This is a genomic window from Legionella sp. JM-2024, from assembly GCF_055389095.1.
This window is the reverse complement of sequence record NZ_AP039388.1, coordinates 720,172-777,842: the sequence shown is the minus strand read 5'-3', so window position 1 is coordinate 777,842 and position 57,671 is coordinate 720,172. Positions and strand designations below refer to the sequence as shown.

The following is a 57,671-nucleotide window of genomic DNA, read 5'->3' as shown; positions in this document are numbered from 1 at the left end:
AGGTTTTTCAGCAATATGTTCAGCCAATAGAGAATGACCACTTATTTTAGCTTCCAGGCTGTCAATAAAAGCATCCTCAAAACGCGGCTCAACTTCTTGAAAACTAACACTCGATTCATCAGTTATAGAAGCCAAATCAGGCTTTATCTTTTTATCACTAATTACAATACGAATATTCTTACCCTGAATCACACCATCAATAACTTCAGAAGTATTTAATGCATTCATTAAAGCTTCACGACGATTTAATGGAGAAACGCCACAGATTTGAAAAGTTCGACCTTGTGTTTTTTGTAAAAAATCCCCGGGTTTCCCATGATATATTTGCTTTCCTGCATTGAGTAAAAGAATTTGATCACACTTTTCAGCCTCATCAAGATAAGCTGTTGACCAAATAACCCCCATACCCTTTCCAAGTAGTCCTTGAACCATAGTCCACAACTCTCTTCTGGAGATCGGGTCTACACCAACACTCGGTTCATCAAGCAATAACAGTTTAGGTTCACCCATTAAAGCACAAGCCAAGCCTAATTTTTGCTTCATCCCTCCCGAGAGATTTCCAGCTAAACGTTTCTGAAAAGGCTCAAGTGCGGTAAATTTAAGTAATGTTCTAAATTGCTGCTCACGTTTTTCGCCATGTAGATTTCTTAGTTCAGCATATAACCTTAAATTTTCTATAATAGTTAAATCTTCATACAAACCAAATTTTTGCGGCATATAACCTGTGATGGCATGAATTTTTTCCGCATCGGTTTCAGTATTGAGTTTATCTACTGTGATTGTTCCTTGCGAAGGTAGCATTAAGCTGCAGATAAGACGCATTAAGGTTGATTTTCCAGCACCATCAGGTCCGACTAAACCGGTAATTTGCCCTTCAAAAATTTTTGCAGAAATATTGTCTAATGCCGGATCACTATTTCCAGGAAAGGATTTACTGACTGCATTGATACAGACAAGTGGTTCTGAGTTGTTCATTATTATGAATTCGCGTTTAAATGGATTTTCACAGTAACAGGCATCCCTTGCCTTAATCCATTATCAGGCTGATCAATGACTACTCTTATCCGATAGACAAGATCTGTTCGTAATTGAGTCGTTTCAACAATTTTTGGTGTGAATTCCGCTTGAGGGGAAATAAAACCAATATGACCTTTGTAGGGTTTCTCTGGATTGGAGTCAGTATAAACCAAGGCCTCTTGTCCTGGATAAATTTTACCCAAAGATGGTTCGTCAACGTAGGTTCGTACCCATACAGGATTATCAATAGCTAAGGTATAAACTGGTTCAGCTATATTAACAATGGCACCTGGCTCCTGAATTCTGGTAAGTATCGTCCCATGAGTAGGGGCATGAATTTCAGTATCGTTAAGTGATATGTTCGCTTTATCAAGATTTGCTTTTGCTACAGAAACTTCGGCACTACTCGAATCTTTTAGAGCAACAGCATCATCGAAAAGCGCTTTTGATACAGCACCATCGTCAACCAGTTGAGCACGTCTTTTATAGGATCTGCTTGCATTTTTTTGATTAGCCATGGCCTGCTCTAATTGCGCTTTTGCCATTTCAAGATTCGCTCTAAAAGTATCTTTATCAAGTCTGGCAAGTACTTGCCCTTTTTTGACATGAGCTCCTTCATCAACATCCATTGCCAAGATACGCCCTGAAACACGAAATGATAAAGTCACATCACGAATATCAATGTTTCCATAAAGGGTTAGCCAATTTTGATTTTCTTCCTGTTGTACAAAACGATACGCAAACCAAATTGCTGTAATGAAAAAAAGTGCGATGACAATCCCTACAGCTATCGCTTTTTTGCTCATATAGTTCTCCATGAAATCGCTTTGCACACCAGGTCTGTTAACAATTGCTCTATAGCCCCAACGTACTGTGGCTTGTAGGCGCTTTAGCAGGATCACGGAAACGAAATGTCAACAAACCCTACTCTATATCTGGAAATAGATTTTCTACTAAAAACAATAGAGTTCAATGATGCCATAATTTACTATTGAAAAATAGTTTTAAATCTGGAGTCATGGGACAAAACCCTGGGAGTTGATCCTGTGAGCAATAATCCGAGCCGCGACCAGGAGTGAGTAGAACTTGGTTACTCTGCTTCCTGACGGTCGCGGCTCGGATAAACATAAGATTCGACACATTGTTATGGATTGCACACATCAAACCAAATTGGCATCCTTAACATCCAACAAGATTATTTTCTTGTCTGTGTTACTTGTTAAAGAAACACGAATATAATGATCTTTCATCAGCTTTTTAGCAATATCCAGCGCATCTGTTTTCGATTTTCCTTTATCCAAACGCAACCACGTATATAATGTCAAGAAGGAGCCGTCACTGTGATCTTCGTAAAAAGCATTATGTGAAATAATTCCACTCTTATCTGTTAGATAACCAGGCTCCAGATACTCATAACCTGTTGTCATAACAAAGAGATTCTTTTCAGTTCTTTCGGCTTCAGGAGGTATATCCGCTGCCTTAAAAGTCCATACATCCTTTACTTCATCATAGGAGATAAGCTGCAACCAGGTATCGTCAATTGAGGGAAAGAGATTATAAATAGAAATTCCACTTATTGATTGTAATAATGTAGGAAAGTCTCTAGTGAGCCATTTCACAAGCTCTACTTCCTTCTCCAATTGATCAATGGAAGGCGGAACGCGATAAATATTGAATCCATATCCCCAGAATGCCCATAAATAACCATTATCCTCTTTATAGGTTTCTTTTTGTGCTTCCGAAAGGCTAGACTCTTTGGCAGGTATACCTTCACCACCATCTGCAGTGGAAGAAGAAAGCCAGCCACGGTTCACAAATTCCACCCCAATACTGGTCGTGTTCATACCTGAACCATGATTTTCAAACTCGACCAAGTCATTGAATTGTAAAATGGTAGCATCTCTTTTAACCGACATATGAGAAGTTTCATTATTGGAATCATCAAAACCATCACCACTATCAGCTGCTGTTTCATGAAGCACAAGGTGCTTAATACCAAAAGGATCTCGATAAGCATTTTTACGTTTATTGTGTACCACTGAAGTGTCTGTTTTCCAATCTTTATAATTGGTAATGCCTGAAATTCCTGTATTAAATTCAACTGTATTAATTACTAAGGCTTCTGCACTGGTGGGATTGTACTCATTTAAACTTTTAACAATGTCAGCTGGAGTTGGTGCCCCTTCAGTTGCTTCAATTTTCTCCAAAAAATGAACTACTTGCGTTGTCGGCAAGAGGTCACTATCTGTAATAAGCTCTTTAAAAGCATTGGAAAATTCTTCAAAGGATTGTATAAGTTTCTTACCTTGAGTCGGGTCGATAACTTCCAATGATTTTAAGTCAGTACTAATACCTGTAATGATTATCGCATGTGCTGAAAAACCTTTGGTTTGATCAGTATCTGTTGTAACCCATAAAGGACCATATTCGACCAGCCAATCACGATAATTTTGTGCAGTATAATTGGCTATAGGCTCACCTTTCATACCCAAAGAAGTGATAAAATTTTGTTTTTCTGTATAGGGTAAGCCAACTTTTTGCTTGTAATAGTTTAGGTATTCGGAACCTGCTTTCGTTAAAACCTCTTCAATTGTATAATTCTTGCTGTCTTTCCAGCGTAACATCATCGTAGCGACAGTCGCCCAGCAAGCATTACTATTTTCTTGTTTTATAGGAGTAATGCCACCTTTACCTATTTTGGTCTCAATAGCAGGACCTGTCGTACCTCCATCAAATTTAGTATTGACTTTGGTACCATCTGGTTTTGTTACAGACATTTCCCCACTCTTGCTGCTGTTCACTTTGTCCAGATTTTTATTAATACCTTCCTGCAATTTATCAGCATTGGCATCTTTCGGGGATTGTGTTGTATTGGCTCCGGCACCAAGATATGCATTTAAAGCTTTTTCTGTAAGTTCCATCTTTTGTTTTGGATCCAGGTTTGGGTTGTTATTAATTGCTTTAATTGCATTGTCTAATCGTTTATCCATCATTTTTTGGACTTCCAATTTGGCGGCCTCTTGTCCAAATGTTTTGGTCGCATCATAAGATGCTTTCAAAGCATCCAGCGCATTGGTTTGATTTTGAGCAAGCCCTGTGATATCTCTGAAAGAATCTGCTTTGCCTAATAAAGAAAGTGTTCCGGCCAAACCTGTCGGATCCGGAGCATTAGGTGCGTTTTGTATATTGACCATTGGATTAGGAAAAGCAGCCGGTTGCAAATTACCAGGTTCCGCTCTTCTACTCTCTGTATTAATCGGATTAATCGCGGTAGGAGTATCGGGGATAGGGGATTCTTCCCAGCGCCAAAAGCGGCTTTCGTCTTTTTCTTCACAAGAATTACAATGCCCCATCATTGCTTCGGCGTACACACCCTTAGTTGGGATAGATATGTTAATGGGATCTCCTGCTGCCACCATATAGTAATCAGTCAGAGAATCAGAAGCACCAAAATTAGGATCCAGATTCAATCCTTTTGCTACCGGAAAAACCAAACTATTACCAACTACTCCAATAAGATCATTTTCCACCAAAGAAGCCAGGCTTCTCCCTAAACCTTTATTACCCGGCAGTATGATACCATCCAACAATAAAAATCTTCTTTCTGCTGTCATAAATCGCCAGATTGCTACGTGATACCACTCCAAATTGTCGTTTAAATGATCGATGAGTGAATTAACAATAGCAATGTCTTCCTTTCTCGGATCACGTAATTCATCAAGTGAGGGGCCTGCGTATAGTGTTGCCCCATCACTAGGAGACAAATCATCATAAATGCTTTGGAAACGGCATAAAAAACCCTCATAATGCGGAGTCTTATATCTTATAAATCCAGAAGTTACGATTATTGATGAAAAATCCGGTAATACGTTGGTTGTACCACAGCGAATTTTAATATAATGGACTTTGTCTCTGCTAAATTGTGAAGGCCCCATAAAACGTACAGAAACGTTTAATACACCTTCCTTTCTATATCTTGAAGTCAGAGTCGTATCAAAAGACATTGAGGAAATTTCATTACCTGTTTCATCAGCAACATGAAAAGTGAGAGCTCCGACAAAGGCCGTTGCAATTTTCTCTCCTAGCAAGCGATGAAATACTTCGTCTTTATTTTTTGCATCTCTTAAATAATGATCATAAAATCCCTTCGGGGTGTCTGCTCCCAAAAAAGGAATCAAACTTTGCCAGTTCGCTTCGTTGATGTCTTCGACTGTTTTTTTCTGATAACCAACAATTATATTTTGACCACCATAAATAGGCTTGGAATAATCATCCACCTCAACTGCCTTATCGTCTGGTCTGCGGATAATAAATTTAATCTGGAAGTTGCCTGAGGCATTGAGAATCTTTTCAGAAGCAAAAGTTCCTCCGGGAAAGTTACTACCAATCCATTTATTTTTAATTCTTTCTGCGGCGTCAAATCCTTTTGATAGATTAGGGTTCAATAAAGCAAGCTGAAGACTTTCTCGCCACCGTAACAATTTGTTTAATTCAAATTGACTCATAAGAAGCGGAACAAACAAACACTCACGTGCTTCTGCAAAACGCTGACGAACTTTAAAATGACGCAACACTTCATAGTATTGAATCGTAATAGCATGGCAATGATTATAGTTAGCAACTGTCTCAGCCGACACTTCGAAACGTTCCCCTTGAGAAACCGTTTGAATAACTGAAGAACGTTGACTACGAACAGCATTAGCTGATTGAACAACACGATCTCTGATTTTTTGCAAATCACTCGCAGAAGTTTGTCTCAGACTGCTTTGTGAAGCAGTTGAGCCGGAATGACCAACCCCTCCTGAAACTCCGAAAAGTAAACCACCGACTACACCTCCAATACCGGCACTGGCACTCGCCGTAGTAGCACTTGATTTGCCTTTAATATTTTCTTCAATCACTCCTTTGGTGATTTCAAATATATCTCTATCACGGCTAAGTGAATTGTAAAGACTTTCTTCATATTCCAAAGATTGAACATTGGTCGCTGATTCCCTTCGCTCCCAATCAAATACCACAATTTGTTTCTTTTGCCCTGGAGCTAACGGTAAACTGTAAAGAAGATCTCCAAGAGAATAACCATCAGCGATCCATTCTGATTTGAAATGAAGTAAATGCCCATGGGCAACTGATACTGCTTGATATAATGTAGGTTCCAGGTCCCAATCCACTGAATTTACGGAGTTCAACACCACTCTTCCGAGAGGTTTTGTTTCCCCTAATGCCATTTTTTTCTTGAAGCGGTAACTTTCATTCATTTCGATGAGACTTACGATGTTATCCTTAGTAATATTGGTTTCCCGCTGTAAAAAGTTATTTAAAACACCGCGATTGATTTTAATTTGTTTTAAAGTTTCAGTTAACTCATTATCTTGAGGAGTATTCGTCGGAGCAGCTGCTCGATTATGAGTCCTTGTTGTTATTTCTGTATGGGTGCTTCTTTCAGTCACTTCAGGGAGATTTACTCTTGTACGATTAGCAAGATGACTAAATGCAGGTAATTGAAAAATGGGATCAATAATTTCCCAAATCCGAATAGGATGTTGTGTTAAGACTTCATCCAAAGTGATATCATCCTCTTCTTCCAGAACATAGCCCAAGATTTCAGGCTCTGTTGTGCGTACCAGACTGAAAAAGGAATATTCTTCCAGAATCCTTTTACTCTCATGAACATCTAATGATTCGCAACCGCATTCCGTCTCAGTAATTGCTTCCTCTGCATCCATCGGATCTGCCACTAGTATAACATTTCTGGGAAATACCTTATTTGAGGCTTCACCATCGATAGGAATGTCATTGAGTCGGATCGGAATTGGATTTTCGCGGAGTTGCAAACCTACACGAGCAGACGCGTCTGTAAAGAAACCTTGCGGATATTCAATAAAAAAATAACCATTGGCCTCTGTTCTTACGCTTGCAATGGGTTGGGAACCCCCATCATTAGCACGGGTAGCCTCAACGATGATTTGTACATCTTCCATTTTTTTCTTGCCATTTTTATCGAGCAAACGTCCATATACAAATAATGGTCTGGGAAAAACAATTTCATCACCAGGTTCTGATAATACGAGAGGGTTGTAATCAAACTCCAAAGTAACAGGGACATCATCCTTTAATTGAGTGGCAGAAGTCGAAGTTTGAGCTAAAATATTATTGCTTTTCAAAGCAACCGCAAAGAAAACGTCTTTATTTCGGGCGAGATTGTTCCCAAAATTGATGTCTATTTTACCCGAGATAGGAGAAACATAAGTGTCACTTTGTGGAAGTAATTCTTCATCCTGTGATTTAACAAAATAAGAGACTTGCAAAGCAATATCGTTTTCTGGAATATTGCCGCCAATATTTTTAAGTTGGACTGGGATTTTCATTGCTATTCAGCACACTCAGCAACGAACTGAGCATACCGCTCCTTGTATTTTAATGAGCGAGCACATCGAATTTCCTTTCACAGTGCATCACTCGGACTCTTCCTTGATAATTTGAATTATAGACGAAAAAACTAATTTTTTTTAAATTCCTCCTATAAAAATATAAAGCGTTAGATTGCGAAAATTAATAAGATGCTTAATAATGACTAAATCATTGATTAAAGGAGTGGATATGTCACTCAAATTAGCTAAAACAAGAATCCTCAGTTATGGATTAATGATTTGCTTTCTTGCTAGCTGCTATCATCCACCTTATAACAATTTTCAACCTGATCGTCGAGCAGTCAAAAGAGTCGGCGTGGATACAGGGATTGGAGCCGTTGTTGGAGCAATTGCAAGTGGTACTGCCTCAGGAACTCTTATTGGAGCAGCAGCAGGAGGTACCGTAGGATTGGTTGCGAGCATCTACAGAGACAGTAAACGTAAAATTATTAAAGATCTGCAAAAACAGGATATTCAGTATGTAGAATATGGAGACACCAGAATATTAATTGTACCGACCGATAAATACTTCATGTTTAGCAGTCCTCGTCTTAATGAAATATGCTATCCTGGCTTAACCAACATCATTAGGTTGCTAAATTTTTACCCTCAAAGTACAATTTATGTTGCCGGGTTTACTGATAATGTAGGATCACGCAGTCATAAGAGGCGACTCTCCCAAGCGCAGGCTGAAACAATGCTGACATATCTCTGGGCTAATGGTATAGCAGCCAAACGATTAAAAGCAGAGGGTTATGGAGATAAAAATGCCATTTCTGATAATGCCATTATTCATGGCAGTGCCCAGAACAGAAGAATCGAAATCCAATGGTTCAATAGTCCAGTTCAACCAGCTCAACCTCAGGTAGCTTATATAAAATAAGGTTTATTAATGCGTTCAAGGTTTATAGGCGGCATCTTATTAATTGTTGGTACCTCCATAGGGGGAGGGATGCTAGCTCTTCCAGTAGCTAATGCAGCAACTGGCTTTTGGCAATCGTCTATATTTCTAGTGATCTGTTGGGCATTCATGACCTTTGGAGCTTTTTTTATACTGGAGGCCAATTTATATTTGTCCAGAGGGAAGCACATGGTCTCTATGGCAAAGGCGACTCTGGGTGATTATGGTTTGCTAACTGCCTGGATAAGTTACCTCTTTTTATTATATACCTTACTTTCTGCTTATATTTCAGGCGGAGCTGATGTACTGAACAGTCTTTTATTTAAAATAAATCTGCATCTCAGTGATTGGCAAGCCAGCTCATTATTTACCTTAATTTTTGGCTTGGTAGTATACGGTGGCATTCATTCGGTAGATGTAGCCAATCGTGCGCTTATGTTTGGTAAATTGGCTGTATATTGCATGCTCATAGTTCTTATTGCCCCGCACATAGAGTTACACTATTTTCAGCATGGTGATATTCAATATATTGGCGGGGCAATTATGATTTTAATCACCTCATTTGGCTTTGCCATCATAGTACCAAATCTAAGAGATTATTTTGATGATGATATAAAGACTTTAAAAAAAGTCATTTTTATTGGCTCTTTAATCCCTTTAATATGTTACATAGCCTGGGATGCCGTGATTATTGGCTCGCTTCCTTCTGCAGGAGATAGTGGACTTGAAAGCCTAATGGAAAATCCGCGTACAACCAGCGCACTAGCCAACCTGCTGACTGATAAAATTCAAAACACTACAATAAGTGCCCTCTTTAATTTTTTTACTTCTATTTGTATGTTAACTGCATTTTTAGGTGTATCACTTTGTTTATTTAGTTTTCTTGCTGACGGCTTAAAATTACGTGAACGCGGTAAACATGGCATTGGTTTATTTTTTCTGACCTTTTTACCACCTTTACTTATCGTAATTTATTATCCCGGAGCTTACATATACGCATTACGTTATGCCGGAGTATTTTGCATTATATTATTACTGTTATTACCCGCTCTAATGTGTTATTTTGGCAGAAAGCGTTACAAATCAGACTTTACGGTTCCTGGGGGTAAAATATCACAGTTTGTAGTGATTATCGCTTCTGTAGCTTTGCTGATGCATGAGTTTATTGCGCTTTTTGGATAGAAACTTTTGATATTATTACGATAAAGATTTTTAGTCTGACAACTGGCAAAATGTTAACAGTTCAAAATTCTGGTGAGCATAAAGACAATTTGCGTAGCATTGTTATAAAAAGATTCAGAGTCCGTTAATAATTAAGTTGACTTTTTTTGAGGAACAAAGTATCATTTTGTTCTATATTTGTACTGTTTTTGGGTTATACTTTGTGATCAATTCAAAATTAATTGGCGGTATATTACTCATAGTAGGCACTTCGATTGGTGGCGGCATGCTTGCGCTCCCTGTTTCTACAGCCGAGGTGGGATTCAGTAACTCATTATTTTTCCTGCTGTTCTGCTGGTTTGTCATGACAGCTGGGGCCTTATTAATTCTTGAAGTCAATCTTAGACTACCGGCCGGAAGTAATATGGTTTCAATGGCCAAATCGACTTTGGGATTACCCGGTCAGATTATTGCATGGATAACCTATCTTTTTCTTCTTTACACTCTCCTTGCCGCGTATATTTCAGGTGGAAGTGATGTCTTCAGCAGTTTATTACATAAAGCACATATTGATTTACCCAATTGGATAACGTCTATAATATTTACAACTTTATTCAGTCTTATTGTGTACAATGGCATCCGCTCTGTGGATTATGTCAACCGCGGTCTTATGTTTGGTAAACTGGGTGTCTATCTTTTGTTGGTTATAATCATTAGTCCGCATGTATCAGCAGTAGGGCTGGTTGGTGGCTCAGCTAAAGCGTTCACTGGCACTCTTATGATCCTGGTTACCTCATTTGGATTTGCTTCTATTGTACCCAGCTTACGTGATTATTTTAATGATGACGTACGTAGTTTGCGTCGAGTTATTTTATTTGGCTCTCTTATTCCTTTGTTCTGCTACATAATTTGGGACGCAGTAATAATGGGTGTGGTATCGCGTGAAGGAGAAAATGGGTTATTGGCCTTGATGAACTCTGATCACGCAACAAGTGGTTTAACAGAAGCACTCAGTCAATCAGTCCAAAGTCAATGGATAAGTGGGTTTTTCGGCTTTTTTACTTCTATCTGTATGGTTACTGCCTTTTTAGGAGTTTCATTAGGTCTGTTCGATTTTCTCGCCGATGGATTAAAACTTAGTAAATCAGGTAGTCAAGGGAAATACACCTTGGCTCTCACTTTTCTCCCTCCTTTAGCCGTTGTATTGTTCAACCCGGGTATTTACCTCCATGCACTAAGTTATGCGGGGGTATGCTGTGTTATTTTACTGCTGTTATTGCCATCCATAATGGCATGGAAAGGCAGGAAAACCTGTACTCAATCCCCATCTGAATCCCATATGGTTCCTGGAGGGAATCCTGCTTTAAGTTTTATAGGATTTATTGCTATTGGCTTACTCATTATTGCAATAATCTATTAATATAGAAGCTTATTCTGAACAAAAGGAAATAAACCTTAATAGACGTATCACATGGAACTGTACTGAATAAGTTTGATTTATTCAGTAGACCTCTTTCATAACCTGCCTCTTTTATTTTATTGCTGTGTTGTAAAGGTTTCTGCAGTGCTCATTTACTCTATGTAAACTCCGCTCCTCGAAACCTTTACGCCTTGCACTAAAGCAAAATATTCAGGTTATAAAAGAGGTCTAGTATATTACATTAAACAAACGCTTCCTCAATATTCTGTTCTTTATCCTGAAAATGAGCGATACTTCAACCTAAAATATTGATTATATAAGTTATGGCAAAAATCAGACCCTTTCTTAAATGGGCAGGAAGCAAGTATAATTGTTTGAATGAAATTATTTCATCTCTACCCACTGGTCGGCGTTTAATAGAACCATTTGCTGGATCAGGAGTAATTTTTATGAACACCAGTTACTCCTCTTATCTGTTAGGTGAAAGTAATTCTGACTTAATAAATATTTATAAAGTTCTGCAAGCGAAAGGTGAATCTTTCATAGATTATTGCCAGCAATATTTTACCCCTGCAGCCAATTGCAAGGAAAGGTATTATGAATTGCGACATGAATTTAACGAACTAATAGACTCAAACCGAAAATCAGCAGTTTTTCTTTATCTTAATCGACATGGATATAATGGTTTATGTCGATACAATTCAAAGGGAAAATATAATGTTCCTTTTGGGCTTTACAATATGCCCTATTTCCCACGTAAGGAAATGACTTTGTTTTATAAAAAAAGCTCATTAGCTCAATTCATACATAATGATTTTCGATCGACTTTCGCATTAGCTGAACCCGGTGATGTCATTTACTGTGACCCACCTTATGTGCCATTGAAAGAAAATAGCCAAACATTACCTTACAATCAAAAATTATTTTCAATGGATGATCAGATTGAATTGGCAGAATTGGCTAGAAAAACTGCAGCCAAAGGAATTCCGGTAATAATATCAAATCATGATACTCAATTTATAAGACACCATTACCAAAACGCAAAGATAAAAAGTTTTCATGTATCGCGCTGGATTAGTTGTCAAAGTCATTTGAGGCTACCAGTTAAAGAACTGGTAGCCGTGTTTCATATCTAGGTATTGTTTACGCCAGAATGATCTTTAATAAAAAAAGCCAATATAGTTACTAAAAGCAATGAAATGGGTAATATTGAAAGAGCGACCTGGTAATCATCGACCGTATAAATATGCTCCCCGGCAACTATGCCGCTGTCGCCAAAAGTATCCAATAATTTACCTACTAAAGGTTGAAAAATAGCACCCGCAAAAGAGACAATCATATTCGTTGCTGCGAACACTGTCCCAGATAATTTGGCACCACTGCATTCTTTAGCCATAATAAAAACAATAATTTCTGTAGCGCTAAAAACACCATACAAGAATAATAATATATTTAACGTAAGATAAGACAACCCAGGACAATATAAAACAAGGCTAATACATATTAACGATAATATTGCGCCAATAACCAGAGGTAATAATCGTCTGCCAGTACTATCCGATATGTACCCAGCCAGTGGAGCCCCTACTGCCCAACCTAAAAAAACAGCAGAGACAGTTTTAGCAGCCTCTACCTTGGTCAAATGATGTGCTTGCTCCAGATAGGTTTTCCCCCATAATTCACCAAACACAGATAGCGAAGTATAAAGACATGCCCCTACAAACCCAATTAACCAAACTTCATGTGACATCAGTACCTTAAGTACATTATGAAAAAACTCTGGTAGAGGATGTTTATTGTGCTGATATCCTTCAGGGCCATCTCTTACTACAAAGAACATTAAGATGCATAAGGCAGAACCAATAAATGCGATATACATTAAAACATGATCCCAACCAATCACTTCAGACCACTCAGTAATTTTGATTTCACCATAAACCAGCCCCAACATACCTAAAGTAGTAATTAAGCCAGCTACTAAAGAAAAATAACGGCGAGGTAACCAATGCAAAGCCAAAGACAAGACACCAACAAAGGCAAAGGAAGATCCAAATCCCACTAGGAATCGACCAACACCCACCAGTACAATTGACCAGGTTAAAGTAAACATCCAGGAGCCTAAAGCACAACATAAGCATGCGAAAGTTAAAAGGCGTCTAGGTCCATATCTATCCATTAACATCCCTACAGGCATTTGCATAGGTGAATAAGCAAAATAATATAAGGCTGAAATCTGTCCAAAAGTAGTAGCCGAAATATGCCCTAAAGCAATACTTAACTCAGTCTGTAAAGCCCCGGGAACAATTCTGAGAATGAATTCATAACAGTAAAAGACAGCTCCAATGAAACAGACTAAGACGCCATATAACATTTGTTTTCTAGTAATCATATTATTTAGGTGCTTTTGCATGAGTTTCTTTTAAAAAGAAAGTTAAAATAGCCGCCATCAGTATTCCTAATGGAATAATAGATAAGGCGAACTGATAGTCATCAACAGTGTACAATTTACTCATATTATCCACTGCAGTACCAGCAATTGCGACATCACTTAAATGCATTGATAAGCTAAAATCTAATAAATGTCCTACTAAAGGTTGCAGGAACATTGCTCCGAGCATGACTATCATATTAGTAACTGCCATTGCTGTACCGGCTGCTTCACCAGGACTCAACTCTCTGCCTACAGCAAAAACGATAGCTTGAGCACTATAAAGCAAACCCAATAAAAACATCAAAGATTGAATGTTCGATTCATTTAATCCAGGCATGTATAAAATCATCATCATAACCACTGCTGCACCACTGGCACCAATCAACATTGGAAATTTACGTCTATATAATCGATCTGAAATATAGCCCATTACTGGAGCACCAATAATGAATCCCAGGAACAGTATCGAATTAGCCAATCCTGCCGCTTGAGTGGTTAAGCCATGAGCATGATGCAAATATGGAATACCCCATAGTTCAGCGAAAACAGTTGTCGGTAAATAGACCAGGCAGCCATACATTCCATTGACCCAAATCTGTCGACTGGTAATAATGATTCCCAAGTCGACCAGCCCCTTTTTAAGAGTTGGAACTGTTCCACTTTGTCTATGGTGTCCTTTGCGATCTTTAATCCCAACCCACAATACTAAAGTCAATACAATACCGAAGGCCGCAGTCATATTGAGTGTCTTAACCCAACCCATCTTGACAATGAACAACTCCAGAAAATTATCTCCCAACATAGCACCAATGGGTCCCAAGGCTGACGTCATACCAGATACCATGGCTAATCGATTTTCAGGCAACCAAAGAGTTGCAAGCTTTAATACACCTACAAAAGCAAAAGCTGAGCCAAATCCAACCAAAAAGCGACCAGTTGCAGCGATCCAAAAAACAGTTGTACCAGTAAACAGATACGTTCCGATAACGCATATCAAACAAGCTATGGTCAATAATCTCTTCGGTCCGTATCTGTCTAATAAAACCCCAACTGGCAATTGCATTGGAACATAGGCAAAATAATAAATGGAGGAAAGAAGACCAAAACCTGATGCTGATAAATTAAAATGAGAACGTAAAGCGTTTTCCATTACACTTGGTGCAATGCGTAACAAATACTCATAGCTATAAAATATTGCTCCTAGTCCGCAAAGTAGCCACCCTATCATTGCATAATTAGTTCGGTTTTCAGTATGCAAAATTATCTCCTTAACGATTAGTCAAGTATCTTTTAATCCCATCTTAGTTCCTATTTCTGCTTCCCAGCACATCTTGCAAGCGCAAAAAATTCTTCTTGCAGCTCCCAAGAAAACCAGCCATGGCTTTCCAAGAATTTTCCAAGACGTCCTTTGTTTAAACGCAATTAAGGCCAAAATTGTTTACTTCTATAAGGTGAATTAAAAACTCGCCATTACCTTATAAATTACTAAATTGACTCACGCCACTAGCTATCGCGGCTTTCGCTACAGCATCCGGAACCCTCTCTTTAAGACGAGGATCTATAGGCTTTGGAATAATATAGTCAGGTCCAAATTCCCAATTAACAACTCCTGGGTAATTGTCCTTTACTACCTGAGGAACAGGCTCATGCACCAGTTGACGAATAGCTTCAACAGCTGCAATTTGCATGGATTGATTAATGCATTTGGCACGTACATCTAACGCACCACGAAAAATATAAGGAAAACATAATACATTATTAACTTGATTAGGGTAATCACTTCGCCCGGTAGCAATAATTAAATCCTTCCGCACCTTATGTGCCAACTCCGGCTTAATTTCAGGATCAGGATTGGATAAAGCAAAAATCACTGGTCTTGGTGCCATTAAACTCAAAAGACGAGCATTCAATAAATCTGGTCCTGCAACGCCAATAAACACATCAGCATCCACCAGTGCCTCTTCAAGGGAGCGGCAAGAAGTAGTTCTTGCAAAAGCAAATTTATAGGGATTTAAATCTTCTCGACCTGAATGAATAACTCCTTTGGTATCCAAAAGTAGCATGTTTTTTTTATCAGCACCTAACGCAACAAGAAGTCGCATAGAAGCAATTCCTGCAGCACCAGCACCCATGCAAACAATTTTAATATCATTTAACTTCTTTTTCTGTAATTCCAGAGCATTTAACAAGCCAGCAGCTACTACAATCGCAGTACCATGTTGATCGTCGTGAAATACTGGAATATTTAACTGTTCAATTAGTGCTTGCTCTATTTCAAAACATTCGGGTGCTTTGATATCTTCCAGATTAATACCACCAAAAGTTGGGGCAATCCGTTTTGCTGTAGCAATAAAAGCCTGAGGATTATCAGCATCTATCTCTATATCAAAGACATCAAGATCAGCAAACCGTTTAAACAATACCGCTTTGCCCTCCATAACCGGTTTACTTGCCAAGGGACCAAGGTTTCCTAAACCAAGCACTGCCGTGCCATTCGTCATCACCGCAATCAAATTACCTTTATTGGTAAAACGATAAGCATTCTCTGGCGTTTCTGCGATGGCCAATACTGGGGCAGCAACGCCTGGGGTATAAGCCAAAGACAAATCATCTTGGGAATTAGTTGATTTTGTAAGGTGAATACAGAGTTTACCTGGAACAGGAAACTCATGATAATCCAATGCCCGTTGTTTTATTACTTCATTATCCAAAGCGCTTACTCTCTATTTCAGATCACTCGGTAAAAAAATCATATATAAAAACTTGAATTTTTAATAGTCATTTAGAGAAAAGGCACAAAAAATTGTGCCTTTATTAAAAATTCAAAAAAATAACTAAATTATTCTTTCGATTTTGCTTGACCAGAGCGCATATTATATCTGTCACGGAATTTCTGAACACGACCTCCAGTATCAACCAATTTTTGTTTACCTGTATAAAATGGATGACACATTGAACATACTTCAATGTTCAAATCTTTACATAAAGTAGAACGAGTTTCAAAGACTTCACCACAGCTACAAGTGACTTTAACTGTTTGGTAATCGGGATGAACAGATGCTTTCATAATACCACTCTCTTCTAGGTTCAAATAAGTATCGCCACCTGGACCTTATTGCCAAGCACCATACTCTACACAAATGAGTCAAAACAATAGCAGAAATGATCTCATAAAGCAATTTTTTCTCAAGACTCTGGCAAAATCATATTTCAGTATATTTTCGTCTACGTTTTTGTCATTCGATTTATTACTATGATTCTGAGAAAAGCGAAAAATCTCCAGAAAACAAAGACAGACTTTCATTTTCAATAGAAGATATCCTTCACGGAGATTAATCAGACTTGAGAAGAATTCAGGAGGACATGTACTTATTCAGAAAATGGCATTCAATTAATTAGGTTGATTTTATCTTACAAATACCTGGCTATTTACAACTCCAGTTCAACCCAAACCGGCGCATGATCCGAAGGCCTGTCTGCTTTTCTTGGCTCTTTATCAATTTTGGATACTCGACATAAAGCATTTAACTCATGACTCAGCAGTACATGATCGATCCGTAAGCCCCTGTTACGTCGGAACGCTGCAGCCCTGTAATCCCACCAACTAAACGCCTTTTCCTCTTGATTAAAATTGCGGAAACTATCATGCAAACCCAAAGCCAATAGTTTCGTGAATGCTCGTCTTTCTGCAGGACTAACCAACACATTACCTTCCCACTCAGCCGGATCATGTACATCTTTGTCTTCAGGTGCAATATTAAAATCACCTACAACAGCTACTTTAGGGTAAATACTTAATTGATGCTGAATAAAAAGGGTAACTTTCTTTAACCAGTCCAGTTTGTACTGGTACTTGTCTGAACTGAGTTCCCCTCCATTTGGAACATAAAGGTTAATTACCCTTAACCCCTTTATTGTAGCAGCAAGGATACGACGTTGTGGATCCTCCAACTCAGGAATATCTGTCACCATTTCTGTCATAGGATGTCGACTGACAATAGCTACTCCGTTATAGGTTTTCTGACCCGAGAAAACAACTTGATACCCTTTATCAGTGAATAGGGAAACTGGAAAATTTTCATCACTGAGTTTCGTTTCCTGCATGGCAAGCACATCCACCTGAGAAGACTCCAACCATTGCAAAACCTGATCAAAACGCACTTTTAATGAATTAACATTCCAACTAGCGAGTTTAAACACACCAATTCCCCTTGTATTCAATTAATAAAGGAGCGTGATCTGAGAAACGGGCTTCCCGAAAGATCCTGCTGTCAGCAACATAGTCCGTTAGACCTGGAGTAATCACTTGATAATCAATCCGCCACCCCACATTTTTTTCCCAGGCTTTAGCTCTATAGGACCACCATGTGTATTGTTCTTCTTCTTGATTATGTACTCTAAAAGCATCTACAAACCCCATAGCACCAAATAACTCATCCATCCAAGCACGTTCTTCCGGTAAAAACCCCGAATTTTTCTGATTCCCTCGCCAATTTTTTAAATCTATTTTTTTATGGGCGATATTATAGTCACCACAAATAATTAATTCTCTCCCCTCATTTTTTAAATTTATTAAGTGCTTTGCAAATTGGTCTAGAAAATTATATTTCACTTCCTGACGATCATCACCGCTGGTACCAGAGGGTAAATAAAGGGATACAACGCTTAATTCAGGATAATCAAATTGAATATAGCGCCCCTCCTTATCACAATAATCAAATCCCAAACCCTTCACAACACGGTCAGGTTTACGCTTTGAATAAATAGCTACGCCACTATATCCTTTCTTTTCAGCATCAAAATAATCACAAAAATAATCCCGAGGGTAATAAAGATCTTCAGGGATCAATTGATCCACTTGCGATTTCGTTTCCTGAATACAAACAAAATCAGCATCTTGAACCGCAAGCCAATCATAAAACCCGTTACGTGCTGAAGAGCGTATACCATTGGCGTTAAAACTGATTACTTTCATTACTTAGGCTACTCCACTGACATTACTGAATACTTAAATATTAATCTTACCAATCCTATGATTCTTCTAAATATCTGAATAATACTCTCAAGTACATCCTAAGTTCTCGATAGCACGTCATCATTCCAAAACCGCAAAACCATCTCAAACCCTCAGCCCCATTGTCACACGCCCCAGTCTTTCCCCCAATACTTTAGCCAGAGTGATCTCATCCTGACTTACCGGATTATCATTATCACTACCAGCCACATGAGTTACACCATAAGGCGTACCACCAGACTGTGTGCTAGTCAGGACAGGCTCAGTATAAGGAATACCCAATAAAAGCATGCCATGATGCATTAATGGAAACATCATAGAAATCAAGGTGGTCTCCTGTCCTCCATGCATGCTGGCTGAGGAAGAAAACACACAGGCAGGCTTATTTACCAATTCCCCACTCAACCATAAAGAAGAGGTCCCATCCCAAAAATATTTCATGGGAGCAGCCATATTACCAAATCGAGTAGGGCTACCTAAAGCCAAACCATGACAATGCCGCAAATCATCCAAAGTGACATACGTTGCCCCAGAATCTGGAACAGGCTTGTCAACCGCTTCGCAAGTCGTAGAAACGGGAGGTACTGTACGTAACCTGGCTTCGACTCCAGACACACTTTCCACACCACGAGCGATGTATTGCGCTAATTGAGCCGTTGCACCTGTTCGTGAATAGTATAAAACCAAAATATAAGGATTAGACATAACACAGCTCCATAGTGTATGAGGCCTCATAGTCATCGTTTCGGGAAAGGGTCATATGTTTTGCCAAAACAACCTGAGGCTAATATTGTATTAAGCGAGTATATAGCAGAGAAAAAAATGGCGCGAGGATATTTTCTAATTCTTTAAAATCAAAAAGCATTCGCGAATATTCAAAACCCGCAAATACCATAAATTCATTTTATTGAGGTACTATCAAATTTCCTTGAGCAATCAGCTGATTAACAATATCGTGAGAGTTCTGAGTAGCGAAGACAGCTGTTAAATCGACGTCTTGTAATACTATAGTTTGAGCTGGTGCTTCAAAATTTCCAGTGCCTTCAGGATCCACTTTAATTTCAGTATCCCCTTTTTCTGTTGTAGAAACATTCAAATAATTATCCAGACTATTGGCATCTACATGCCCTCCTGACAGCAAGTCAGATAAATTGAGAATACTTGCATCAGATGAACTTCCTACAGGATTAGCCTTAAAATCAGTTATGGTATCAACTGCTCCATCAGCATCATCCCCTTCCAACCAAATAAAAGAATCGATACCTCCACCACCAGTCATCATATCGTTGCCCTGACCTCCAGTCACACTATCATTGCCTTCACCACCTTTGATGATATCATTACCTGCCCCACCATGGATAACATCATTTCCAGTAGAACCATTAAGAATATCATCTCCTTGGCCACCATTAAGCTCAGGATTATTTGCCAGCATTGTAAGGCTTTGGTCATCCAACAATAAATCCTGGACAATATCATCATGCATCACTGTTGTTTTATCATTCGTATCTTCTAGCGGCTGTTGTGAGTCTTGGAAATAGTACACTGGAATATTATGAGTGGTTATGAAATCATTTATAACTGAATCAACTTCACTGGTTACTTCACTCACTGGAGTAGCAGCATCAGGCGACTCCGTTGTAACATCACTCGTCAGTGTCCCTGTGTGATGTTCTAAACCATTCTCTGGAATATTATTATCCCAATTAACAAGGACTGCAGAGAGCTTATCTTCAAAGGAATTGAGCTGTTCAGCAGTAATATCACCATGGGTATAAGCATTAAGAATAGCACCCATGTCTTTGATATAATCTAATGGCAAATAACCAATCAATGCCATTTCTATAGCTTGTGCGTATATACCCTGAGTCACATGCTGGATCTTACTAATAGCCCCGAGAGCATCCTCACCTGGTAAAAGTACTGAAATACTGGTCTGTAAAGCTTTCTGGCTAGTGACCATATAATCGATGAGATCGGTGTTAGCCAGATTAAATACTTCAAGATGATGAGAAATGGATTGCAGGAAATTTTGATCACTAAAATCAGCAACAGTACCATCAGGAAGCTCGAGCAATGCTTTGCCAATCGCTTGAAAAACCAGAAATGAAACGTGTCCTTCATCAGCTGAATAGTGTATGGCAGCCACTTCTGCAAATTGAATTGCTGCAGTCATTACTGCTGCGTTTTGAGCTAATATGTTACTACTTCCAGTAATTGGGTTGAGACTAATAATATCGGTACCCTCTGGTAAACCTAAACGAGCAACCAAGGCAGCATTCGCTTCCTCATAAGTCATACCTGCTTCTAACTGTGCTTGCAAGAGACTGGTTAATGGTGAAATCACTTCTGAACCTACAGGCCCGTAAAGATTAATTTCATAACTTAAACCCGTATCAATATCGAAACCACCTGTTTGAACGGCACGAGCTTCACCAATAGTATATTGACCATCACCATTAACATCTAGTTTGGATAGATCAACAACCCACTCTACATGACCATATTGATCGGTGATACCAAGTCGTTCTCCTTCATCTTCTTGATTATTAGCATTAAGATCGAGATATAAGACAGCCCCAACTATCGTACCATCAATGGTAGCTGTTCCACCGCTTACTACGACTCCAGTCAAATGAGTTTTTCCAGAATCATTTAACGCTGCTCCATTTGACAAAGTAACCTTGAAATACTCTGTAGGTGCTCCACCGGAATAATTCACAGTAATGGTATAAGTATTTGCGACTGGGGTGGATACAGCCACACCAGTGATATTGGTTCCTTTGATAACGATAGTATCAACATTAGTTGCAAAATCAGTAATAGTATCAATTGGAGCTGCAGCAGCCGTGGCTCCACCCTCTCCTTTCAACAAAACAAACTGATCAGCTCCTCCTCCACCTGTCAGTGTATCATTGCCTAATCCACCGATAATAACATCGTCACCTGTGCCACCGACAAGTACATCATTTCCATCATCACCATAAATCCACTCTTTGGCACTAGTACCAGTAAGTGTTTCTGCGCTATATCCACCTATAATCTCTAGTAATACGGAGGTAGTACTTGTTGAATTACTACCATTTGAACCTTCTGTTGCAGTAACACTAGCCGTTATACCATTGATCTGTGCTGTACTAAGTACTGTATTTGATGTCACTCTAATATCATGATCAGGAATAACCGTTGCAGTACCTCCCGTCACTGAAACTGACTGATTAGCATCAATGTCAAACAAAGTCACTCCAGACGGTATATTAGTAAGTGTAATATTACTCAATGTCTCGCTACCATCGATGTCTTTAAGATAAGCTTCTGTCTGCAAGATGTATTGATAAGAACTTGCCTGGTTGATAGTAATGTTATCCCATCTTACAGCAGAATCATTATCAAACGTATACAATCCAATAGTATTTAAGGCTGGGGCAGAAGTTCCGGCACCGCTCACACTGCCGTATATATAGTCCAGATTTGCGGTAACACTTGGATTGGATATATCCTGTGCAGCAACTGAAATGCCATTATTGGTGACTGTAATATCCACATTAAACCAGTCATCCGCATTAAATGTGGTACGAGCTAAATCTACAGGAGTGCCATTAACGATTTGAACTATAGACAACTCATGGTACTGTCCTGGGTAACTTTCGAATTGAGGACCTCCAGGAGCATAATCAGCGCTAGGATTTTCCCAACGCACTAAATAATAATTATTAGCGTCAACATAACCAAACACGATTCCCAATCCATTCGCTTGAGCGGAATTGGCATCACCGTAGAGGTCAGCTGAAATCACATAATTCGTCAGGGCACGTTCCGCTGCGGTTAACTGATTAGAATTGAGTATAAGTAACCCTTGAGCGTCATCTGCAACACCACTATTATTATAAGTAATTGTTCCACTAGTTTTAGTCCATCTACTATTAAAATTAGAAACCTCATTAGAATTACTACCAGTTTGACCAGCCCAAGCTACATTATTAAACAGAGTAGCTTCACTAGAACCTTTTCCAGTACCTCCTTGTATTTCAGCGAAGGTATTATTAAATAAGGCTACTTTAGTCCAGTTATTAAGGTTATTTTCATTATTATTATCAGCAAAAGTCGCATTAACAACCGAAGCCCCGGCTACGATCGATGGCAAGCTCATGTGTGCATACACCACTGGTGCATCAGCTACTGCTGTAACATTAATAGAAAATGTATCCACATCTGTCTTTGCACCGCCTGTACCTGTATTACCGTTATCATTGGTAGTCATTGTTAAAGTAGCATTACCGCTGAAATCAGTATTTGGTACATAACTAACCGTTGATCCTAATGTTGAATTAATTTCTGCAACTGTGCCTGTCAAAGTAATCGTTCCAGTACCATTGCCTGCAATCACTGCACTTCCGCCACTAACATTCAAAACACCATTGGTTACTTGAAGAGTGACTGTCATATCATTATTTCCAGAATCCGCATCAGAAATACTAAGACCAGTAATTGCTTTTGCTGTGTCTTCAGTAGTCGTTTGAGTGCCTGGTACGGTATTCACTGGAGCATCATTAACTCCATTATCAACATTCAGTGTCACCTGAGCAACATTAGAAATACCCCCTTGAGGATCTTGAATTTGATAATCAAAAGTGATTGGTCCATTATATCCAGAAGGAATATTGCTTATGACCACATGCCCATTTCCATCCAGACTAACTGTCCCGACACTCGCATTACTCACATTATTGATAGTTAATGAGGCATGAGCACTATCAATATCAAAATCATTTGCCAAAATGTCTGCTATATCAATTACAATAATATCATTGCGAACTAAAGCTCCATTACCACTACCATCCTCTATTCCTAGTGGATTATATGTTCCAGAACCCTTCCTTAGTTCAGGTTCAAGCACAAATTCACCGCCTTGATCCCAATAAATTATTTCTATTGAATGCAAGCCGGACTCAGATATAGTAAATGAGGGATGCGTTGTTGTTGTAGGTGATTGATTAGCATTAACCTCCGCTACCACCACCCCATCTATTCTTATCGAATAACCATCATCTGCATGTACTCGGAAATTATAAGTTCCAGCTGATAACTCTATAGAGCTTTCAAAATGGACAATGGCATCCCCTGTTGAAATCGGCGTACCAATACGTTCTAATGAACTACCATCACTACCCAACCAATCTTTTAAATTGTCATCTGTAGGGCCGTTATAAAAACCCAGATTTCCAGTACTCAAATTATAATCAACAACCGTTGAAACAAACGTAGCATTTGGATTGTGAGTATTTATAAAATTCTCAACTTGAGAAACATTACTTAAATTAGGTCCATCTGTTCCTTCTATATAATTATAGAATTTAGCAAGCATTCCATTGATAGTTTGGTCAGCTATTGAAATATCAAATGTGTCATCAATAGCAACTGGAGGATCATTGACTGGAGTCACATTAATAGTCATCGTATTAGGACTTTGATCCAAATCAACTCCACCATTGGCTGTACCGCCTGTATCTTGAACCTGGAAAGTAAAGTTGGCGTAATTGCTGCCATTAGCATTTTCTGCTGGGGTAAATACTAGTTTGCCCGCATTAATATCTGCTACGGATATCAATTGTCCCGCTGTCACAACAACCCCATCATTCGTCAAAGTACCGTTCGTTGGTAAAGTCGTTATCTTAACTGCTGTCATACTGTTCATAGGACTGTCATTAGGATCAGTAAATCCAAAATCAGCCGCTGTAAAAGCTCGTCCAGTATCTTCCAACGTCGTAACCGTGTTGTTAGTGCCGGCAGGTGCATCGTTCACTGGAGTCACATTAATCGTCATTGTATTAGGACTTTGATCCAAATCCACTCCGCCATTGGCTGTACCTCCTGTATCCTGGACTTGAAAGGTAAAGTTGGCATAATTGGTTCCATTAGCATTCGCAGCAGGAGTAAATACAAGTAAACCACTGTTAATGTTCGCTACCGATATCACTTGACCCGCAGTCACCGCAACCCCATTCAGTGTCAAACTGCCATTCGTTGGTAAAGTCGTTATCTTGACAGCTGTCAAACTGTTCGCAGGACTATCGTTCGGATCGGTAAAACCAAAATCAGCCGCTGTAAAAGCTCGTCCAGTATCTTCCAACGTCGTAACCGTGTTGTTAGTACCAGCAGGTGCGTCATTGACTGAATTGACCGTAATCGTCAGCGTCGAGGTATCCCCGCTGCTGCCATCAGTCATCGTGTAAGTGGCCACAGGAACCGGGCCATTGTAATTGGCCGCAGGGATGAAGGTGTAAGCCCCGTTGGCTTCAATCTTCAACGTGCCCACGCCCGCAATCGTGGCCGTATCACCGGCCGTATAAGTCGTGCCGTCCCCGGCTATGGTGAAGCTTGTCACCGTCACCGGACCGTCCACGCTGCTTGTGCCTGCCAGCACGCTGCCTGCCAAAGTCGTGTCTTCATTGACAGACACCACTTCATTGGCATCGCTAAACGCATCGTCCACCGGATTGACCGTAATCGTCAGCGTCGAGGTATCCCCGCTGCTGCCATCGGTCATCGTGTAAGTGGCCACAGGAACCGGGCCATTGTAATTGGCCGCAGGGATGAAGGTGTATGCCCCGTTGGCTTCGATCTTCAACGTGCCCACGCCCGCAATCGTGGCCGTATCACCGGCCGTATAAGTCGTGCCGTCCCCGGCTATGGTAAAACTTGTCACCGTCACCGGACCGTCCACGCTGCTTGTGCCTGCCAGCACGCTGCCTGCCAAAGTCGTGTCTTCATTGACAGACACCACTTCATTGGCATCGCTAAACGCATCGTCCACCGGATTGACCGTAATCGTCAGCGTCGAGGTATCGCCGCTGCTGCCATCGGTCATCGTGTAAGTGGCCACAGGAACCGGGCCATTGTAATTGGCCGCCGGGATGAAGGTGTATGCCCCGTTGGCTTCGATCTTCAACGTGCCCACGCCCGCAATCGTGGCCGTATCACCGGCCGTATAAGTCGTGCCGTCCCCGGCTATGGTAAAGCTCGTCACCGTCACCGGACCGTCCACGCTGCTTGTGCCTGCCAGCACGCTGCCTGCCAAAGTCGTGTCTTCATCAACAGACACCACTTCATTGGCATCGCTAAACGCATCGTCCACCGGATTGACCGTAATCGTCAGCGTCGAGGTATCGCCGCTGCTGCCATCGGTCATCGTGTAAGTGGCCACAGGAACCGCACCATTGTAATTGGCCGCAGGGATGAAGGTGTATGCCCCGTTGGCTTCAATCTTCAACGTGCCCACGCCCGCAATCGTGGCCGTATCACCGGCCGTATAAGTCGTGCCGTCCCCGGCTATGGTAAAGCTCGTCACCGTCACCGGACCGTCCACGCTGCTTGTGCCTGCCAGCACGCTGCCTGCCAAAGTCGTGTCTTCATCAACAGACACCACTTCATTGGCATCGCTAAACGCATCGTCCACCGGATTGACCGTAATCGTCAGCGTCGAGGTATCGCCGCTGCTGCCATCGGTCATCGTGTAAGTGGCCACAGGAACCGGGCCATTGTAATTGGCCGCCGGGATGAAGGTGTAAGCCCCGTTGGCTTCAATCTTCAACGTGCCCACGCCCGCAATCGTGGCCGTGTCTCCGGCCGTATAAGTCGTGCCGTCCCCGGCTATGGTGAAGCTTGTCACCGTCACCGGACCGTCCACGCTGCTTGTGCCTGCCAGCACGCTGCCTGCCAAAGTCGTGTCTTCATCAACAGACACCACTTCATTGGCATCGCTAAACGCATCGTCCACCGGATTGACCGTAATCGTCAGCGTCGAGGTATCCCCGCTGCTGCCATCGGTCATCGTGTAAGTGGCCACAGGAACCGGGCCATTGTAATTGGCCGCAGGGATGAAGGTGTATACCCCGTTGGCTTCGATCTTCAACGTGCCCACGCCCGCAATCGTGGCCGTATCACCGGCCGTATAAGTCGTGCCGTCCCCGGCTATGGTAAAGCTCGTCACCGTCACCGGACCGTCCACGCTGCTTGTGCCTGCCAGCACGCTGCCTGCCAAAGTCGTGTCTTCATTGACAGACACCACTTCATTGGCATCGCTAAACGCATCGTCCACCGGATTGACCGTAATCGTCAGCGTCGAGGTATCGCCGCTGCTGCCATCGGTCATCGTGTAAGTGGCCACAGGAACCGGACCATTGTAATTGGCCGCAGGGATGAAGGTGTAAGCCCCGTTGGCTTCGATCTTCAACGTGCCCACGCCCGCAATCGTGGCCGTATCACCGGCCGTATAAGTCGTGCCGTCCCCGGCTATGGTAAAGCTCGTCACCGTCACCGGACCGTCCACGCTGCTTGTGCCTGCCAGCACGCTGCCTGCCAAAGTCGTGTCTTCATCAACAGACACCACTTCATTGGCATCGCTAAACGCATCGTCCACCGGATTGACCGTAATCGTCAGCGTCGAGGTATCCCCGCTGCTGCCATCGGTCATCGTGTAAGTGGCCACAGGAACCGCACCATTGTAATTGGCCGCAGGGATGAAGGTGTATGCCCCGTTGGCTTCAATCTTCAACGTGCCCACGCCCGCAATCGTGGCCGTATCACCGGCCGTATAAGTCGTGCCGTCCCCGGCTATGGTAAAGCTTGTCACCGTCACCGGACCGTCCACGCTGCTTGTGCCTGCCAGCACGCTGCCTGCCAAAGTCGTGTCTTCATCAACAGACACCACTTCATTGGCATCGCTAAACGCATCGTCCACCGGATTGACCGTAATCGTCAGCGTCGAGGTATCCCCGCTGCTGCCATCGGTCATCGTGTAAGTGGCCACAGGAACCGGGCCATTGTAATTGGCCGCAGGGATGAAGGTGTAAGCCCCGTTGGCTTCGATCTTCAACGTGCCCACGCCCGCAATCGTGGCCGTGTCTCCGGCCGTATAAGTTGTGCCGTCCCCGGCTATGGTAAAGCTCGTCACCGTCACCGGACCGTCCACGCTGCTTGTGCCTGCCAGCACGCTGCCTGCCAAAGTCGTGTCTTCATTGACAGACACCACTTCATTGGCATCGCTAAACGCATCGTCCACCGGATTGACCGTAATCGTCAGCGTCGAGGTATCCCCGCTGCTGCCATCGGTCATCGTGTAAGTGGCCACAGGAACCGCACCATTGTAATTGGCCGCCGGGATGAAGGTGTAAGCCCCGTTGGCTTCGATCTTCAACGTGCCCACGCCCGCAATCGTGGCCGTGTCTCCGGCCGTATAAGTCGTGCCGTCCCCGGCTATGGTGAAGCTTGTCACCGTCACCGGACCGTCCACGCTGCTTGTGCCTGCCAGCACGCTGCCTGCCAAAGTCGTGTCTTCATCAACAGACACCACTTCATTGGCATCGCTAAACGCATCGTCCACCGGATTGACCGTAATCGTCAGCGTCGAGGTATCGCCGCTGCTGCCATCGGTCATCGTGTAAGTGGCCACAGGAACCGGGCCATTGTAATTGGCCGCCGGGATGAAGGTGTAAGCCCCGTTGGCTTCAATCTTCAACGTGCCCACGCCCGCAATCGTGGCCGTGTCTCCGGCCGTATAAGTCGTGCCGTCCCCGGCTATGGTGAAGCTTGTCACCGTCACCGGACCGTCCACGCTGCTTGTGCCTGCCAGCACGCTGCCTGCCAAAGTCGTGTCTTCATTGACAGACACCACTTCATTGGCATCGCTAAACGCATCGTCCACCGGATTGACCGTAATCGTCAGCGTCGAGGTATCCCCGCTGCTGCCATCGGTCATCGTGTAAGTGGCCACAGGAACCGCACCATTGTAATTGGCCGCCGGGATGAAGGTGTAAGCCCCGTTGGCTTCGATCTTCAACGTGCCCACGCCCGCAATCGTGGCCGTATCACCGGCCGTATAAGTCGTGCCGTCCCCGGCTATGGTGAAGCTTGTCACCGTCACCGGACCGTCCACGCTGCTTGTGCCTGCCAGCACACTGCCTGCCAAAGTCGTGTCTTCATCAACAGACACCACTTCATTGGCATCGCTAAACGCATCGTCCACCGGATTGACCGTAATCGTCAGCGTCGAGGTATCCCCGCTGCTGCCATCAGTCATCGTGTAAGTGGCCACAGGAACCGGACCATTGTAATTGGCCGCAGGGATGAAGGTGTAAGCCCCGTTGGCTTCGATCTTCAACGTGCCCACGCCCGCAATCGTGGCCGTATCACCGGCCGTATAAGTCGTGCCGTCCCCGGCTATGGTGAAGCTCGTCACCGTCACCGGACCGTCCACGCTGCTTGTGCCTGCCAGCACACTGCCTGCCAAAGTCGTGTCTTCATCAACAGACACCACTTCATTGGCATCGCTAAACGCGTCATCCACCGGATTGACCGTAATCGTCAGCGTCGAGGTATCCCCGCTGCTGCCATCGGTCATCGTGTAAGTGGCCACAGGAACCGCACCATTGTAATTGGCCGCAGGGATGAAGGTGTAAGCCCCGTTGGCTTCGATCTTCAACGTACCCACGCCCGCAATCGTGGCCGTATCACCGGCCGTATAAGTCGTGCCGTCCCCGGCTATGGTAAAGCTCGTCACCGTCACCGGACCGTCCACGCTGCTTGTGCCTGCCAGCACACTGCCTGCCAAAGTCGTGTCTTCATTGACAGACACCACTTCATTGGCATCGCTAAACGCATCGTCCACCGGATTGACCGTAATCGTCAGCGTCGAGGTATCCCCGCTGCTGCCATCGGTCATCGTGTAAGTGGCCACAGGAACCGGACCATTGTAATTGGCCGCAGGGATGAAGGTGTATGCCCCGTTGGCTTCAATCTTCAACGTGCCCACGCCCGCAATCGTGGCCGTGTCTCCGGCCGTATAAGTCGTGCCGTCCCCGGCTATGGTGAAGCTTGTCACCGTCACCGGACCGTCCACGCTGCTTGTGCCTGCCAGCACGCTGCCTGCCAAAGTCGTGTCTTCATCAACAGACACCACTTCATTGGCATCGCTAAACGCATCGTCCACCGGATTGACCGTAATCGTCAGCGTCGAGGTATCGCCGCTGCTGCCATCGGTCATCGTGTAAGTGGCCACAGGAACCGGGCCATTGTAATTGGCCGCCGGGATGAAGGTGTAAGCCCCGTTGGCTTCAATCTTCAACGTGCCCACGCCCGCAATCGTGGCCGTGTCTCCGGCCGTATAAGTCGTGCCGTCCCCGGCTATGGTGAAGCTTGTCACCGTCACCGGACCGTCCACGCTGCTTGTGCCTGCCAGCACGCTGCCTGCCAAAGTCGTGTCTTCATCAACAGACACCACTTCATTGGCATCGCTAAACGCATCGTCCACCGGATTGACCGTAATCGTCAGCGTCGAGGTATCCCCGCTGCTGCCATCGGTCATCGTGTAAGTGGCCACAGGAACCGCACCATTGTAATTGGCCGCAGGGATGAAGGTGTAAGCCCCGTTGGCTTCGATCTTCAACGTGCCCACGCCCGCAATCGTGGCCGTATCACCGGCCGTATAAGTCGTGCCGTCCCCGGCTATGGTAAAGCTCGTCACCGTCACCGGACCATCCACGCTGCTTGTGCCTGCCAGCACACTGCCTGCCAAAGTCGTGTCTTCATCAACAGACACCGCTTCATTGGCATCGCTAAACGCGTCATCCACCGGATTGACCGTAATCGTCAGCGTCGAGGTATCCCCGCTGCTGCCATCAGTCATCGTGTAAGTGGCCACAGGAACCGGACCATTGTAATTGGCCGCAGGGATGAAGGTGTAAGCCCCGTTGGCTTCGATCTTCAACGTGCCCACGCCCGCAATCGTGGCCGTATCACCGGCCGTATAAGTCGTGCCGTCCCCGGCTATGGTAAAGCTCGTCACCGTCACCGGACCGTCCACGCTGCTTGTGCCTGCCAGCACACTGCCTGCCAAAGTCGTGTCTTCATCAACAGACACCACTTCATTGGCATCGCTAAACGCGTCATCCACCGGATTGACCGTAATCGTCAGCGTCGAGGTATCCCCGCTGCTGCCATCGGTCATCGTGTAAGTGGCCACAGGAACCGGGCCGTTGTAATTGGCCGCAGGGATGAAAGTGTATTCCCCGTTGGCTTCGATCTTCAACGTGCCCACGCCCGCAATCGTGGCCGTGTCTCCGGCCGTATAAGTCGTGCCGTCCCCGGCTATGGTGAAGCTTGTCACCGTCACCGGACCGTCCACGCTGCTTGTGCCTGCCAGCACGCTGCCTGCCAAAGTCGTGTCTTCATCAACAGACACCACTTCATTGGCATCGCTAAACGCATCGTCCACCGGATTGACCGTAATCGTCAGCGTCGAGGTATCCCCGCTGCTGCCATCGGTCATCGTGTAAGTGGCCACAGGAACCGCACCATTGTAATTGGCCGCAGGGATGAAGGTGTATGCCCCGTTGGCTTCAATCTTCAACGTGCCCACGCCCGCAATCGTGGCCGTGTCTCCGGCCGTATAAGTCGTGCCGTCCCCGGCTATGGTGAAGCTTGTCACCGTCACCGGACCGTCCACGCTGCTTGTGCCTGCCAGCACGCTGCCTGCCAAAGTCGTGTCTTCATCAACAGACACCACTTCATTGGCATCGCTAAACGCATCGTCCACCGGATTGACCGTAATCGTCAGCGTCGAGGTATCCCCGCTGCTGCCATCGGTCATCGTGTAAGTGGCCACAGGAACCGCACCATTGTAATTGGCCGCAGGGATGAAGGTGTAAGCCCCGTTGGCTTCGATCTTCAACGTGCCCACGCCCGCAATCGTGGCCGTATCACCGGCCGTATAAGTCGTGCCGTCCCCGGCTATGGTAAAGCTCGTCACCGTCACCGGACCGTCCACGCTGCTTGTGCCTGCCAGCACGCTGCCTGCCAAAGTCGTGTCTTCATCAACAGACACCACTTCATTGGCATCGCTAAACGCATCGTCCACCGGATTGACCGTAATCGTCAGCGTCGAGGTATCCCCGCTGCTGCCATCGGTCATCGTGTAAGTGGCCACAGGAACCGGACCATTGTAATTGGCCGCAGGGATGAAGGTGTATGCCCCGTTGGCTTCAATCTTCAACGTGCCCACGCCCGCAATCGTGGCCGTGTCTCCGGCCGTATAAGTCGTGCCGTCCCCGGCTATGGTGAAGCTTGTCACCGTCACCGGACCGTCCACGCTGCTTGTGCCTGCCAGCACGCTGCCTGCCAAAGTCGTGTCTTCATCAACAGACACCACTTCATTGGCATCGCTAAACGCATCGTCCACCGGTGTAACGTTGATTGTGAGGGTTGAGCGATCTGTACCACCAGCATCATCAGACATAGTGTACGTTACAACAGGAACTGGCCCATTAAAATTAGTCACTGGAACAAAAGTATAACTACCATCATCCATGATCTCTATTGAACCAACACCTGCAATTAAGACCTTTTCACCAGCATTATAAGTCTTTGTATCGCCATCTATAGTAAATTGAGTAACCGTTAAGTCACTTCCTTCAGGATCACTGTCATTAATTAAAAGATTACCTGTAACTTGAGTATCTTCATCTATAGTCTTAGTATCAGCTTCAGCTTTCGGCCAATCGTTTGTGCCCCGTATAGTGATCGTAACTAATTCCTTGTTACCATCAGTTGTTGTAGCTATAAAAGTTCTAACAAGTACTTCGCCCGCTTTTAAAGCATCAACTGCAGCATTATCATGTAGTGTGTAAGTCCAATCACCATTTGCTTTCAGTGCAAAAGTACCCAAAGCGCCAGTTGTATTTTGAGGATTAAATCCAGCTGAACCTGCTAAAGATCCACCAACTTGAGGAACACCTGCAATTGGGGTAGCTGTGCTACCACCCGGCTCAATAACGGTTCCTTGAGCTGTAATAGTAATTGCAGGAGGCGGTGTAATAGTTGGTTCTGTAATAGTAGGTTCACTTATCGTAGGAATTGAGGGTTCTGTTTCAGGAACAAACCAAAACAATTGAAGATTTTCCGTTACATAATTTGAACTGACAGGACTGGTTTCAAAACCAGAAGCTACATAACCGGAAAGATATCGCGGATCAAGAACAAATGCCTCTCCCCCTGAGCTAATTGTTCCTATGCCAGCTGCGGCCGACCCAAGAACATCAAGTATTATAGATGGATCTATGCCTTTCGCCAAAGCTTCTTTGACGAGCTCTTCATTTATATCCTCCAGACCACTCTTGAGTGCTGGTGAAATGCCATCCAGTTTGACGGATTTGTCCAAAGCTAAGGCTTCTGGAAATCCTTTAATAAATTGTATATATGCTTCGCCGCTTAATAGAGTTAATATATCACCTTCGTGCAAATGGGCACCTGATTTTACTAACTTAGCCTCTCCCTGAGAATTTACTTTTTCTAATAATCCATTGACGGCTCGGACTACACCGATAACAGATTCTACTAACATGGACCATCCTTAAAATTTACTATTATTCATTTTAAGCTTAGTTCATGGAGCATAGTGTTGAGAGGTTTAAATGTAACAAACATGTAAATATTTGAATCAGATCGATATAGTTTATCTTGTTTTTATAGGCTTTTTTGTTTTAACGGTTTTGATATATAGCATTGAGGAGAATAGTATGGGTAGAGTAGTTTATTAATAATTTCAAATTACCTTTCATTAAGTTATTTTGGTTCTGTGGATCATTATTTTTATTCGGCAGATTAACCGATCATGCTTTACTTTATTTGTATTCGGTACTTTCCCAGCTTGCGCTGGAGTGCCACCTTCATATAGGTAAATTTAGCCCACATTTTGCGCATCCCCATTAAATAATGATATCCTCTCTGCTATGTGTGTTGTCATGAGCAGATTTATATTTGCTCAAAAACTTGACAAAACGCATGGCAGAAAGAAATATCAACTCACTCATGGGCGAATATTTGATAATCCCAGCCCGGTTTCCACCGATGTGTCTATTTCTTTCTTAGATGAAGCAACTACCGAAAATGAGTTCCTTACCCGTTGCAACAGCATATCCTTAATACGGTTTTTTTCCTCTATTGATTCAAGACGGCTAAGTGGAGTTTCGCCTTCCTCATTTTCAACATCCATAGAAGCACCATGTTCAAGAAGAAATGGAACACTGGTTAACCCGGATGAATCGCTGCAAAGTGAATGCAGGACAGTATTTCCACGATTATTTTTATGTTTCACATTAGCACCATTTTTTACAAGAATCTCTATAATTTCATGATGATTACGTAATGCAGCTGCCAAAAGCGGTGTCATTCCATAGCTATCCGCCTCATTAATTTTCTTCTTATGTTCCGGATCTTTAAGTAGCGTTTTTACCAAAGAAGTATATCCTTTACCAGAAGCCTGATGCAGCAGACTCTGATCCCCCTTCCTCTGAACAAGGGTATTGATATCAGCCCCACGCTTCAAAATCAAGTCTACCATTGCGGGCAATTCATTATTGAAAGCAACAGATAAAATTGATTTATTATCGGTAACTTTGTCTATATTTATTCCATATGATAAGAGAAGTTCTAATGCATCAGTCTTATTATATAGAACTGCTTGACGTGATGCATATTCACCCAGACTTTCTTCCCCATAATTGATTTGATGAACACCAAGTTTCAGTAAAGATTCAAGAGTTTCAATATCGCCCTTCTTCGCTGCTATTATAAAGGTTTCGTTTTGATTCTTTAGCTCTGTCGTATTTGGTTTAGCTTCTTTTTTTTGTTTGTGAATAAGCGCTTCCCGCTCTGACCCTTTTTCGCTAGTTCGAAAAAAAAGCTGTTGCATAAATTTTAGCATAATTAAATGATCCTTGATAATAAGGTAATGTGTTGACCAGGGCAAGATCATGCCATGATATGTTGAGACCACAATGATATCACATCGATCATATTAATCAAAATATAATCACATTATCGCCTAAATAAATAAGCAACGTCACTCTTTTACTGATAATTGTGTATAATCCCCTAAGCGCAGCAGTCCACTTCATTGCTTCACGTTCCCTAAGAACATGAGATCAAGCTTGTATGTCTGTTGTACTTTAAAATTCCCCGAAAACCCAATAGGTTAAAATCTGCCATCCAGGGTTTATTGTCCAGTCTAGAATCAAGGATCGGACAAAAACACAAACGGTTTAAGGATGAACTATGCAAGGAGTGCTTGTGAAACAACATAAAACTGTTATATCCACTATATCAGTGGCTACTTTAGAACTAATGTCTGCTCAAATCTGGTCAGGCACTATGGGCCCTACTACACCAATCAGAGACTGGTTATGGGTAGGTTCTGTCAGTGGAGGGCCGGTCTGGGAAAGTGTCAATAAGACACAAACATTTTATATTGATCCGGAGGTTGAGAGGACCTATGTAGCAAGAAAATCGACGGATGTACTGGCATCTGGAGAAATTTTTCTTGGCCTGCAAAAAACTTTACCTCACCAGTGGCTAGGCCAGTTAGGGTTGGCAGCCGCTACCACAGGGGATGCCCGATTGCAAGGGTATATTTGGGATGACGCCGATCCTCAATTTAATAATTATAGCTATCAATACAGAGTAAGACACAGTCATGTTGCCGTAAAAGGAAAACTGCTACTTGACAAGGGCTACTGGTTTTTACCCTGGATAAGTGGAAGCCTTGGTGTAGGTTTTAACCGAGCTCACGACTATACCAATACACCCCTGATCTTCGAGGCGCTCCCCAACGCTAATTTCACTGATCACACGAAAAGTGCCTTTTCCTACACGCTGGGTACAGGAATTCAAAAACCCATAAACGAACACTGGCAGATCGGTACTGGCTATGAATTTGCAAACTGGGGCAAGAGCGAGTTAAGCCGTGCTCCTGACCAAACTCTGAATTCAGGCCTGCATCTTAACCACCTCTACACAAGCGGGGTAATGTTGAATCTCACTTATATCGCTTAAGGATACTGATATGCAAAATAAAAACTCAAACTTTCTCATAAAAAGATTACTCATAAGCTTGCTCACCTTACTCATAATGGCCACAGCCCAGGCAGGATCGCCTCTATGGACTTTTGATCCTCTTACCCCAACCACTATCGCAGTGCCAGCCAATACCAACGCTATGGTACAATACCGTATCACTAACCAGTCAAGCAGAAGACACACTTTAGTATTGCAGGCGATTCATGGGATTACCCAAACTACAACCGGACAAGGTATCTGTAGTAATCCCTTTGTATTGCAAGGCAAAAATTCCTGCATACTGTCCTTGCAGATAAACGGACAGCAAATTACCAACCCTATTGTCGATGGACCAGTAGTTTGCCAGCAGGGTTCTACCAGTCAGTGCTACAAACCAAGTGCCGGAAATATTTTAAATATTACTCAGTCAGCACCCAGAGTCGGTGCCCAGATTTCAGTCAGTGGCTCCCCCCTAGTGCTCACGGCCAATGGTCCCACTGGTCAATTAACGATTAACAATCTGTCACTAACAGATACGGCGACCAACATCACCTCAAATTTTATAGGTACAGCACTGAACGGCAACGTTACGGAAACAGGGAATACCTGTGCCAGCATACCACCTGGCAGCAGTTGCACACTGACTTATACGCCAGGTAACACCACGGTGCCTCAAACAAATTTCACTATTCAGGGCAGTAATACCAACCAGATAACCGCAGCCATTGCTATTACAACTGCCACAATTTCAGTCAGCGGCTCTCCCTTGGCACTCACGGTGAATGGCTCTGCGGGACAGTTAACGATTAACAACCTATCGGTGGTAGAAACAGCGACCAATATTACCTCTGATTTTACAGGTACGGCACTGGACGGTAATGTTATGGAAACAGGGAATACCTGTGCCAGCGTGCCCCCAGGCGGCAACTGCACACTTACCTTTACCCCTGGTAACACCCTGGTGCCGCAAACAAACTTCCCTATTCAGGGCAGCAATACCAATCAGATAACAGCAGCAATTGCTATTACAACTGCCACAATTTCAGTTAGCGGCTCTCCCTTGGCACTCACGGTGAATGGCCCTGCGGGCCAGTTAACGATTAACAACCTATCGGGAGTAGATACAGTAACCAATATTACCTCTGATTTTACAGGTACGGCACTGGACGGCAATGTTACGGAAACAGGGAATACCTGTGCCAGCGTGCCCCCAGGCGGCAACTGCACACTTACCTTTACTCCTGGTAACACCATAGTGGCTCAGACAGACTTCCCTATTCAAGGCAGCAATACCAATCAGATAACAGCAGCGATTTCCATAGCCTCAGGGAGCACGCTAACCTCCGTTTCTCCAAACTCTGGAACCGCCTCAGGAGGAACTGGGGTAACCTTGAGTGGAACAGGGCTAACTGGAGCTACTGCGGTAACCTTTGGAGGGGTGGCAGCTACCAGTGTTAATGTTGTGGACTCCATGACAGTGACAGCCGTGACTCCAGCAAATGCGGCCGGACCCGCAGATGTGGTTATTAGTACCCCAGCTGGTGGAGCAACGCTTACTGGCGGCTTTACCTACATAGCAACCGCCATTGGGCAATCTACAGGAGGAGGGGTCATTGCCTGCATGGAAGGAGGACTCAATGATCTGATTGCCGCCACCTCCGATAACAGCACAAGCATTGAGTGGGGCGGTTTTGGTACCATATTCGTTGGTACTACAAACAACACAAATGGCGCCTCGAATACTATAGATATCGTAAATGATGTAGGAAATAATGGTGGTGTATCTTATGCTGCCCAACTCTGCAGTAACTATGAAATTGACTCGCAGGGCAATACCCCGTGTCAAGTAGGAAATGCCTGTTACGACGATTGGTTTTTACCGGCTGGAAATAATGCTACTGCCAGTGGTCAGATTTTCTGCCTATACAACAATCGTGTAGCTATTGGTGGCTTTGTCGGCATCAACTACTATTCTTCTACTGAGTTTGACATTGATAGTGCCTATGTAATGCGCTTCACTGACGGAACCCAGCCCTTTATGGATAAAGACAACGTCTTGAATGTCAGATGCGTCCGAAACTTTACACCATAAATGCTGCATTTCCTTTCTTTTGAGGCGGTTTTACCTGCCTCAAAAGTTGGTTTATATTGATGAGGTATTAGACTATACACAAATAGATATTAAGCGATATAGTTTACAATAAAAATCAGAAGAATAATCCATGAACTGGAAAGATAAAATAAAAGATCAATTTTACGCATGCGATCGCTTTGCTCGATTTGTAATCCAACATTTCGTTCAAGACGATTGCACCTATATTGCCTCAGCGTTAGCTTTTACCAGTTTACTTGCAGTTGTACCATTGATGTCTGTAGGTTTGGCAGTATTTTCTTCTTTTCCGGTATTTAAAGGTTTGGCAGAACCTGTACAAAATTTTATTTTTGACAATTTTGTTCCAGCAACAGGCAAAATTGTACAAACTTATTTACAACAATTTACTTCGCAAGTATCAAAACTTTCAATCTGGGGTGTGGTCTTTCTAATTTGTACCGCTTTATTGGTCATGTTCACTATTGAACGAGCGATGAATAAAATATGGAGAGTCAACTCATCTCGACACGGTGTCTCTGCCTTTTTGCTCTATTGGGCTATTATCTCTCTCGCTCCGGTTTTATTGGGTTTAAGCCTGGCAGCAAGCTCCTATTTATTCTCAATGCCACTATTAGCGGATCATGGAGCTCCTTATACTATTCTTCAATATTCCCCTTTTTTTCTTTCACTGATTGGATTTACCTTTTTATACGTAGTAGTACCTAATTGCCCTGTTAAGATCCGTCACGCTTTTTGGGGTGGATTATTTGCTGCAATCTTGTTTGAATCGGCAAAACATGCCTTCGCTTATTATTTGATACGTTATAATACCTATGAATTGTTGTATGGAGCATTTGCTACGGTACCTATATTTTTCATTTGGGTTTATTGGGTTTGGATTATTACCTTATTAGGTGCTGAGATCAGTTATGCCTTTTCAGTGCATCATCAGCGGCGGGGCGGCAAGTCCTTGGACGGCTTCTCACATGCACTGCTCTGGTTACACCAATTATGGTTAGCACAACAACAGGGAAAAGGGTTGAGCTTTAATGATCTGGTGGATGCCAGTAACCAACCTTTTGCTGTGGATGTCGATGAAATGATTAATGTTCTGGTTTATCATGAACTGATTCATGCTACTGCAGATGGACACTATATGTTAAGTCGCGATCTCAGTCACATCACTCTTTATGACTTAACCCAATTATTACCTTATCGCTTACCAACCCATCTGGAACTACAATACTCTAAAGCATCACTTGCTGAGCAATGGAGGACTGCTTTTAAAAGGCATAATGATGAGTTACAAAAATCACTGGATATTAATTTGGAGGAGTTATTCAAAAAGACTGGTACAAGTTTAAAATAATACCCATTCAAATCATCTGATTTTATAAATTAGTTATCTTAATGAGCGTAATTTTTATATTGCTGCTAAATGCATAGCCCACCCACAATACAGAAGAAAGGTAAAGCCCCTAATTCCTAAATTATGGCTAAGATTTATTTAGTCTGTACAGCAGACCTATCTCAAAATAAATTTTGAATCTTGATTGTTAAATTGCTGTATGCCAATTTGTGATTCAGCAAATTTGATGCGTTTATCCAGAGACCCTCCTTCTCTTGGATTCAACGCCTTCAAATCAGAGAAAGTAAACTAACCTGGATCACAAAATATAACGTGCTAAATCTTCATCAGCGAGTAATTGCCCCAAGTTCTTTTCTACATAAGTTTTGTCAACGTGTACTGTTTCACCTGGTTTATCAGTAGCTTCAAAAGAAACCATTTCTAATAATCTCTCCATAACCGTATACAATCGTCGTGCACCTATATTTTCTGTTCGTTCATTCACTTGCCAGGCTACTTCTGCAATGCGTCGGATCCCTGTTTCATCAAAAGTAAGTTTTAACCCTTCTGTTTCCATCAAAGCAGAATATTGTAAAGTCAAGGAAGCTGTAGGTTCAGTCAGGATTCGAACAAAATCTTCCACTGAGAGAGCAGACAATTCGACACGTATCGGTAAACGTCCTTGTAATTCAGCGATCAAATCAGAAGGCTTAGCAACATGAAAAGCACCTGACGCGATGAATAAAATGTGATCCGATTTTACCATACCATATTTAGTAGATACTGTAGTCCCTTCAACCAAAGGTAGCAAATCTCGTTGAACACCTTCACGAGACACATCTCCCCCGCCAACATTCTCAGATCGTTTAGCAACTTTATCCAGCTCATCAATGAACACTATTCCATTCTGCTCAACACTTTCTATGGCTCTTAATTTAATGTCTTCTTCATTAATTAATTTTGCTGCTTCCTCTTCGCGCAAAATCTTCATCGCTTTGGCAACAGTCATTTTTCGAGTCTTTGTTCTATAACTGCCAACTTGTTGAAACATGGATTGCAATTGATTGGTCATTTCTTCCATACCCGGTGGCGCCATAATTTCTATGCCGACCGGAGTTGCTGCTACCTCAATTTCTATTTCATTATCATTAAGTTCGCCTTCACGTAATTGCTTACGAAACACCTGACGAGCAGTAGTATTTTTCTCACTGGGAGTTAACGCCCCTCGAGCTGGTGGAAGTAAAACATCTAATATTCGCTCTTCAGCAGAATCTTCAGCCAGATGCTCGACTTTTTTCATAGCGAACTCACGTTCTTGCTTAATAGCAATATCCGTTAAATCACGAATAATCGAATCCACATCACGGCCAACATAACCCACTTCTGTGAATTTGGTTGCTTCTACTTTAATAAATGGTGCTTTAGCTAGATTAGCCAAACGTCTCGCGATCTCTGTTTTACCAACACCAGTCGGACCTATCATTAAAATATTTTTAGGCATTATCTCATTACGCAATACTGGATCTTTGATTTTCATGCGACGCCAGCGATTACGTAGTGCAATAGCTACGGCACGTTTCGCATCATCTTGACCAATAATGTGCTTATCTAATTCTTGGACTATTTCACGAGGTGTCATTACCATATCATTTGCTTTCATCATGTAATTCTTCTATGGTTAAATTGTTGTTAGTATAAATACAAATATCACCTGCAATTGTTAAGGCTTTTTGAACTATCTCTTTAGCAGATAATTTTGTATTTTCCATAAGAGCCCTGGCTGCAGCCTGAGCAAAGGGGCCGCCGGACCCGATAGCAATCAAACTTTCTTCTGGCTCAATAACATCACCATTACCTGTGATAATTAAAGAAGCTTTACTGTCTGCTACCGCAAGAACAGCCTCAAGTCGGCGTAGAATTCGATCTGTTCGCCAATCTTTAGCCAGTTCAACAGCCGAGCGAATTAGATGGCCTTGATGCGTTTCCAGTTTTGCCTCAAACCGTTCGAAGAGTGTAAAAGCATCAGCTGTCCCACCTGCAAAACCGGCAATAACCTTGTCTTTATATAATCTCCGGACCTTACGTGCATTACCTTTCATCACAGTATTGCCCAAGGTAACTTGCCCATCCCCACCAATCACAACCTGATTACCACGTCGTACTGAAAGTATTGTTGTGCCACGAAATTGTTCCAAAATAAAAATCCTCGAATCGCATTGAAATAATGTAAATGGGGATGATAAATAAAAAATCAATGGGATTGGGAGAAAAAATAAGTGTTCTTAGTATCTCAAAATATTAATCATCATACTCATTCCCATATGGTTGTGGCTCGGATTATCGTGCAAACCGAGCCAACACTATACGGGACATAAGTTATTATAAAAAAGAAACACCATGAGACAGTGGGGCTGGTAATTGCAAATGCTCTGCAATACTTTGACCAATATCTGCAAAACAATCTCTACGCCCAATAAATTTGCTATTTACCTGAGGACCAAATACCAACACTGGAATATGTTCACGGGTATGATCGGAGCCAGGGAAAGTCGGATCACATCCATGATCAGCTGCTATAACGACCATATCATTGGATTGTAAGAGAGCTTCTAACTCTGGAAGACGAGCATCAAATTCTTCTAATGCACGCGCATAACCAGTTACATCACGCCTATGCCCATAAGAAGAATCAAAATCGACAAAATTTGTAAATACCAGACTACCTGTTGGGGCTGTTTTCATTGCTGATAAAGTTGCATCGAACAAAGCCATATTTCCATCCGCCTTGATGGTTTGCGTAACTCCTTGATGAGCATAAATATCTGCGATTTTTCCTATTGTAATCACTTCACGACCCGCTTCCTTTAGAAAATCAAGCAATGTTTTTTCAGGTGGAGGAGTTGCATAATCTTTTCTATTTCCAGTTCTTTTAAATGATCCAGGGTTACCTGTAAATGGGCGGGCAATCACTCGTCCGATTTGGTACTTATCCACCAAATTTCGAGCAATCTCACATATATTATATAAACGAGGCAAACCAAATGCTTCTTCATGGGCTGCAATTTGAAACACACTATCCGCAGAAGTGTACACTATAGGTTTTCCTGTACGAATATGTTCCTCTCCCAATTCCTCTATAATGACAGTCCCTGAGGCATGTTTTTCTCCCAAAACACCTGGTAAACTGCATTGCTTAATGAATTCTGAAATTAATTCTTTAGGGAAGCAGTAAGGTTTATCCGGAAAATATCCCCATTCAAAAGTAACTGGAACACCAGCCATTTCCCAGTGACCGCTTGGAGTATCCTTGCCTAAGCTTTGTTCCACAGCATAACCATAATATCCTGTAGGCACCGCCAATGTAGATAAATCAATAAATGATAAACCCGAACTGGCCAAAGTAGCATGGTAAAGCCCATATCCAGCAAGATTTGGAAGTCTTAAAGGGCCGTTACGAACACCACTAATATCACATTCACCTCGATCACAGGCCTCATAAATGTGAACCAATGTGTTAGCCCCAGAGTCCCCATAACGAGCAGCATCAAGGCTAGCCCCAATACCAAAGGAATCCATTACCAATATACATACTCGCCCAGTCACGCTGAATACTCTACTTGTTGGCAACGAGTTTCTTTTAATCCGAACAGTAAAAGGAATGCAATCAATAGTCCTAGTGGTAAAATAATTGCTGCATGCTGATAAGCCTCTAACAAATATACAGGCGCACCATTAATCAAATTCGCACCTCCATAGTTGGTCAATAACGTACTAAACAAGTTCTGATAAATAAGATAACCTCCTTGAGTCAGTATGGAAACCACACTAATTGCAGTTGCAGTCATCATGGGCGGACTACTCTCGGCAACCAAGGCATAGCTGATTACTTGGGCTGAAGTAAATAATCCGAGCAAGAAAAACAACACAGACATTGTTGTTATAGAAACCGGTAAATAAAGCACGCCAAGCAAGGTGAACAAAGAGGCAAGAACTCCCGCTTTCATGGGTAGTACACGCAACCCAGCCTTATCAGATATCCAACCCATCAAAGGTGAGCCTATAATAGCTCCAAGAAACAACATACCATTGATCATCGCAGCCTGTTCTGGGCTGATACCCAATCTCTGTTCAAGATATAAAGTTCCCATCATGGCACCAAATACAGCAATAGCCATATTCATTAAGCTGGTGTATAAGGCGGCACGCAAATTTTGAGAATTTAAATAAGCTTTTCTTGCGGCCACAAACACATTGAGTGGTTTTTCCTCTTTTTTTACTGCAATTTGAGGTTTTTCTTTAATCCAGAAAAACATGAAAACCAACATAACCAAACCTAATATACCTACATCTTGAACTGCTTGACGCCAACCAACATACAGAACCAATTTAGTCAAAGGATATTGCGCCAACATTCCACCTGTCATTGCCACTGTTACAATAGCACCGGTTACTAAAGCCATACGCTTGGGAGGAAACCAATGAGATGCCAAACGAACAGGACCTAAAAAGCAAAATGCGCTTCCTATACCTGTCACAAATCTACAAAATAAGGCGACATAAAAGGAATAAGAGTAAGATAAAATAAAGGTACTGATCACACAAAGAAGCATGGCAATTAAAATGGTATTTTTAATTGAAAATCTATCCAAAACCATGCCTGCAATAAACAAAAAAAGGACATTTGCCAGGTAATAAATGCTGGACAAGTAAGCCATTTTATCCGCATGAATATGAAAATCCTGCATAATGTTTGCTGCAATAGAAGCAAACATATTTCCCTGAATAAATTCATAAAAGAAAAACATGGTTGCTGCAAAACATACCAGCCAAGGCATTAACGATGTTCTAATATCGTATCCTTTCAATTCATCCACTACCTGCATTGTTACTCCTCTATTTTATCGTTTGCAGTATGTTTCACGAGTCATTAGCACAGCAATTAATGCTGCGACTGCGGCAACAGGGAACATCCACATAGCAAATTGAAAATCGGTAACAGCGTACTCAGTGACATTTGTACCAGCATGATGTGTCATAAGCCAACCAAATAATACTTGAGCAACACCGCCTCCACCCATAATAATTACTGAGGCGATACCAGTTGCAGCGCCAGTATTTTCTGCCTGATTGCTTTCAGCAACTAAAGGATAAGAAATCACTTGTGTACTAGTGAACAATCCCAAAGCAAAAAAAATGATACTTAAAGTCATCTGAGTGAGAACTACATTCATAAATAGAGGAACTATAGTGATTAAGGTCGCTACAGCACCGAAAATCATTAAAGGTTTACGTCGCCCCTGGGTATCAGATAACCAACCAACTAAAGGACAACCAATAACACTCCCCATGAAGATAAGACTGACCACATTACTTGCTGCAATATCTGGCAAATGATGAGCAATTTGTAGATAAGTTGCACCCCATAGAGCACACAAAACCATAATGGGTAAATTAAGGAGAGATGTGTATAAACCTGCTAGCCAATTCTGGGGATTGGACAAAGCTTTTATAAAACTGGCTAGTACTTTACCTTGATTCGTTAATTTGTGTACTGGGGATTCTTCAGGCTTATCTTTCACAATCAAGTAAATCCAAAATAATAAAAAAGCTCCTACAGCACCATCAATTAACAACGCACGTCGCCAGCCAAAAAGATCATTCAAATAAGCAAAAGGAGTATGCGCCATCATACCGCCAATAAAAGCCATGGTGACTAATGAGCCTATTACTAATGCTTGTCTTCTTGGAGGAAACCAATGAGAGACCAGAACAACGCAAGATAGGAAACAGAAAGCGTTACCTATTCCTGAGAGAAAATGAAAAAACGATGCGAGAAGAAATGACCCTGTAACTGCGAATCCTATTGTTCCAATAACACAAACAAACATAGCAGTCAGAATCACTTTGCGGGTTGAATACCTATCCAGAATAAGGCCCGCAGGTAAAAGAAAAAGAATATCAGCCCATAAATAAGTACTAGACATCCAGCTTAATTGTGTGGCATCAATGTGAAAATCTTCTCGAAGAGACTGATTAATAACATCAAAAATATTGAGTTGAAAAAATTCGTACAAAAAGAAAAGGCCAGCAGAAAGACACACTACCCAAGCCATATAGTCACCACGAGGGACAAAAGCTCTCGATTCCACTGCGACAGAGTGCGACACTATCTCTCCTTCATTTAAGGCCCCAAAATTGCGGCAAATTATAGCAAGTTTCAAAGAATATTGGTATCTTTATTGAACAATTTATTTCGTGGAAGTACCGTCCCTGCTTCACTGAGCTTATAATGCAACCTGCAAGTCGCGATATAAGATTCATTGCCACCTATTAATACCTGATCCCCTTCGATAACTGCTTCTCCATTTTCATCAATTCTCATGTTCATAATCGCTTTACGGCCACAATGACAGATCGTTTTTAATTCAATTAATTCATCTGCCCAAGCAAGTAAAAATTGACTCCCAAGGAATAACTCGCCCCTAAAATCGGTACGTAACCCATAGGCTAATACCGGAATTGACATTTGATCAGTAATTTCAGTTAATTGATACACTTGATCTCTAGTTAAAAATTGAGCTTCATCAATTAATACACAGGCGTATTTCTGGCTTTGTAGTTGAAATTCTTGAGTTAAAAAGTATAAATTATCCAAGTTGTTAAAGGCATAAGCTTGTTCAGATAAACCAATTCGTGAGCTAATAGTTCCGTATTGGTAGCGTGTATCTATCGAAGGTGTAAACAACAGAGTGTGCATGCCACGTTCCCTGTAATTATAACTGGACTGCAGTAATACCGTACTTTTACCTGCATTCATTGCAGCATAATAGAAATATAATTTTGCCATAGACTAAATATGTTAAGCCCCATTTATTTTACTTTACTATGAGTTGAAATTGGAAACCACTGATTGCCTAAATATATTTAGAATCAAACAACTATACGATTTGAGATTCACCGTCTTTAATTAATAAGGGATTTTATATCTTATTGTTTGGCTCGAGCTAAAGAAATTGCCAAGAATTAATGATTCTCTCCTCCATATTTATTACCCTTCCGTTGCTGTTTTATTTTTAATCAACTATACCTATATAAAGCATTTCGGGTTTATCAAATGGAAAGAATAAAACATACCGCTGAAAATAATGCACGAATACTTAAAAGTAAAGTGAGCAAGTTCGCCTATCTTGGTTTAGCCTTTTCAGTTGGAGCAATAACAATAACAACCATGGCAGTTACCTATCAAATGGATGGATATCTTTCGTTAGATGGTGCAATGAAAGCCCAAAGAACAAATATTGCCTTATGGGTGTTGGATATATCTCCACTTTTATTTATGCTTTGGGGGCAATCTATCAGTTCGGTCAGGTCCTATCCTGCAAGCGCAGTGGATATGGATCAAACTCATGAACCAAGATTACAAATAAGTGAACCGGCTTCTCGCTCAGAACACGATTCAAGTTATGACTCTCTAACCGACTTACCGAACAGAATATTATTCGTCGATCACTTAAACCAATCGATCAATGCACTGAGAGGAAAAAAAGGGAAAATAGCTGTCATCACTATCAATATAGATAATTTTAAAGATTTAAACTCTGGATTCGGCAATTACAATGCCGACCGACTTTTAAAGCAATTTGCGCAACGATTAAAAAGCACCATAGATGAATCAATGACCGTAGCACGATTTGGTGGTGATGAATTCGCCATTTTTTGCCCAACATTAGAGCAAGATGAGCAAGCTTACCTATTAACTAAAAAAGTACAAAAAGCCGTGGCAATTCATTTTGTGCTTGATGATGTCATTATTGATATCACGGCAACAGCAGGAATTGCTTTTTATCCTGAACACGGTAAAGACGCAGATATTCTTATTCAACGTGCTAATTTAGCTATCTATCATGCCAAGCAAGATGGAAAAGAGTTTACTGTTTATAAAATTTCTATGGATAAAGGAAGCCCCAATCAGCTTATCCTTATGAGTGAACTCAAAAAAGCAATTGAAGGTGAACAATTAGTAGTTCATTACCAGCCTAAAGTGGAATTAAAAACAGGTAAAATTACCGGATGTGAAGCCCTGGTTCGCTGGGAACACCCAGCTATAGGTATGATGAATGCAGAAAAATTTGTTCCAATTGCTGAACGAACAGGACTTATCAAAACGTTAAGTCTATATGTCTTAAAGTCAGCTATTGAGCAAACCAGTAAATGGCGAAAAAAAGGAGTTAATATTGAGGTAGCAATCAATCTTTCAGCTGTAGACATTATTGATATTGAATTACCCTATACTATTCAAAGCTTATTGAATGTTTACGATTTACCAGCATGCAGCCTTACTATTGAATTAATTGAAAGCACCAATTTAAGTGACCAAAATCGAGCTGTTGAAGTAATAAACCACTTAGCAAGTCTTGGGATAAAAATTGCAATCGATGATTTTGGAACTGGCTATTCTTCATTCGTTTATCTCACTAATTTACCAATTCATGAAATTAAAATTGACAAGTCATTTATCCTGGCTATTAATGAAAATGAGAAAAAAAGAAATACTGTTGACGCCATTATAAAATTTGCCTCTGCCTTAAAACTATCCGTTGTTGCCGAAGGTGTTGAGACGGAATCACAAATGAATACCTTGAAGGGTTTGAATTGCTCCAAAGGCCAGGGATTTTATTTTTCAGAAGCTTTGGATGCTGATAGCCTTGAAAAACTAGTGATCACCGAAAAGCAATTGCCTTTCCATAAAAATAGCAAAACAAACAAACATAAATTACCCACACTACCTGCTACCGACTCCGAAGAACTTAATGATTGATCAGCAAGTCAGTACAGGGCAATGAAACAATATCATGCGATCCAGGTGAACCTTGAAGGTTTTGACTGACGTCAATTTTGCAAGTAATCCATCAGGAATTTGCCCCGTCTCTTTACTATTAATAACCAAATAATTTTCCGAATGGTTAGAAAGTAATTGGCATAATTCATCTGTGTTTTTAATCGACTTCACTTTACCTTCCGAGTAAAACTCAGCAGAGAAATCCGTCTTATAACCCCAATATATAAGGTGACTACCTGCCGCTGGATTCTGGTTTAACCAAGTAGTAATAATCGATTTTTGAGTATTAGGTACAATATCTGGTTTTATTCCCAGCACGAATGCACCTGCCAAAAACAAAGTGCCACATAATAATGACGAGATGAAAACCCACTTCAGATTATCCAGTCTCGGATTAGAACGGTACCAAATTTCTGCAAAGAGTAAGGCAAATGCCGGTAAAGCAGGGAATACATAAGGGTATATTATGTTACTGGCAAAAGTAAAAAAAAGAAGCGGAACTATCATCCAAAGAATCAAATAACTTAACCAACCGTCTTCCTTTTGACACAAGGTGGGTAGTATTTTTCCATGCCTCACAAGCCATCTGCCTGCTATAATATTCCATGGAAAAATACCTGCTACAGCATATAGCCATATCATTCCTTTAGGCACATGATGTACTATCCCATATTTATCACCAGCCCACCCAGGCGTTAAAAATCGATGAAAATGCTCTCCAAGGATAAAATAATTTAAAAATCCCGGGGTTCTTAATTCAGCTAGAACATACCAGGGCAAAGCAATTGATAAAAGCAGCAATGTGCCTTTAAACCAGGGCAATCTTTGCCACAAATTAGTCCATTCGTTACGTAATAAAACCCAGAAAAATACAGTCATTCCAACCAGTACAACAGCAATAGGGCCTTTTGCTAATAATCCCAAACCCAATCCTATAAAAAACCCATAAGACCAGATTTTATTGCCATAAACCAGAGCATGCCAAAAAGACACACTGGCCAGAGTAGTACAAAACATCAATGCTGGATCAGTCATTACCGCCCCGGCATCAATGAAAAAAAACAATGTTCCTGCAAGCACTATTAAAGAGAAAAGTGCTACAACTGAGCCACTATGTTTTTTTGCTAATCCCCAAATTAGCCATAAAACACCAATAGAAAATAAAAGTCCTGGCAATCGTGCAGCGAACTCATTGACACCAAACAGTTTCATAAAAAAAGCCGACAGCCAGGAAGACAAAGGTGGTTTAGCCCAAAATGGTGTACCATAATCCTGTTGCAAAGTCACCCAATCGCCAGTTTCCAGCATTTTCCGCGCAATTTCGGCATAACGAGCTTCTGTTGTATCGAAGAGAGGGAAAAAATAATTGGCAATCAATCGACATATAAGTAAAAAAATCAATACAAACAAAGAGTAAGTAAAAAATGTTTGTTGAATTGGTTTATCTGCTTTAAAACTCAAAATATACCTCAATTTAAAATCTGACTTAAATTTCATGCGGTGTTGGGACATACTTGGCACGAGTCTCTGTCAATGTTGGCGCATAAAGTGCACATTATGTTAAAATTTTTCTTTAGTCAAAATAATTTCCATGTAATTCAAAACTCTTTTAGTATCTTTCATGTAATAGGGCATTGAGAGTTACCTATAACCTCTACTATTAGAGTTTCTTAATTATTAAATACTTAATTATATATTTTTAAATTGTATAATGAAAATACATGACGACAGCGTAAGTTTGGTTTACACTGGCCACTGTAAGTATTTCTTACATTATCTTGTTTTGGATTTTTGGAGACTAACATGACGTTTGATTTAAAGGAATTTGATGTACTAAAAAGTCATTTTAATGACACTGTTAAAATTATCCTTCAACGCGAGTTTAAATTAAAAACAGTAGACCAGAAACAAATTGAAGAGCTTATCAATAAGCTTAACAGCCCTAGAAAAGAAGAAGTTCAATTTCTAAGAGCCGTTCTAAACGAACTGGAACAAAAAATAGAGCAACAGAAACCAAGATCACTGACCAGCTATACGCAAGTATTTTATGGTGCCATGCTGCTTATCTGTCAAGACGTTGAAAACCATCTACGAGTAATGGAAAAGAAAGAGAACAGCTTGCTGTTTACTCGATTAATGGATGGAATGGGTATTACTGAAGAAAATAAGCCATCACCCAACCAAAACATCATTTTTTACAGAGGATTAAACAAACTCCTAAACTTCATTTATGAAGACAATGATTCTCGCAAAGGCTTAAAAAAAGAGCATTTTCTGCAAGTCCTTTCATTAAAAAAATTATCAGCATTAGCCAAGTTAAGTTATGAAAAGGAAGAAGCAGCAGAAAATATTGCTCTGGAGAAATTAACTACTGATGGAAAAACTAAAGTTAGCGTGGATAACTTCCAGGTAGAAAAAGAAGTCAATGCATCCCTTGTCGAGCACTTCAAGTCTTGGGACGAGATGAAAGGAGCGCTCCACCAGTTAATTCTTGATGAACTGTCTGATAAGAATGTGGCTAAAATTTCTGCGTTAAGCCAGACGCGTTCAGCACAACTGAACTTTTTACAAACCATGGCAGCTAAACTGGATAATATTCCTAACCATGCTCTCAAATCAACTGAGAAAATGGCTATTCTTGCTGGAGCAATGTATATTGTTCGTGGTCAAATAGCTCAGGAATATAGTAAAGATCCACTAAGCAACGACAAAATTAGTTCCACCCTTATTCATACCAACTTAAGCGACATACTTCATGCCAATGCAAAAAGCTATGAAGACAAAGAAGTGTTAATTGCTGCAGCCAATAAATTTATTCGTTACATGACTATTGAACGCCCTGATAATAAAAAAGTTTCTAAAGAAGCCATCAGAGAGAAACACATGTTTTCAGACATTGCGGGATTCCAGCTGTCTTCTGTCTTGTCGTTAATACAAAACATGATTAAAACATGTCGAATTGAGGCGGTTGAAGCTTGTGTAACCAAGCGCAAGGAAGAATTGGAAGCTTTAAAACCCAAAACAGAAAGCACTTCTATTACCGGCTCTATCACAGGATATGTAGGAAGTTGGTTTAAAAAAGCACCAAACACTTCTGAAGAAAGCGAAGAAGACGAATTAAATGATCAAAAAACTTCAGAAGAAGGCGCTAAAGTAACAGTATAATCAATTTGAGCTATTATCCTTACTTCTCATTAATAAGCAACAGTAGAATAAAATACTGTTGCTTATTTTAGTGCTTTCATCTTATAAATTCTTAAATATAAGCTATTCATCGTAATTTTTGTTACAATAGTGACAATATTTTTCACAATTGACCTTATAAATATTAAATTTCTAATGAAAATCAAATCAGTTATGAGATATTCTCTGCTTTTCTTATCGCTTTTTCTGGTAGTTGTTAACAACGCTATTGCTCAAAAAAAAGCAATAGCAATCACTATTGATGATTTACCTTTTGTTGGTGAGTACCGAAATTTTCATCTGAATATGATGATGAACACCATGAAAGATCAGAAAATTACCGCAACAGGATTCATCATTGCCAAAGAAGTACGACCCGACAATTGGGAAATGCTTCATAAATTCCGGGATGCTGGATTTGGTTTAGGTAATCATACCTATTCTCATGCCAATTTAAATAAACTTAAAACCAGGGAATATATTCAGGAAATAAAAGAGGCAGACTCTCTTTTATTACCCGTCCTTACGGAACCCAAGTATTTTCGTTATCCTTATTTGGCAATGAGTTCAGGAAATAAAAAAAATAAAATACTTTGTTATCTTGAAAAACATCACTATCAAGTTGCACCTATTACTATTGACAGCAAGGATTTTGTCTTTAATCAACGCTTGCTATCAGTCCCTGAGCTGGGAAGACGAACCTACCTTGAAGAATTAAAGCCTTTTTATCTGGATTTCATCTGGCAACAAACTTTAAAAGCAGAAGAGCATACACAATATCACCATAATCAGGACCAAGCACAAATCCTGTTGATTCATGCTAACTTACTGAACGCTTATGTTCTACCAGATATTATCAAATTATATAAACACAACGGCTATACTTTTGTAAGCTTGGAAAATGCCTTAAAAACTTTTAAAGATAATTACCATTGCCATAAACAAAACCTCGCAAAAACACCAGTCGAAGAAGAAACGGATTTAAACATAGAATCATTTATGGATTGGGATTAAAACTGAGACATAAAAAAATTCAATTTCTCTCACGAATAATTTGTGCATAATTTGCCGAAAAATTAATTAATTTGAACTATAATTAACAAAGGAATATGTTTGTTCAAATGATAGGGATGAGGCTTTGAAGACCACGAGAAAGGAATCACAAAAGATCACTCTAGCAAACTCCAGTAATTTATTATTTTGCGTGGACAGGTGTATGTTGCCCTCACAATCTAATATAGCACAAGATGTAAAAAAAGTAATTGATAATGATCCTTATAAACAGGGCTTTGAGTCAGAAATAAACTTGATTAGATTTCTTCGGAAACTCGCTGCACGAAGAGATGCGGAGAACAGAACTGGAGCGTACTACACGTCAGTACATGAGGATTCGAACACCACATCGAAACAATTCGTCACTCCAGCAGAGTTTCCGAAGAAGTCTAATAGTAGACCCTCTTCCATAGCCGCATTCACGCTGGTTGAATTGTTAGTCACTTTGTGCGTTTTCGCCATCCTCTTAACTTTAATCATACCTTCACTGAGAACAATGATATTAAACAACCGTTTGACTTCAAATATTGACTCACTGGTCAGCTCATTAAATTACGCTCGGGGGGTAGCACTTGATCAAGCCCTAAATGTTGCAGTGTGTCCTTTAGGTACATTAAATTCAACAGTATGTGGTGCTAACTGGAGTAATGGATGGATAGTAGTTACCCAACCCGTGACCGGAACAGCCACTATTCTAAAAACTCATCAAACTTCAGTAAATGACCCAACAATTGCCTCGAATGTTTCCAGCGTTGTGTTTGATCCACACGGACTATCAACCACTCAAAGTAATTTCACAATGTGCGATAGTAGAGGAGGCTCATTTGCTCGATCAGTAATGGTTTTAGCAACTGGATTTGTCCAATCTGGAACAACACCAGGGCAAGCGGTTTGGAATAATGGCGCCCTGGGCTGTCCATAATGGAGACAAAAAATATGACGCTTAGAACTGATATCCGACTCAAATACAAAGGAATGACTTTGCTGGAAGTATTAATTTCCGTGGTTATATTGGCTATTGGTTTGTTAGGTATTGCAAGCATGTTGATAGTTAGTAATAAGGCAAACAATTCCAGCTATGCAAAACTGCAAGCAGTGCAAGCAGTATATGACATTTTTGACAGAATTCGCGCTAATTCAGACGCCGCATCAAGTGGAAGTTATAACATCAGCAATATTGGAAGCAATGGATACCCCACTTCGGTAAGTACCCCTTCCGTGTTATGCAATGCATCGGTGTGTAATCCAAGTCAATTGGCCCAATACGATACCTGGTATTGGCTTACCAGAGTCGTGTCTCAATTACCTAACGGAAGTGGTTCAATTACTTCAGCTCTTTCTGGTGTAGCAGGAAACACAGTCATTACAGTTACTGTCCAGTGGGATGATAGTAAAGCACAAAACGAACTAGGAGCAAGCAGCGCTGCGTCCGGAACTGCTAATTTTGTTCAATTCAGAGTGCAGAGTCAGATATGAATATAAACTACAGATTACAACAAGGATTTTCACTGGTAGAGTTGATGATAGCCACATTAGTCGGACTCGTACTCACTTATTCCGTTTTACAAATATACTTAGTTCAAAGCCAACTTTATAAAGCATCTAACTCGCAAGATCTTATTCAAAGCACAGAAAACGCAATCTCCAATTTACTCGTACCTATGATTAGATCTGCTGGATTTGCTGGCTGTGGCTCAATTATCACCAGCTTTTCCAACCTCAATGCTGGAGGGCCAAGACCCTTGGGAATACTGAATACCACTCCAACTATGCTTATGGGATATAACGGAAGCGGAGCAAGCTATACTATCACACAAAGCAATCCAGCAAACAGTACCAATGCGAATAATTGGTCGCCCTCATTAGACTCTACACTGGTCGGGAATGCTCAACAAGGGAGTGATGTACTCGTTATATTAGGCTCTACCCCCGATAGCTATCCAGCAGGAGTAACAACCATTGATTCAGGCAGTAATACCTTTGTAGTACAAGGTACTACCGGTATGTCTATTGCTTCAGGAATGTTTGGAGCAGTCTCTGATTGCGGAAAAACCGTGGTATTCCAGATTACTGGGGTAGCAGGTACAACGATTACTCATAATGCCGGTGCTGGTGTATTACAAAATGCAAACAGCGCTTTCCCTGTCAATTTTCAAACTGGATCACAATTCGTTCCCATCCAACAAAGTGCGTTTTTTGTAGGCCAAGGCCAGGGGGGACAAAGTGCGTTGATGCGTGCCTCTCTCATTGGAAATAGCTGGACTGTCGAACCATTAGTACCTGGCGTGGAAATAATGAAAGTCCAATATGGTATTGGTACTAATGGAGTAATTACGCGGTACGTCTCTGCCAATGCTGTAACCAATTGGGCAGAAGTCTATGCCGTTCGTTTGGGATTTTTGATTGCGGGCCAACTGGGTTCAGGAAGCTTAACTACCAGACAGTATAATGTTTTAGATACTCAAATTACCGTGCCAACAGATAACAGGTTAAGGCATGTATTTGAATTGACTATCAACTTGAGGAACTCAATATCATGAACAGACTATCCTCAAATCATAATCCAAAACAAAATGGTTATATCCTGATAACCACTCTCGTGATTATGATAATGCTCACTGTTTTGGCTCTAACTCAGATATCACAAAATACCTCTCAAACTCGAATTGCTACCAATGCCACCGATTCGGAAATCAGTTTTGAAAAAACGGAAGGTGCTGTTAATGAAGCAATCAATCAGATTATAAACGGCACTTATAATGCTCAAAGTTTTCTACTGAGCAACGATGGAATGTATCTATTTGATCAAAGTGCTACCCCACTCTGGAAAACGATTAACTGGGCAAGTAGCTCAGCAGTAATTAATAGTTTTCAAGGAAACACCTCATCTCAAGCCAATTATTTTCTTGAAAAACTGCCATCAGTCATCATGCCAGGTCAGAATATGAAAACACCGAGTAATGTATATAGAATCACTGCTCGTTCAGTGGGAGCTAGCGGAAATACATCAGTACTTATACAAAGTACTATTCAAATTCAACAATAGGTTTTGATTATTATGGACGCTTTAAAATTCAGGAACATAGTTAGAAAAGGATGCCACAGAGCAACTCAAGCCCTGCCAAGAGCGGTCATAGCTATTTTGTTGTGTGCTTCGGTGTCTTTATATGCCGTCCCTTTAACAATTCCACAAATTCCACTCATCATAGCCAGCCCAACTCACCCTCAAGTATTGATATTAATAGGGAATTCTCAATCCATGGATGGTAACTTGAGTGGAGCGATTATGACCGGATCAGGATCTCTGTCATCCAGTTTAAGTTCACTGTATAATTCCAGTTCTCCTGTGAATTATACAGTACCTGCTGGTTTCACTCCACCAATACAAGGCCCGGATGTCAATGGATTAGCACCTTATACTGTTATCCAGGGTGGAAATAAGGTGGATAACAGTTCTAGTCGTCTAAATGTAGCCAAAGCAGGTGTCAAAGCCATTCTCGAAAATTACATGCCTACAACAGATTTTGCATTAGGTACCTACAGTACCAGTAATATTAGTACCTATACTACCTGGGTTTATTACCTGTCACCTCCTGGCAGTAATTTTGTCTTTACCAACACCCAAGTAGCTGGTAACCGATATGTCATCAACCCTTGTTATAATTATGGTTCTGCTTCCTCAACCGTTTCAAGTAACTGCTCATCCATTGGAAGTTTATATGGTACCACTTTAGTCTCTACAAGCCAGTATTTGCAAATTGGTGGATCCAGTGATGACCCGGATATTAATGACGTTCTCTATGCTGGAGGTGGATTCCCAGGAGTTTTTGTTAGTTATAATGGTCCAAATCCAGCAACTCCTTACCCACCAAACTTTTCACTCAGCAATTACAATAGCGGTAATGTACTTCTTTCCTATTCATCAACCAGACCTTCGATTGGAAGTTTTTCTACAGGACCTACAAATGCCGGCTTTGTACCTTTTTCACAACAGGTTATGTACGTGCAACGTGGTTTTGGATACTACAGTAATCAATCTTTTAATACCGGTAATATGCGAGTTAACATGACTACAGCTGGAACTAATCCGACGACTACAAGTGTTACCAATGCCATTAATACCTTTTTACCTCATCTCCAACCTGAAACGAACTCCACATCAACAACCGAAATCAAAGCAAGTGCTGTGCAATCCCCTCTTGCAGGGTTATTAACCCGATCTCGAAGTTTCATGAAGACGGTTGGCACAACTAGTGGTAATTGCCCACAAAAACAATACATCATTTTAATTTCTGACGGTTTACCCACTCAGGATCTCCAGGCAAGACTTTGGCCTCCGTTAGGCAGTGCTGCTGCAATCGGTTATGGAGTCACGGCAACCTTTAATGCCGATGGTTCATTAAATAGTACTAATGATCAAGCTTTATCCGATGCAATTAATGAAATAACTGCTTTAAAAAACGATGGCGTTACTACTTTTGTCATCGGCATGGGAGCTGGTGTGGATCCTACGGTAAATCCTCAAGCTGCAGCAACTCTTAAAGCCATGGCAGTCGCAGGAGGTACTGAAAATTACTATCCCGCTACGAGTCCTGAAGCACTAGTCAATAGTTTGAACTCCATTCTATCGAATATCCAAAACGGCTCTTTCTCAACTTCTGCGGCAGCCGTCAGCTCAACTCGTATCGACAGCAGCACAGTGGAATATCAAGCTAACTTTATAACAAGAGACACACCTTATCAGGATTGGACTGGTAATTTGACAGCCCTTGAACTCGATCAAAACACAGGACAACCTACAAACATTATCCTCTGGTCAGCGCAATCAATACTTGACTCTTTAGTGTCAGGTACTGGGTGGACAAACAACCGAAAGATAGCAACATGGGATCCCATAGCTGCTGCTGGGGTACCGTTTAGATGGGCCAATATTAATGCAACCCAACAAGCGCAATTACAACCTAGCGATTTGTTGGGAGAAAATCGATTGGAATACCTCCGTGGTAATACGGCTCTGGAAAAAAGAAACGGGGGAACATTCCGAGATCGTTCGCATATACTGGGGGATATTGTTGACAGTCAAGTGATATTTGTTGGTCCGCCTCGTGCCCCTTATTTAACCACCAGTTATATTAATTTTGCACGAGCAAATATCAATCGACAACCCATCTTATACGTTGGGGCAAATGATGGCATGCTTCACGCCTTTAATACCACTACGGGAGAAGAGTTTTTTGCATATATTCCGAATGCGGTCTTTAATAATCTCCATCAACTCACATCCCCTCTCTACAATCAAAATCACTTGTTCTTTGTCAATGGCTCACCAGAAAGTGCTGATGTACAATTTTCTGATAGCTCCTGGCATACGATTCTGGTTGGAGGTGAAAATGCCGGTGGTAAGAGTATCTATGCTTTGGACATTACTAATCCAGCAAATCTGAGCGTAGAATCCGGAGTTGCCAGCTCTGTTTTGTGGGAATTTACCGATGTTGATTTAGGACTCACTTATAGCAAGCCTCAAATAGGTCGAATTGGAGCAGCAAGTGCCTCCCCCTTCAGTTTTGCAGTCTTTTTTGGCAATGGCTATAACAGTACCAATAACACATCAGTATTTTACGCGGTCGATCCTCAAACAGGAACACTAATAAGAAAAATTGACCTTTGCGCCGCTGTTCCCTCAGCCTGTGATGTCAATTTACCTCAAGGATTATCGACGGTAGCTCTAGCTCAAAAGGATGGGCTACAAGCTGACCCTATCACTGTGGTGTATGCTGGTGATTTACAAGGCAATTTATGGGCAATTGATGTTTCAGCTATTGATCCCGCCAATTGGAGTGCTCGAGTGCTATTTCAGGCTAGGGACTCAACTGGTACCCCACAGCCAATAACAACTCCTCCTTTAGTGACCTTGA

General features: G+C 41.7%; 35 protein-coding genes (2 of these 35 only partly in view). 15 read left to right on the top strand and 20 right to left on the bottom strand.

Annotated features, from left to right (window positions below):
- From ACZ5EK_RS03455 to ACZ5EK_RS03445, 3 genes are all read right to left on the bottom strand, one after another.
- A protein-coding gene (locus ACZ5EK_RS03455; RefSeq protein ID WP_464431405.1) for an ATP-binding cassette domain-containing protein crosses the window boundary here: on the bottom strand, positions 1–975 show its 5' portion. It extends 768 nt beyond the left edge of the window; the window shows 975 of its 1,743 coding nt (coding positions 1–975); its start codon is at positions 973–975; the stop codon falls past the left edge of the window.
- Between the two features lie 2 nt (positions 976–977).
- Positions 978–1,823 (bottom strand): efflux RND transporter periplasmic adaptor subunit, encoded by an 846-nt coding sequence (locus ACZ5EK_RS03450; RefSeq protein ID WP_464431403.1) that lies wholly within the window; start codon positions 1,821–1,823, stop codon positions 978–980.
- A gap of 354 nt (positions 1,824–2,177) precedes the next feature.
- A complete protein-coding gene (locus ACZ5EK_RS03445) occupies positions 2,178–7,385 on the bottom strand; it encodes a papain-like cysteine protease family protein (RefSeq protein ID WP_464431402.1) in 5,208 nt (1,735 codons plus the stop codon).
- 232 nt (positions 7,386–7,617) lie between these two features.
- On the opposite strand from ACZ5EK_RS03445, the gene cmpA reads away from it, so the two are divergent.
- From cmpA to ACZ5EK_RS03430, 3 genes are all read left to right on the top strand, one after another.
- The gene (gene cmpA / locus ACZ5EK_RS03440; protein ID WP_464426539.1) at positions 7,618–8,310 is read left to right on the top strand and encodes a C-OmpA-like family protein CmpA; all 693 of its coding nucleotides are present in this window, start codon (positions 7,618–7,620) and stop codon (positions 8,308–8,310) included.
- Between the two features lie 9 nt (positions 8,311–8,319).
- A complete protein-coding gene (locus ACZ5EK_RS03435) occupies positions 8,320–9,510 on the top strand; it encodes an amino acid permease (protein WP_464431401.1) in 1,191 nt (396 codons plus the stop codon).
- A 202-nt stretch (positions 9,511–9,712) separates the two neighbouring features.
- Positions 9,713–10,909, top strand: coding sequence for an amino acid permease (locus ACZ5EK_RS03430; protein WP_464431400.1), 1,197 nt, complete (start codon positions 9,713–9,715; stop codon positions 10,907–10,909).
- A gap of 295 nt (positions 10,910–11,204) precedes the next feature.
- On the opposite strand, the gene ACZ5EK_RS03425 is transcribed toward ACZ5EK_RS03430, so the two are convergent.
- Complete coding sequence (locus tag ACZ5EK_RS03425) at positions 11,205–11,366, bottom strand: hypothetical protein (protein WP_464427770.1); 162 nt, start codon at positions 11,364–11,366, stop codon at positions 11,205–11,207.
- Here ACZ5EK_RS03425 and ACZ5EK_RS03420 point away from each other — a divergent pair.
- Entirely contained in the window at positions 11,293–12,045 is a 753-nt protein-coding gene (locus tag ACZ5EK_RS03420; RefSeq protein WP_464432447.1) for a Dam family site-specific DNA-(adenine-N6)-methyltransferase, read from the top strand. The two genes, ACZ5EK_RS03425 and ACZ5EK_RS03420, sit on opposite strands and share 74 nt — an antisense overlap.
- On the opposite strand, the gene ACZ5EK_RS03415 is transcribed toward ACZ5EK_RS03420, so the two are convergent.
- The 9 genes from ACZ5EK_RS03415 to ACZ5EK_RS03375 form a co-directional block, all read right to left on the bottom strand.
- Positions 12,042–13,319 carry an MFS transporter gene (locus ACZ5EK_RS03415; RefSeq protein ID WP_464426534.1) on the bottom strand — a complete coding sequence of 426 codons (1,278 nt, stop codon included), beginning with the start codon at positions 13,317–13,319 and terminating at the stop codon, positions 12,042–12,044. The two genes, ACZ5EK_RS03420 and ACZ5EK_RS03415, sit on opposite strands and share 4 nt — an antisense overlap.
- Complete coding sequence (locus ACZ5EK_RS03410; RefSeq protein WP_464431398.1) at positions 13,300–14,598, bottom strand: MFS transporter; 1,299 nt, start codon at positions 14,596–14,598, stop codon at positions 13,300–13,302. The genes ACZ5EK_RS03415 and ACZ5EK_RS03410 overlap by 20 nt, the downstream gene beginning before the upstream one ends.
- A gap of 217 nt (positions 14,599–14,815) precedes the next feature.
- Positions 14,816–16,051, bottom strand: coding sequence for a malic enzyme-like NAD(P)-binding protein (locus tag ACZ5EK_RS03405; RefSeq protein WP_464431397.1), 1,236 nt, complete (start codon positions 16,049–16,051; stop codon positions 14,816–14,818).
- A gap of 128 nt (positions 16,052–16,179) precedes the next feature.
- Positions 16,180–16,407: a 50S ribosomal protein L31 gene (gene rpmE / locus ACZ5EK_RS03400; RefSeq protein ID WP_464426531.1), complete on the bottom strand. Its 228-nt coding sequence runs from the start codon at positions 16,405–16,407 to the stop codon at positions 16,180–16,182.
- 362 nt (positions 16,408–16,769) lie between these two features.
- Positions 16,770–17,540: an exodeoxyribonuclease III gene (gene xth / locus ACZ5EK_RS03395; protein ID WP_464431395.1), complete on the bottom strand. Its 771-nt coding sequence runs from the start codon at positions 17,538–17,540 to the stop codon at positions 16,770–16,772.
- Positions 17,533–18,315 (bottom strand): exodeoxyribonuclease III, encoded by a 783-nt coding sequence (locus tag ACZ5EK_RS03390; protein ID WP_464426529.1) that lies wholly within the window; start codon positions 18,313–18,315, stop codon positions 17,533–17,535. Before ACZ5EK_RS03390 ends, xth begins: the two co-directional genes overlap by 8 nt.
- A gap of 144 nt (positions 18,316–18,459) precedes the next feature.
- Entirely contained in the window at positions 18,460–19,059 is a 600-nt protein-coding gene (gene wrbA / locus ACZ5EK_RS03385) for an NAD(P)H:quinone oxidoreductase (RefSeq protein WP_464431394.1), read from the bottom strand.
- Positions 19,060–19,258: 199 nt separating this feature from the next.
- Positions 19,259–32,749: a tandem-95 repeat protein gene (locus ACZ5EK_RS03380; RefSeq protein WP_464431393.1), complete on the bottom strand. Its 13,491-nt coding sequence runs from the start codon at positions 32,747–32,749 to the stop codon at positions 19,259–19,261.
- A 465-nt stretch (positions 32,750–33,214) separates the two neighbouring features.
- On the bottom strand, positions 33,215–34,111 hold the full coding sequence (locus ACZ5EK_RS03375; protein WP_464431392.1) for an ankyrin repeat domain-containing protein: 897 nt from the start codon (positions 34,109–34,111) through the stop codon (positions 33,215–33,217).
- A 419-nt stretch (positions 34,112–34,530) separates the two neighbouring features.
- Here ACZ5EK_RS03375 and ACZ5EK_RS03370 point away from each other — a divergent pair, with 419 nt between their 5' ends.
- The 3 genes from ACZ5EK_RS03370 (at position 34,531) to ACZ5EK_RS03360 (ending at position 38,702) form a co-directional block, all read left to right on the top strand.
- Positions 34,531–35,238: an outer membrane protein gene (locus ACZ5EK_RS03370; RefSeq protein WP_464432446.1), complete on the top strand. Its 708-nt coding sequence runs from the start codon at positions 34,531–34,533 to the stop codon at positions 35,236–35,238.
- 58 nt (positions 35,239–35,296) lie between these two features.
- Complete coding sequence (locus tag ACZ5EK_RS03365) at positions 35,297–37,333, top strand: IPT/TIG domain-containing protein (protein WP_464431391.1); 2,037 nt, start codon at positions 35,297–35,299, stop codon at positions 37,331–37,333.
- 130 nt (positions 37,334–37,463) lie between these two features.
- Entirely contained in the window at positions 37,464–38,702 is a 1,239-nt protein-coding gene (locus ACZ5EK_RS03360; RefSeq protein WP_464431390.1) for a YihY family inner membrane protein, read from the top strand.
- Between the two features lie 298 nt (positions 38,703–39,000).
- On the opposite strand, the gene hslU is transcribed toward ACZ5EK_RS03360, so the two are convergent.
- The 6 genes from hslU to ACZ5EK_RS03330 form a co-directional block, all read right to left on the bottom strand.
- Positions 39,001–40,326 (bottom strand): ATP-dependent protease ATPase subunit HslU, encoded by a 1,326-nt coding sequence (gene hslU / locus ACZ5EK_RS03355; RefSeq protein ID WP_464432445.1) that lies wholly within the window; start codon positions 40,324–40,326, stop codon positions 39,001–39,003.
- A 1-nt stretch (position 40,327) separates the two neighbouring features.
- Entirely contained in the window at positions 40,328–40,876 is a 549-nt protein-coding gene (hslV, locus tag ACZ5EK_RS03350) for an ATP-dependent protease subunit HslV (RefSeq protein WP_464426524.1), read from the bottom strand.
- 184 nt (positions 40,877–41,060) lie between these two features.
- Positions 41,061–42,284, bottom strand: coding sequence for a phosphopentomutase (locus ACZ5EK_RS03345; protein WP_464432444.1), 1,224 nt, complete (start codon positions 42,282–42,284; stop codon positions 41,061–41,063).
- Entirely contained in the window at positions 42,281–43,564 is a 1,284-nt protein-coding gene (locus ACZ5EK_RS03340) for an MFS transporter (protein WP_464431388.1), read from the bottom strand. Before ACZ5EK_RS03340 ends, ACZ5EK_RS03345 begins: the two co-directional genes overlap by 4 nt.
- Before the next feature lie 15 nt (positions 43,565–43,579).
- Complete coding sequence (locus ACZ5EK_RS03335) at positions 43,580–44,848, bottom strand: MFS transporter (protein ID WP_464431386.1); 1,269 nt, start codon at positions 44,846–44,848, stop codon at positions 43,580–43,582.
- Positions 44,849–44,898: 50 nt separating this feature from the next.
- Complete coding sequence (locus ACZ5EK_RS03330; RefSeq protein ID WP_464431385.1) at positions 44,899–45,528, bottom strand: thymidine kinase; 630 nt, start codon at positions 45,526–45,528, stop codon at positions 44,899–44,901.
- A 267-nt stretch (positions 45,529–45,795) separates the two neighbouring features.
- Here ACZ5EK_RS03330 and ACZ5EK_RS03325 point away from each other — a divergent pair, with 267 nt between their 5' ends.
- Entirely contained in the window at positions 45,796–47,499 is a 1,704-nt protein-coding gene (locus tag ACZ5EK_RS03325) for a putative bifunctional diguanylate cyclase/phosphodiesterase (RefSeq protein WP_464431384.1), read from the top strand.
- On the opposite strand, the gene ACZ5EK_RS03320 is transcribed toward ACZ5EK_RS03325, so the two are convergent.
- The gene (locus tag ACZ5EK_RS03320; protein ID WP_464431383.1) at positions 47,500–48,981 is read right to left on the bottom strand and encodes an ArnT family glycosyltransferase; all 1,482 of its coding nucleotides are present in this window, start codon (positions 48,979–48,981) and stop codon (positions 47,500–47,502) included.
- 342 nt (positions 48,982–49,323) lie between these two features.
- Between ACZ5EK_RS03320 and ACZ5EK_RS03315 the strand changes: the two genes are divergently transcribed.
- From ACZ5EK_RS03315 to ACZ5EK_RS03285, 7 genes are all read left to right on the top strand, one after another.
- Positions 49,324–50,685, top strand: a complete 1,362-nt coding sequence (locus ACZ5EK_RS03315; protein WP_464431382.1) for a lpg0634 family Dot/Icm T4SS effector — start codon at positions 49,324–49,326, stop codon at positions 50,683–50,685.
- A 174-nt stretch (positions 50,686–50,859) separates the two neighbouring features.
- On the top strand, positions 50,860–51,717 hold the full coding sequence (locus ACZ5EK_RS03310) for a polysaccharide deacetylase family protein (protein WP_464431381.1): 858 nt from the start codon (positions 50,860–50,862) through the stop codon (positions 51,715–51,717).
- A gap of 202 nt (positions 51,718–51,919) precedes the next feature.
- Positions 51,920–52,678 (top strand): GspH/FimT family pseudopilin, encoded by a 759-nt coding sequence (locus tag ACZ5EK_RS03305; RefSeq protein ID WP_464431380.1) that lies wholly within the window; start codon positions 51,920–51,922, stop codon positions 52,676–52,678.
- 14 nt (positions 52,679–52,692) lie between these two features.
- A complete protein-coding gene (pilV, locus tag ACZ5EK_RS03300) occupies positions 52,693–53,232 on the top strand; it encodes a type IV pilus modification protein PilV (protein WP_464431379.1) in 540 nt (179 codons plus the stop codon).
- Positions 53,229–54,296: a PilW family protein gene (locus tag ACZ5EK_RS03295; protein ID WP_464431378.1), complete on the top strand. Its 1,068-nt coding sequence runs from the start codon at positions 53,229–53,231 to the stop codon at positions 54,294–54,296. Before pilV ends, ACZ5EK_RS03295 begins: the two co-directional genes overlap by 4 nt.
- Positions 54,293–54,802, top strand: a complete 510-nt coding sequence (locus ACZ5EK_RS03290; RefSeq protein WP_464431377.1) for a pilus assembly PilX family protein — start codon at positions 54,293–54,295, stop codon at positions 54,800–54,802. The genes ACZ5EK_RS03295 and ACZ5EK_RS03290 overlap by 4 nt, the downstream gene beginning before the upstream one ends.
- A 12-nt stretch (positions 54,803–54,814) precedes the next feature.
- Positions 54,815–57,671, top strand: the 5' portion of a protein-coding gene (locus ACZ5EK_RS03285; protein WP_464431376.1) for a pilus assembly protein. It continues 653 nt past the right edge of the window; 2,857 of the gene's 3,510 nt are visible here — the first part of the coding sequence; the start codon lies at positions 54,815–54,817; its stop codon lies beyond the right edge, outside the window.

Coding starts and splice junctions, on each gene's coding strand:
- ACZ5EK_RS03450 (WP_464431403.1), bottom strand. CDS start 1,823: ATGAGCAAAAAAGCGATAGCTGTAGGGATTGTCATCGCACTTTTTTTC.
- ACZ5EK_RS03445 (WP_464431402.1), bottom strand. CDS start 7,385: ATGAAAATCCCAGTCCAACTTAAAAATATTGGCGGCAATATTCCAGAA.
- cmpA (WP_464426539.1), top strand. CDS start 7,618: ATGTCACTCAAATTAGCTAAAACAAGAATCCTCAGTTATGGATTAATG.
- ACZ5EK_RS03435 (WP_464431401.1), top strand. CDS start 8,320: ATGCGTTCAAGGTTTATAGGCGGCATCTTATTAATTGTTGGTACCTCC.
- ACZ5EK_RS03415 (WP_464426534.1), bottom strand. CDS start 13,319: ATGCAAAAGCACCTAAATAATATGATTACTAGAAAACAAATGTTATAT.
- rpmE (WP_464426531.1), bottom strand. CDS start 16,407: ATGAAAGCATCTGTTCATCCCGATTACCAAACAGTTAAAGTCACTTGT.
- ACZ5EK_RS03390 (WP_464426529.1), bottom strand. CDS start 18,315: ATGAAAGTAATCAGTTTTAACGCCAATGGTATACGCTCTTCAGCACGT.
- wrbA (WP_464431394.1), bottom strand. CDS start 19,059: ATGTCTAATCCTTATATTTTGGTTTTATACTATTCACGAACAGGTGCA.
- ACZ5EK_RS03380 (WP_464431393.1), bottom strand. CDS start 32,749: ATGTTAGTAGAATCTGTTATCGGTGTAGTCCGAGCCGTCAATGGATTA.
- ACZ5EK_RS03375 (WP_464431392.1), bottom strand. CDS start 34,111: ATGCTAAAATTTATGCAACAGCTTTTTTTTCGAACTAGCGAAAAAGGG.
- ACZ5EK_RS03370 (WP_464432446.1), top strand. CDS start 34,531: ATGTCTGCTCAAATCTGGTCAGGCACTATGGGCCCTACTACACCAATC.
- ACZ5EK_RS03360 (WP_464431390.1), top strand. CDS start 37,464: ATGAACTGGAAAGATAAAATAAAAGATCAATTTTACGCATGCGATCGC.
- hslU (WP_464432445.1), bottom strand. CDS start 40,326: ATGGTAATGACACCTCGTGAAATAGTCCAAGAATTAGATAAGCACATT.
- ACZ5EK_RS03340 (WP_464431388.1), bottom strand. CDS start 43,564: ATGCAGGTAGTGGATGAATTGAAAGGATACGATATTAGAACATCGTTA.
- ACZ5EK_RS03330 (WP_464431385.1), bottom strand. CDS start 45,528: ATGGCAAAATTATATTTCTATTATGCTGCAATGAATGCAGGTAAAAGT.
- ACZ5EK_RS03325 (WP_464431384.1), top strand. CDS start 45,796: ATGGAAAGAATAAAACATACCGCTGAAAATAATGCACGAATACTTAAA.
- ACZ5EK_RS03315 (WP_464431382.1), top strand. CDS start 49,324: ATGACGTTTGATTTAAAGGAATTTGATGTACTAAAAAGTCATTTTAAT.
- ACZ5EK_RS03310 (WP_464431381.1), top strand. CDS start 50,860: ATGAAAATCAAATCAGTTATGAGATATTCTCTGCTTTTCTTATCGCTT.
- ACZ5EK_RS03305 (WP_464431380.1), top strand. CDS start 51,920: ATGTTGCCCTCACAATCTAATATAGCACAAGATGTAAAAAAAGTAATT.
- pilV (WP_464431379.1), top strand. CDS start 52,693: ATGACGCTTAGAACTGATATCCGACTCAAATACAAAGGAATGACTTTG.
- ACZ5EK_RS03295 (WP_464431378.1), top strand. CDS start 53,229: ATGAATATAAACTACAGATTACAACAAGGATTTTCACTGGTAGAGTTG.
- ACZ5EK_RS03290 (WP_464431377.1), top strand. CDS start 54,293: ATGAACAGACTATCCTCAAATCATAATCCAAAACAAAATGGTTATATC.